Annotated in this window: 52 protein-coding genes (1 of these 52 only partly in view); 22 read left to right on the top strand and 30 right to left on the bottom strand. The window is 40.6% G+C overall.

Annotated features, from left to right (window positions below; all coding sequences use genetic code 11):
• Positions 1–194: 194 nt before the first annotated feature.
• Genes ABJK37_RS16040 through ABJK37_RS16025 form a run of 4 tightly spaced genes read right to left on the bottom strand, consistent with a single transcriptional unit; the run spans position 195 to position 3037 of the window.
• Complete coding sequence (locus ABJK37_RS16040; protein ID WP_348356081.1) at positions 195–764, bottom strand: hypothetical protein; 570 nt, start codon at positions 762–764, stop codon at positions 195–197.
• A gap of 11 nt (positions 765–775) precedes the next feature.
• Complete coding sequence (locus tag ABJK37_RS16035) at positions 776–1903, bottom strand: hypothetical protein (protein ID WP_348356079.1); 1128 nt, start codon at positions 1901–1903, stop codon at positions 776–778.
• Positions 1896–2501: a prepilin peptidase dependent protein B gene (locus ABJK37_RS16030; protein ID WP_348356077.1), complete on the bottom strand. Its 606-nt coding sequence runs from the start codon at positions 2499–2501 to the stop codon at positions 1896–1898. Before ABJK37_RS16030 ends, ABJK37_RS16035 begins: the two co-directional genes overlap by 8 nt.
• A 17-nt stretch (positions 2502–2518) precedes the next feature.
• A complete protein-coding gene (locus ABJK37_RS16025) occupies positions 2519–3037 on the bottom strand; it encodes a GspH/FimT family pseudopilin (RefSeq protein WP_348356075.1) in 519 nt (172 codons plus the stop codon).
• A 102-nt stretch (positions 3038–3139) separates the two neighbouring features.
• Here ABJK37_RS16025 and ABJK37_RS16020 point away from each other — a divergent pair, with 102 nt between their 5' ends.
• Positions 3140–3556: a type IV pilin protein gene (locus tag ABJK37_RS16020; protein ID WP_348356073.1), complete on the top strand. Its 417-nt coding sequence runs from the start codon at positions 3140–3142 to the stop codon at positions 3554–3556.
• Positions 3557–3601: 45 nt separating this feature from the next.
• On the opposite strand, the gene ispH is transcribed toward ABJK37_RS16020, so the two are convergent.
• The 6 genes from ispH to murJ form a co-directional block, all read right to left on the bottom strand.
• Complete coding sequence (ispH, locus tag ABJK37_RS16015; RefSeq protein ID WP_348356071.1) at positions 3602–4546, bottom strand: 4-hydroxy-3-methylbut-2-enyl diphosphate reductase; 945 nt, start codon at positions 4544–4546, stop codon at positions 3602–3604.
• Positions 4547–4567: 21 nt separating this feature from the next.
• Complete coding sequence (gene fkpB, locus ABJK37_RS16010) at positions 4568–5014, bottom strand: FKBP-type peptidyl-prolyl cis-trans isomerase (protein WP_215929459.1); 447 nt, start codon at positions 5012–5014, stop codon at positions 4568–4570.
• Positions 5007–5501: a signal peptidase II gene (lspA, locus tag ABJK37_RS16005; protein ID WP_348356068.1), complete on the bottom strand. Its 495-nt coding sequence runs from the start codon at positions 5499–5501 to the stop codon at positions 5007–5009. Before lspA ends, fkpB begins: the two co-directional genes overlap by 8 nt.
• Positions 5494–8310 carry an isoleucine--tRNA ligase gene (gene ileS, locus ABJK37_RS16000; protein ID WP_348356066.1) on the bottom strand — a complete coding sequence of 939 codons (2817 nt, stop codon included), beginning with the start codon at positions 8308–8310 and terminating at the stop codon, positions 5494–5496. Before ileS ends, lspA begins: the two co-directional genes overlap by 8 nt.
• Before the next feature lie 40 nt (positions 8311–8350).
• Positions 8351–9277 carry a bifunctional riboflavin kinase/FAD synthetase gene (ribF, locus tag ABJK37_RS15995; protein ID WP_348356065.1) on the bottom strand — a complete coding sequence of 309 codons (927 nt, stop codon included), beginning with the start codon at positions 9275–9277 and terminating at the stop codon, positions 8351–8353.
• 130 nt (positions 9278–9407) lie between these two features.
• Positions 9408–10979 (bottom strand): murein biosynthesis integral membrane protein MurJ, encoded by a 1572-nt coding sequence (gene murJ / locus ABJK37_RS15990; protein WP_348356063.1) that lies wholly within the window; start codon positions 10977–10979, stop codon positions 9408–9410.
• A gap of 252 nt (positions 10980–11231) precedes the next feature.
• Here murJ and rpsT point away from each other — a divergent pair, with 252 nt between their 5' ends.
• Positions 11232–11495, top strand: coding sequence for a 30S ribosomal protein S20 (gene rpsT / locus ABJK37_RS15985; RefSeq protein ID WP_215929454.1), 264 nt, complete (start codon positions 11232–11234; stop codon positions 11493–11495).
• Positions 11496–11555: 60 nt separating this feature from the next.
• Here the strand turns inward: rpsT and ABJK37_RS15980 are convergent, their stop codons facing one another.
• The 3 genes from ABJK37_RS15980 to ABJK37_RS15970 are packed head-to-tail and all read right to left on the bottom strand — an operon-like array spanning position 11556 to position 13113.
• Positions 11556–12002 carry a flavodoxin domain-containing protein gene (locus tag ABJK37_RS15980; RefSeq protein ID WP_348356061.1) on the bottom strand — a complete coding sequence of 149 codons (447 nt, stop codon included), beginning with the start codon at positions 12000–12002 and terminating at the stop codon, positions 11556–11558.
• 39 nt (positions 12003–12041) lie between these two features.
• A complete protein-coding gene (truC, locus tag ABJK37_RS15975; RefSeq protein ID WP_348356059.1) occupies positions 12042–12788 on the bottom strand; it encodes a tRNA pseudouridine(65) synthase TruC in 747 nt (248 codons plus the stop codon).
• A gap of 1 nt (position 12789) precedes the next feature.
• Positions 12790–13113 carry a YqcC family protein gene (locus ABJK37_RS15970; protein ID WP_348356056.1) on the bottom strand — a complete coding sequence of 108 codons (324 nt, stop codon included), beginning with the start codon at positions 13111–13113 and terminating at the stop codon, positions 12790–12792.
• A 79-nt stretch (positions 13114–13192) separates the two neighbouring features.
• On the opposite strand from ABJK37_RS15970, the gene ABJK37_RS15965 reads away from it, so the two are divergent.
• Both ABJK37_RS15965 and ABJK37_RS15960 read left to right on the top strand, forming a co-directional pair.
• Entirely contained in the window at positions 13193–14218 is a 1026-nt protein-coding gene (locus ABJK37_RS15965; protein ID WP_348356053.1) for a DUF3549 family protein, read from the top strand.
• On the top strand, positions 14215–14520 hold the full coding sequence (locus tag ABJK37_RS15960) for a DUF3301 domain-containing protein (RefSeq protein ID WP_215929449.1): 306 nt from the start codon (positions 14215–14217) through the stop codon (positions 14518–14520). Before ABJK37_RS15965 ends, ABJK37_RS15960 begins: the two co-directional genes overlap by 4 nt.
• Before the next feature lie 757 nt (positions 14521–15277).
• Here the strand turns inward: ABJK37_RS15960 and ABJK37_RS15955 are convergent.
• Both ABJK37_RS15955 and ABJK37_RS15950 read right to left on the bottom strand, forming a co-directional pair.
• Positions 15278–15925, bottom strand: coding sequence for a GNAT family N-acetyltransferase (locus tag ABJK37_RS15955; RefSeq protein WP_348356111.1), 648 nt, complete (start codon positions 15923–15925; stop codon positions 15278–15280).
• A gap of 165 nt (positions 15926–16090) precedes the next feature.
• A complete protein-coding gene (locus ABJK37_RS15950; protein WP_348356049.1) occupies positions 16091–16459 on the bottom strand; it encodes a DUF3192 domain-containing protein in 369 nt (122 codons plus the stop codon).
• A 182-nt stretch (positions 16460–16641) separates the two neighbouring features.
• Between ABJK37_RS15950 and ABJK37_RS15945 the strand changes: the two genes are divergently transcribed.
• On the top strand, positions 16642–16932 hold the full coding sequence (locus tag ABJK37_RS15945) for a hypothetical protein (RefSeq protein ID WP_348356047.1): 291 nt from the start codon (positions 16642–16644) through the stop codon (positions 16930–16932).
• On the opposite strand, the gene syd is transcribed toward ABJK37_RS15945, so the two are convergent.
• A complete protein-coding gene (syd, locus tag ABJK37_RS15940; RefSeq protein WP_348356044.1) occupies positions 16929–17486 on the bottom strand; it encodes a SecY-interacting protein in 558 nt (185 codons plus the stop codon). The two genes, ABJK37_RS15945 and syd, sit on opposite strands and share 4 nt — an antisense overlap.
• Before the next feature lie 149 nt (positions 17487–17635).
• Here syd and queF point away from each other — a divergent pair, with 149 nt between their 5' ends.
• From queF to ABJK37_RS15915, 5 genes are all read left to right on the top strand, one after another.
• Positions 17636–18475, top strand: a complete 840-nt coding sequence (gene queF, locus ABJK37_RS15935) for an NADPH-dependent 7-cyano-7-deazaguanine reductase QueF (protein ID WP_348356041.1) — start codon at positions 17636–17638, stop codon at positions 18473–18475.
• Positions 18476–18517: 42 nt separating this feature from the next.
• The gene (gene ppnN, locus ABJK37_RS15930) at positions 18518–19876 is read left to right on the top strand and encodes a nucleotide 5'-monophosphate nucleosidase PpnN (RefSeq protein WP_348356038.1); all 1359 of its coding nucleotides are present in this window, start codon (positions 18518–18520) and stop codon (positions 19874–19876) included.
• Between the two features lie 109 nt (positions 19877–19985).
• The gene (locus ABJK37_RS15925) at positions 19986–20360 is read left to right on the top strand and encodes a DUF3192 domain-containing protein (RefSeq protein ID WP_348356035.1); all 375 of its coding nucleotides are present in this window, start codon (positions 19986–19988) and stop codon (positions 20358–20360) included.
• 11 nt (positions 20361–20371) lie between these two features.
• The gene (locus tag ABJK37_RS15920; RefSeq protein WP_348356032.1) at positions 20372–22123 is read left to right on the top strand and encodes an HDOD domain-containing protein; all 1752 of its coding nucleotides are present in this window, start codon (positions 20372–20374) and stop codon (positions 22121–22123) included.
• Positions 22124–22241: 118 nt separating this feature from the next.
• A complete protein-coding gene (locus ABJK37_RS15915; protein ID WP_348356029.1) occupies positions 22242–22544 on the top strand; it encodes a helix-hairpin-helix domain-containing protein in 303 nt (100 codons plus the stop codon).
• Positions 22545–22596: 52 nt separating this feature from the next.
• Here the strand turns inward: ABJK37_RS15915 and galU are convergent, their stop codons facing one another.
• Both galU and ABJK37_RS15905 read right to left on the bottom strand, forming a co-directional pair.
• Positions 22597–23490 carry a UTP--glucose-1-phosphate uridylyltransferase GalU gene (gene galU / locus ABJK37_RS15910; protein ID WP_348356026.1) on the bottom strand — a complete coding sequence of 298 codons (894 nt, stop codon included), beginning with the start codon at positions 23488–23490 and terminating at the stop codon, positions 22597–22599.
• Position 23491: 1 nt separating this feature from the next.
• Positions 23492–24832: a UDP-glucose/GDP-mannose dehydrogenase family protein gene (locus ABJK37_RS15905; RefSeq protein ID WP_348356023.1), complete on the bottom strand. Its 1341-nt coding sequence runs from the start codon at positions 24830–24832 to the stop codon at positions 23492–23494.
• Positions 24833–25333: 501 nt separating this feature from the next.
• On the opposite strand from ABJK37_RS15905, the gene ABJK37_RS15900 reads away from it, so the two are divergent.
• From ABJK37_RS15900 to galE, 3 genes are all read left to right on the top strand, one after another.
• The gene (locus ABJK37_RS15900; RefSeq protein WP_348356020.1) at positions 25334–26836 is read left to right on the top strand and encodes a peptide MFS transporter; all 1503 of its coding nucleotides are present in this window, start codon (positions 25334–25336) and stop codon (positions 26834–26836) included.
• Between the two features lie 86 nt (positions 26837–26922).
• Positions 26923–27222, top strand: a complete 300-nt coding sequence (locus ABJK37_RS15895; RefSeq protein WP_348356018.1) for a DUF6170 family protein — start codon at positions 26923–26925, stop codon at positions 27220–27222.
• A gap of 2 nt (positions 27223–27224) precedes the next feature.
• The gene (gene galE, locus ABJK37_RS15890) at positions 27225–28241 is read left to right on the top strand and encodes a UDP-glucose 4-epimerase GalE (RefSeq protein WP_348356015.1); all 1017 of its coding nucleotides are present in this window, start codon (positions 27225–27227) and stop codon (positions 28239–28241) included.
• A gap of 79 nt (positions 28242–28320) precedes the next feature.
• Here galE and ABJK37_RS15885 read toward each other — a convergent pair whose 3' ends face one another.
• From ABJK37_RS15885 to ccmA, 10 genes are read right to left on the bottom strand one after another with little or no spacing between them, the layout of a single operon-like run.
• On the bottom strand, positions 28321–29082 hold the full coding sequence (locus tag ABJK37_RS15885; protein WP_348356109.1) for a VacJ family lipoprotein: 762 nt from the start codon (positions 29080–29082) through the stop codon (positions 28321–28323).
• Positions 29082–30341, bottom strand: coding sequence for a c-type cytochrome biogenesis protein CcmI (gene ccmI, locus ABJK37_RS15880; RefSeq protein WP_348356012.1), 1260 nt, complete (start codon positions 30339–30341; stop codon positions 29082–29084). The genes ABJK37_RS15885 and ccmI overlap by 1 nt, the downstream gene beginning before the upstream one ends.
• Positions 30338–30790, bottom strand: a complete 453-nt coding sequence (locus ABJK37_RS15875) for a cytochrome c-type biogenesis protein (RefSeq protein ID WP_348356009.1) — start codon at positions 30788–30790, stop codon at positions 30338–30340. The genes ccmI and ABJK37_RS15875 overlap by 4 nt, the downstream gene beginning before the upstream one ends.
• A complete protein-coding gene (locus ABJK37_RS15870; protein ID WP_348356007.1) occupies positions 30787–31359 on the bottom strand; it encodes a redoxin family protein in 573 nt (190 codons plus the stop codon). The genes ABJK37_RS15875 and ABJK37_RS15870 overlap by 4 nt, the downstream gene beginning before the upstream one ends.
• Complete coding sequence (locus tag ABJK37_RS15865; protein WP_348356004.1) at positions 31356–33362, bottom strand: heme lyase CcmF/NrfE family subunit; 2007 nt, start codon at positions 33360–33362, stop codon at positions 31356–31358. Before ABJK37_RS15865 ends, ABJK37_RS15870 begins: the two co-directional genes overlap by 4 nt.
• Positions 33363–33364: 2 nt before the next feature.
• A complete protein-coding gene (gene ccmE / locus ABJK37_RS15860) occupies positions 33365–33850 on the bottom strand; it encodes a cytochrome c maturation protein CcmE (protein ID WP_348356001.1) in 486 nt (161 codons plus the stop codon).
• Positions 33847–34062: a heme exporter protein CcmD gene (gene ccmD, locus ABJK37_RS15855; protein WP_348355998.1), complete on the bottom strand. Its 216-nt coding sequence runs from the start codon at positions 34060–34062 to the stop codon at positions 33847–33849. The genes ccmE and ccmD overlap by 4 nt, the downstream gene beginning before the upstream one ends.
• Positions 34062–34820: a heme ABC transporter permease gene (locus tag ABJK37_RS15850; RefSeq protein ID WP_348355995.1), complete on the bottom strand. Its 759-nt coding sequence runs from the start codon at positions 34818–34820 to the stop codon at positions 34062–34064. Before ABJK37_RS15850 ends, ccmD begins: the two co-directional genes overlap by 1 nt.
• Positions 34820–35473 carry a heme exporter protein CcmB gene (ccmB, locus tag ABJK37_RS15845; protein ID WP_348355992.1) on the bottom strand — a complete coding sequence of 218 codons (654 nt, stop codon included), beginning with the start codon at positions 35471–35473 and terminating at the stop codon, positions 34820–34822. The genes ABJK37_RS15850 and ccmB overlap by 1 nt, the downstream gene beginning before the upstream one ends.
• A gap of 11 nt (positions 35474–35484) precedes the next feature.
• Entirely contained in the window at positions 35485–36114 is a 630-nt protein-coding gene (ccmA, locus tag ABJK37_RS15840; RefSeq protein ID WP_348355989.1) for a cytochrome c biogenesis heme-transporting ATPase CcmA, read from the bottom strand.
• A 302-nt stretch (positions 36115–36416) separates the two neighbouring features.
• Here ccmA and ABJK37_RS15835 point away from each other — a divergent pair, with 302 nt between their 5' ends.
• The 3 genes from ABJK37_RS15835 to ABJK37_RS15825 all read left to right on the top strand — a co-directional run bounded on the left by ABJK37_RS15835 (position 36417) and on the right by ABJK37_RS15825 (position 40541).
• Positions 36417–38837 carry a flagellar hook-length control protein FliK gene (locus tag ABJK37_RS15835; RefSeq protein WP_348355987.1) on the top strand — a complete coding sequence of 807 codons (2421 nt, stop codon included), beginning with the start codon at positions 36417–36419 and terminating at the stop codon, positions 38835–38837.
• A 15-nt stretch (positions 38838–38852) separates the two neighbouring features.
• On the top strand, positions 38853–39206 hold the full coding sequence (locus ABJK37_RS15830) for an EscU/YscU/HrcU family type III secretion system export apparatus switch protein (RefSeq protein ID WP_348355984.1): 354 nt from the start codon (positions 38853–38855) through the stop codon (positions 39204–39206).
• A 255-nt stretch (positions 39207–39461) separates the two neighbouring features.
• Complete coding sequence (locus tag ABJK37_RS15825) at positions 39462–40541, top strand: methyl-accepting chemotaxis protein (protein WP_348355982.1); 1080 nt, start codon at positions 39462–39464, stop codon at positions 40539–40541.
• Between the two features lie 102 nt (positions 40542–40643).
• On the opposite strand, the gene recA is transcribed toward ABJK37_RS15825, so the two are convergent.
• Positions 40644–41675, bottom strand: coding sequence for a recombinase RecA (gene recA, locus ABJK37_RS15820; RefSeq protein WP_348355979.1), 1032 nt, complete (start codon positions 41673–41675; stop codon positions 40644–40646).
• 141 nt (positions 41676–41816) lie between these two features.
• Positions 41817–42302: a nicotinamide-nucleotide amidohydrolase family protein gene (locus tag ABJK37_RS15815; RefSeq protein WP_348355976.1), complete on the bottom strand. Its 486-nt coding sequence runs from the start codon at positions 42300–42302 to the stop codon at positions 41817–41819.
• An 80-nt stretch (positions 42303–42382) separates the two neighbouring features.
• On the opposite strand from ABJK37_RS15815, the gene mutS reads away from it, so the two are divergent.
• From mutS to ABJK37_RS15785, 6 genes are all read left to right on the top strand, one after another.
• Positions 42383–45004: a DNA mismatch repair protein MutS gene (gene mutS, locus ABJK37_RS15810; RefSeq protein WP_348356107.1), complete on the top strand. Its 2622-nt coding sequence runs from the start codon at positions 42383–42385 to the stop codon at positions 45002–45004.
• Positions 45005–45048: 44 nt separating this feature from the next.
• The gene (locus ABJK37_RS15805; protein WP_348355973.1) at positions 45049–45435 is read left to right on the top strand and encodes an MAPEG family protein; all 387 of its coding nucleotides are present in this window, start codon (positions 45049–45051) and stop codon (positions 45433–45435) included.
• A 252-nt stretch (positions 45436–45687) separates the two neighbouring features.
• Positions 45688–47319 (top strand): CTP synthase, encoded by a 1632-nt coding sequence (locus ABJK37_RS15800; protein WP_348355971.1) that lies wholly within the window; start codon positions 45688–45690, stop codon positions 47317–47319.
• A gap of 15 nt (positions 47320–47334) precedes the next feature.
• Positions 47335–48633: a phosphopyruvate hydratase gene (gene eno / locus ABJK37_RS15795; protein WP_348355968.1), complete on the top strand. Its 1299-nt coding sequence runs from the start codon at positions 47335–47337 to the stop codon at positions 48631–48633.
• A gap of 119 nt (positions 48634–48752) precedes the next feature.
• Entirely contained in the window at positions 48753–49397 is a 645-nt protein-coding gene (locus tag ABJK37_RS15790) for a hypothetical protein (protein ID WP_348355966.1), read from the top strand.
• Positions 49398–50093: 696 nt separating this feature from the next.
• Positions 50094–51801, top strand: the 5' portion of a protein-coding gene (locus tag ABJK37_RS15785; protein ID WP_348355964.1) for a carboxypeptidase-like regulatory domain-containing protein. The gene runs 1823 nt beyond the window's last position; only the first 1708 of its 3531 coding nucleotides appear in the window; it begins with the start codon at positions 50094–50096; the stop codon falls past the right edge of the window.

Raw genomic sequence — 51801 nt, 5'->3', positions numbered from 1 at the left:
TCTCCCTTTGGGCGAGGTTTAAAAGCACCTACTCTGCGTTGCTCGAACTTACAATAGAATAACTATTGCTTCATTCGAGCGCCTTGATTAGGTGATTTTAAATCTCGCTGAGCGATCAATTGTTAGGATGGATTGGTATTAGTTCAATTGCTAACAGCGCAGTTTATCTATTGTAAATATTTGATTTCAGATATCTATGGAACGGCAAGAGCACTTGTTAAACGGTACTTGGCTTGAAAGCTTTGGGCCAGACTAATTGGTGCAATACTGCCAAATATATTGATTGTTTTGGGATCGCCATTAGTATCAAACCAAGAAACCGTAACCTGAACATTCTTAAGATCAGCATTTCGAGGTAAGTTTACTGGAAAAAATGGGGAGCCTAGTTTCACCCAACTATCAGCAACATCATCAAAATTGGTGTCGACGTAATACAAATCATCGACTTCCCATTGTGTAGTATATGTTTGCTGGTTCTCTTCGCTAGTCATCGCAAAACTTCTCTCTCCAGAGGGGATACTCCCTCCCATGTTATCGGCAATATTCTGGAACGATGAGGCACCTTCGACATGACTTAGATGCTGAAAATAACCTAGATCTGCTAGTTTTTGTTGAGCAAGATTTAACGCCACAGCGCGCAAATTAAGTTTGTTATTTGTCACTACATATTCACTTTGTAACGTGACATAACCGGTCACGCCTAACATAATAATCAGGGATGCGACTGTTACTTCAACTAAAGAAAATCCTTTTTCACTAAACATAATATTCTCGTTTAAAAATCGCGCCAACTGCCAGGCACTCGAGCCACTCGTTGTAGTTTTTGGTTATGCTGCAAGTGGTGCATGACATCTGCATTAAACACCACCCGAGTTAAGTCACTTTTAGTACCTAACTCATAATTTGCGACAATTGCCCCCAATACCGCACTGCCGCTTTGCATATTTATATCAAGATTTTTCACTGAGCCTAAAGGTCTGTAAGCAATTAAAAGTCCGTACATAAGCACATCAGAATGAAATTCAATGTCACCGTCAAACACAACTAATATAATGGGCTGCGAATCACTTCCTACTTGAGTACTGCCGCTCACTTCGCAATCGCCGTCAATCCATACAAAGCCCCAACTTCCTATATCTAAACTGTCGCAGTCATTGAAGACAAAGTCAGCTTGTTGTTGTAGCAACATCCACTCTACGGATGAAATATTAAACAAATAGCTTAAAACATCTACCGGAAATGAAGTAGACGCATCTTGTATATCTGCCAGCTTATTACTGGGATTTGAGTAACTGTTGGTTTCACAATTTCCTTCATTAAAAGCACTCAACATACAGCTATGATGGTTAGTACCTGAGAATACAATTGCGGAATCAGACCATATTGAAAATGGAGCAGAAACACCTAAACCATCTGGATTTAAGACGATTTCAAACTCACTATCATGACTAAAGCCATGTTGCACCATAAGTGGCGCTGGGGGTGGATTAAATAGTATCGGGTAAACCAGAGATTGTTCTATGATTTTAGCCTTAGCTAAACCGTCAGCTGACTCGCCATTCGCGGTCAAAGTAACAAGTTTGCGATTACCAGGTAAGTCTTCACTAATGGCTGAAACGGTAAAAGAACTGTTATCATCTAAACTTCCTGAAAGTTGCGCACCCAACCAAGCTTTGTCTACATTAAGTTTTGCCATCCCTTGATTCAGAGCGGCTTTAGCAGTTGCCTGAGCCCTTACTTGATTTTGTGTATTGAGCAATATTTGATGTTCGAATGATTGAATTTTACCGGTGTATAGCGTGACCAGCGTCACCATAATTAACAATAAAACCACTGTCAGTAATATTGCAGCTCCCTCTTGGTTAAGAAGATTTTCGGAATATTTACCTCGCCAATTATTCATAATTTTCAATTAAAATGTGAGTTGTGATTCGACGCAATATTTCAGGATGTTTTTTCAAACGCGCTTGCAAATCAATTTGGACCCGAGTTTGAATAATTTGTTGCACAGTGATTTTTTCGATTGATAGCGCAAACATCATTACCTGAACAACCTTTGGATCAGTTAAGTCATGCCAACCAGACTCGTCACATGCGGCGCCATCCAGACGAATTTCTATCGCTTTATCTTTTAGACGATAACCATAATTTTCATTTGATGAAGAAGTATCTAAGACTCCATTTTGATTGCGGTCGTAGGCGAAGTTAATACAGCTATTGGCAGCCTCAGATGGATAGGCTGCAACCTTTACACTTTTATCAAAAGGGTTTGAAACTGTTGTAGGATGTTTAACGAACTGATCGGTGTGAGCATAGTAGCCTGCTCGTTTAAGATCATGACTTAACACGGCAACAACGGCACTAACCTCCTCGTCTAATCTTGATTTTGCGAGTAGACTCGAGTTTAGCCCAATACCATGGCCAACTAAGGATGCCATTGCTGTAATGGACGCTAGTCCTAAAGTCATCGCAATCATTAATTCGACTAAACTATTACCCACTTGCTTTAACCTTAGAACTAACACGCCTCATACCCTCCAAGCCTGCTTGCTACCGCACAAATTCTAACTCGCCCCATATTGCTTAAAATCAGTTTAAGTTGTTTATCACCATCGCCAAATACTACAGATCCTGCATGTCCAATTGCCATGCCCCTATTGGAATCAAATACCGCTATGTTGTCATCGCCAAATGTAACCTTGTCGATACTGACAAATGGATAATCTGAATAATCTACTTTTTGTTCTACACCATTTAGGGTGCAGTCGTTAGAAACAGAACAGTCACATAGTCCGCTATCGCTCAATGCCGCACACCACTTAGCATTGGCACGAATTGCAACTGTCACATCAATACTTTGAGTAATCGCTGCGACTCTGGCCTGTTGAAAGGCGAAATAACTGGTTTCAGCTGCTGCTTTTAACTGCATATTTTTTTGTATTGAGTTAATTGCTGGGGCACCGAGTGACACCACAAGCACTAAAATAGAGATGGTAATGAGTAATTCTAAGAGTGTAAGACCAGAAAGGTTGTGCATTTTAGCCTCCTTACTTAGCGCCAAATTAAATTTGGCCTATAATCAAATCCTTTAAAGTAAATATAGTTCAGATTATTAAAAACGCATAAAAAGGGAATGATTATGCTTTCGTACAAACAGAATATTGCCTCACATATTCACTTAGATTTTCGAACACAATTCGGTGTTACGTTGATTGAACTGATGGTGGTAGTGATAATTATAGGGGTGTTGGCGTCTGTTATTTTTCCTTCTTTTCAACAGCAAATATTGGCGTCTAGGAGAGGCGATGGTATTACGCAATTACTGCGACTTAAAATACAACAAGAGTCTTTTCGACTAGAAAATATTAGTTATGCAAAAACAGGGCAGCTTAGCCTTCCAGAAAGTGAATATTATACTTTTGTGGTAAGTGGTGTTTCAGCGACAACTTATAGAATTAGCGCCAATGCCAAAGGTAGTCAGCTAGCGGATGAAAAATGCTTATCAATGCAAATCGATCAGTCTTTAAACAAAACACCGGCCGATTGTTTTTTATGAATAATCTAGTTTGCAGTTCCAAATAAACGGTTATCTAACAAAACGTTAAGAAAGGTTCTTAACCCTTAATTCCTTAGGTACTGCAAATTCAATATTTTCTTCACGCCCCACTCTTTCTATTGCGGCACTGGCACCCCACTCTCTTAATCGATTAACCACCCCTTGCACTAATATCTCAGGTGCAGATGCTCCAGCGGTCACACCAATATTTTTTACATTATCGAGCCAAGACTGTTGTATACAATTCGCATCAGCAATTAGATAAGCCGTTGCTCCAATTTTTTCAGCTAATTCTCTAAGCCGATTAGAGTTTGAACTATTCTGTGCGCCTACCACTAACAATAAGTCACAATCGGCAGATAATTCCCTCACAGAATCTTGGCGATTTTGAGTGGCATAACAAATATCATCTTTGCGCGGACCTTCGATGGCGGGAAACTGCAACCTCAAAGCATCAATCACTTCGGCCGTATCATCTACTGACAAAGTAGTTTGACTACAATAGTAAAGTTGAGACGGATCTTTAACCGATAGTTTGGCGACATCTTCAACCGACTCCACCAAGTAAATTCCGCCCTTAGCGTTATCATATTGCCCCATTGTACCCTCGACTTCAGGGTGCCCATGGTGGCCAATCAAAATACACTCTGTACCTTTCTTGCTGGCACGCATCACTTCCATATGTACTTTGGTCACTAATGGACAAGTGGCGTCGAACACCTTTAAACCTCGAGAGTCTGCTTCAGTGCGTACTGCTTGTGATACACCATGAGCAGAAAAAATAACAATACTGTCATCAGGTACTTCTGACAATTCATCGACAAAAACCGCACCACGCTCTTTGAGACCGTCGACCACAAATTTATTATGAACCACTTCATGGCGCACAAAAATAGGTGCAGGAAACATTTCCAAAGCACGCTCAACAATAATGATCGCTCGGTCAACACCGGCGCAAAAACCTCGTGGATTAGCAAGATGAATCTGCATAGTTATTCCTTCCTACCTTCTCTAGTTAACTGACAGTATTTCTACGTCAAAGGTAATCACCTGACCAGCTAAAGGATGATTAAAATCTACAGTAACTGAATCCCCTGTAACCTCTCGCACTATGCCTGGCAATTCGGTGCCGTCCGGTTGAGTAAACGCGATAATCATGCCTTCTTCGGCTGGTGTATCTTTACTAAATTTACTGCGCTCTAGATGGTGTAGGTTATCTGGATTAGGCATGCCAAAAGCATCATTAGCCTCTAAGGTAAATGACTTCTTATCACCGGCTTGTAGACCTAATAAACAATCTTCAAAATTAAGCGTTAGGCTACCGTCACCTATCACTAACTTAGCGGGTTTATCATTGACTCTGGTACTATCAGCGGCAGACCCATCGGCCAATTTAAGGTCGAAGTGCAATACCACTTCACTACCTTGTTTTATCAAGTTTTGCTGCAACTCAGGCATGCTTTTCCTCTTTATTTTTAAACATATCCACTATCAACAAAACGGCACCTATACAAATAGCACTGTCAGCCACGTTAAATGCGGGCCAATACCAATCTTGATAATACAACACTAAAAAATCTATTACGTAACCATACATTAATCGATCAATAGCATTGCCAATTGCGCCACCTATGATAAGACTAAAAGCCACGGGTAAAATTATTTGCTGTTTGGTGGTTTGTTTTAACCACCACAACACTAACGCACTAACCGCGAAGGCTATAATCGTAAAAAACCAACGTTGCCAACCACCAGCATCATGTAAAAAACTGAAGGCGGCACCGTAGTTATACACATGGGTCAAATTAAAAAACGGTAACACTTGAATCGCCTGATACAACTCAATGTTTTCTAAAACCAAGTTTTTAGTGTATTGATCAAGTATCAAAACCAATACCGACAACCATAAAAAACGCCAACCAGTTTGCGTAAAAACATTACGCATAAGCGCGCTTCTCACCTTCACCTTCGACATTTTCTACACATCGATCACATAGTTCTGGGTGATCTGCATGATTACCTACATCTTTTCTATGATGCCAACAACGGCTGCACTTTTGTGCGCTAGATACATTCACGGTTACTGCCAAACCGTCAACGTCAGTCCCCATTGCCTCTTCTGGAGCCGCAGCAGTTTCAACGACTTTCGCTGCCGAGGTTATCAATACAAATCGCAGTTCGTCTTCTAGTTTACTTAACTGGTTTTGCAATTCACTGTTGACGTATAGGGTTACTTCAGCTTGCAGTGAACCTTTGATCTTGCCTTCTTTACGGGTTACTTCGATACAACGGTTGACTTCATTCTTAACTGTTAGGACCTGCAGCCAAAACGCGTTGTCAAAATCGCCTGACAAACTGACTTCTTGCAATCCAGAATACCATTTGCCAGTGAAAACAAACTCATCTTGCTGCCATGGCATTTCTTGCCATAATTCCTGAGCCGTAAAGCTGGTAATTGGCGCCATCCAACGCACTAACGCTTCAATGATATGGTACAAAGCACTTTGACAAGAGCGGCGTGCATGGCTATCGCCTTTTGCTGTGTATTGTCTGTCTTTTATGATATCTAAATAAAAACTACCTAGTTCAATTGAGCAAAACTGCATAAGCTTTTGACTAACAACTAACATGTCGTAATTTTCGTAAGCTTGAATGATCTCTTGCTGAATACTATAAGCGCGGCCAACAGCCCATTTGTCTAACTCAACCATATCGTCAATGGCAACGAGATCTCTACTTGGGTCAAAGCCATTTAAATTAGCTAACAAGAATCGCGCAGTATTGCGAATACGGCGATAGGCGTCGGCTGAACGATTTAAAATTTCATCAGATACCGCAATTTCACTTCGATAGTCAGTAGAAGCAACCCATAACCTTAAAATATCGGCCCCTAACTTACCGGTCACTTGCTGCGGTGCAATTGTATTGCCCAAAGACTTAGACATCTTTTTGCCTTCACCATCAACGGTAAAACCATGGGTCAAAACTTGTTTGTAAGGTGCATGTCCTTTGGTGGCCACTGACGTCATTAACGACGACATAAACCAGCCTCGGTGTTGATCTGAGCCTTCTAAATATAAATCAGCGCTTGCAGGGATATCGTCACGTTTATCCACTACAAAATAATGAGTCACACCAGAGTCGAACCATACATCTAAGGTATCTGGAACTTTTACAAAGGTTTCTGCATCTGCACCTAACAGTGATTCTGGGTCGAGATCCCACCAGGCTTGTATGCCTTTTTGCTCTACTAATTGCGCTACTTGCTCAATTAATTGGTCGGTACGCGGGTGTAAATCACCCGTATCTTTATGCACAAACAAAGCAATAGGTACGCCCCATGTACGCTGCCTTGAAATACACCAGTCTGGTCGACCCTCGACCATTGTCTCAATACGACTTTCACCCCATTCTGGGATCCACTGTGTTTTGTGAATTTCCTCTATCGATTGCTTACGCAGGCCATTTTTATCCATGCTTACGAACCACTGAGGCGTGGCACGGAAGATAATAGGCGTTTTATGACGCCAGCAATGGGGATAACTATGGTTATAAACATGATGATGTAACAATGCACCATGCTCTTTTAGTACTTCTATAACATGATCGTTTGCTTTAAATACATGCTCACCAGCAAAAAGCTCAGTCCCTTCTAAGTAGACACCATTGGCTCCAACAGGGTTGGCCACTTCTAAGCCGTAATTTTTACCTACATTAAAATCGTCGACACCGTGACCAGGAGCGGTATGCACGCAACCAGTACCCGATTCAGTAGTAACATGGTCACCTAAAATTAAAGGTACACTAAAGTCATAAAAGGCGTGTTGTAATTTTATATTTTCTAAATCTTGGCCCTTACATACCCCAATGGTTTTGAAGTTTTCAAAACCAAAGCGTTGCATACAATCGTCGACCAAATCTGTTGCCAATACTAAGTATTCTTGAGCAGATTCGGAGCTGACTTGTACCAAACTATATTCAAGCTTTGGGTGTACACATACCGCACGGTTTGCAGGCAATGTCCAAGGAGTGGTAGTCCAAATAGCAACAGACACCTCACCTTCTACCTCAGTTGAAAAGGCTTTTGCCAAAGTTGCGGCATCATCCGCTTTAAAACGCACATCGATTGAAGGAGAATTTTTATCTTGGTATTCGACTTCTGCTTCAGCTAGCGCAGAGCCACAATCGGTACACCAATGCACTGGTTTAAAGCCTTTTTCAAGGTGCCCAGAACCCACAATAAGGCCAAGTTCGCGAATAATATTAGCTTCAGAGCTAAAGTCCATGGTCTTGTATGGCTTATCCCACTCGCCCAATACGCCTAAGCGAATAAAGTCTGCTTTTTGACCGGCAATTTGTTTCTCGGCATAGTCGCGGCATTTTTGTCTAAATTCAGCAGCAGTGACTTTTTTACCAGGCTTTCCGACCTTTTTTTCTACCATCAATTCAATAGGCAAGCCGTGACAATCCCAGCCAGGTACGTAAGGCGCGTCAAAGTCGGATAAGGTTTTAGCTTTAACAATAATGTCTTTTAAAATTTTGTTTACTGCGTGACCAATATGAATATCACCATTCGCGTAAGGAGGGCCATCATGCAGAATAAAAGGCGTGCGGCCTTTTTTGGCGTCACGAATTTGCTGATAGAGCTTTTTATCGGTCCATTGCTTTAGCATTTTTGGCTCGCGTTGGGCCAAATTACCACGCATTGGGAACTCGGTTTCAGGCAAATTTAAGGTATGTTTATAATCACTCATTGTTGGTTATATCCAAATTGGTCAATGGTTACAGTCAATGTTAAGACACCCCTAATAGTTTTTTAGCTATTAGTGCATCTTGTTGAATTTGTTTATGAAGTAATTCAAAGGAATCAAACTTCATTTCTTCTCTTATTTTGGTTACTAATGCCACACTGATAAATTGGCTGTATAAATCACCGCTAAAATCAAAAAGGTGGACTTCTAATTGCGAACGCTGCCCGTTTACGGTTGGCCTGTGGCCAATATTTGCGACACCAGAATACACCTTATCCGCCACTGTGACTTTTACCGCAAATACGCCATTTACTGGGGCCTTACAGCGTTTTAATAAAACGTTAGCTGTAGGAAAGCCTATGGTTCGTCCTCTTTTGTCACCGTGTAGTACTTTTCCAGCTATGGTAAAAGGCCTTCCTAACATCTGTTCTGCTAGGGTAAAATTATCATCGCTGATAGCCTCTCGAATAGCCGTTGAGCTTATTCTGCATTGAGCCAATCGAAAACTTTGGGTGCTGACCACATCAAAGTGGCATTTTTCCCCTTCGGTCACCAAAGTGGCAAAATCCCCTACTCGGCCTTTGCCAAATCGAAAATCATCACCGACCACTAAATACTTAACACCAAGTTGATTGACGAGTAGCCCCTCAACAAAATCAGTGGCACTGAAGTTGGCAAAGTGTCGGTCGAATTTGACACACAACAGCCGATCCACACCTAAGGTTTGTAATTGTCTATATTTGTCGCGAAGTAGACTCAATCTTGCTGGCGCTAGTTGTGGTGTAAATAGTTCTTCAGGTTGTGGTTCAAACACCATAACCGTCGAGGGCAAGCCCAATTCTTTCGCTTTTTCGACAACCTGAGTTAAGACGGCTTGGTGACCTAAATGCACCCCATCAAATTTACCAATAGTTAGTACACAGCCACTGTGTTTATCACGAATATTATGTAGGCCACGTATTAGTTCCACTTTACTCTCTTTACAAACCTTAAATGGCCCGCTAAAAATCAATCAAAGGCGCGGATTATAACTGACTCTAGAATGATTAAAAGCAGTAACCTAGTGAAAAGTCAATTTAAATAGTTTTGTCCCATCGATATTAATTGTTGGTGACTTTAGTAGACAAAAATGAACGAGTTCTGACTCCCATCGCAAGTAGGCTAACAGCTAGCACTGCGGCCCCTGATAAAATAATTTTCGCGAGATGATAAATTTTATCTAATAACGTAAAGTCAACCCAACTAACGATCGTAGGACTCATTGCGTGAATGGCTATCCCCATTAACACACTGGCAAGGATTATCTTAACGAGTAACAACATTGTTTGCCTTGATACTTGGTATACACCCCGCTTATGTAACGCGACGTATAATAAAGTTGCATTCATTAATGCCGAAAGCGAAGTCGCCATCGCCAAACCAACATAATCGAAAGGCCAAACTAGGATCAGATTAAACACCATATTGGCAATCATGCACCAGATGCCAAATTTTACAGGTGTTTTTGTATCTTGTTTTGAGTAAAAACCTGGCGCTAACACTTTGACTAACATAAAACTTAATAAACCAAAGGAGTATGCCATTAAACTATATGAAGCAAATCTCGCTGTCTGAGGCGTAAATTCTCCACGGCCAAAAATGGTCAGTAACATGGGTTCGGCCAACATAAATAAACCTGTTGCCGCAGGGATCCCTAATACACACACCATTTTTACTGCCCAATCAATGTTGTCACTAAACGCTTGGTCATCTTTAGAAACATGATTTCTAGACAGTGTAGGTAAAATAACAGTCGCAATAGCAATACCAAACAACCCCAATGGAAACTCTAATAGCCGGTCAGAATAGTACAGCCAAGAAATCGCACCCGTTCCCAAGAAACTGGCGATGACGGTATCAAACAACAGATTAAGTTGACCTACAGACACACCAAAAAGAGCGGGAATAATAAGGGTGCGGACTTTAACAATATCAGGATCGGACCAGCCCCATTTGGGTTTCACTAACAACCCAGCTCGATGTAAAAAAGGTAACAAAAACAATAATTGCAACAATCCCCCTAAAAACACGCCCCATGCTAATGCAAAAGCAGGCTCTTCAAATTGCGGTGCTAAATAAATGGCACAACTTATAATTGCGACATTTAACAGCACAGGAGTAAAGGCAGCGACAGCAAATTTATTTAGGGTATTGAGAATGGCTCCCGCCAAACCGGTTAAAGACACAAATAACAAATATGGAAACGTAATTTTTAACATCACCGAGGCAAGCTCAAATTTCGCCCCCTCTGATTGATCATTTAAATACTCAACAAACCATCCCATCCCAAACAGCGCAGCCAAAATTGGTGAACCTATGACCCCAACGATAGTCACCAAAGTAACGATTACTCCTAAGGTACCGCTGACTTTTGCAATAAATTGTTTAAGGTGTTGTTCATTATTCTCATGGTGTACGTCAGCTAAAACCGGAATGAACGCTTGTGCAAACGCCCCCTCAGCAAATAACCGTCTTAGAAAGTTAGGAATTTTGTTGGCAAAGAAAAACACATCAGCGTTTGCGCCAGCTCCCATTAAATTGGCAATCACTGCATCTCTGACTAGACCCAAGATACGTGAAATAAAGGTCATAGCACTGACTATCATACCTGATTTAAATAACTTTCCTGACACCCAGTTCTTCCTAACTAACAAAAAGTGTATTATGCGCGAAGAGCAGACTAAGAGTCTATTGATTCAAGTGGACGAAGCAATATTAGAAGTGTTTTAAACTTTTAAGGAAGACTACGGAGCGAATCAAGTAAATAAATGCCAAAAGAATCAGCTTTTTGACTATAAATTCCTCAAAACCGATTGACATAGTGCGACTTGATCCGCATAATCCGCACCCTTGAATTTTGACTAGAATTTTTTGGGAGTTCCAACTTGGCTAACATCAAGTCTGCTAAGAAACGTGCTATACAAGCGGAAAAGCGTCGCCAACATAACGCTAGCCGTCGCTCTATGACACGTACATCTTTGAAAAAAGTACTTTCTGCTATCGCCTCTGGTGATAAAGAAGCTGCTCAAGCTGCATTCTCTGCGGCAACACCTATACTTGACCGTATGGCAACTAAAGGTTTGATACATAAAAATAAGGCTGCTCGTCATAAGAGCCGTCTTGCAGCGCAAATTAAAGCTTTAGCTTAATTTTGTTCTGATTAAAAAAAAGCGCCGATGGCGCTTTTTTTATATCTGAAATAGCAACATTTACTTCAGTTCAGACAACAACTTCTCTATCCAACCAACAACTTCCACTTCTGGCTCAAGGGTTTCACAGGCATCCACTTCAAGAAGATCAGTAATTGGCTTACCTTGCAACTCACTCAACAGTTCGAAGATTTGACGCCCTGCTCCGCAATAGGTTTCTCCATAACTACTATCCCCCAATCCTGCAACCGCAAAAGGTTTCTGTTCCAACAATGGAAATTGATCACGCAAATCTTGTATAAAAAATTCTAAATTGGGCGGTATATCACCTTGACCAGTCGTAGAACTAATAAATAACAAGGACGAAGCGTTTTTGAAATCATCTAAGGTTGGATCAATAAACACGTCTGAAAACAACCCGTGTTTATTCAATAATGTATGAACTTCCTCTGCCACATGTTGTGCATTTCCATATACCGATCCTACAAAAATCCCAATTTTGCTCATTCTATAAATCCTAATCAAGTGAAGTCATGATTTACATAACTACAAGTTATTTAAAGTGTCTAATTGTGGATGACTAATTTGCCATTTTTCTAATAAATCGAAAATATTTCGATCTAATTCGCAGTTTAAAACAAGACTCTGTTGTGTAACTGGATGGGTTAAACGCATAGATTTGCAGGTCAAAGCCAGCTGCCTAAAATTAAATTGTTGACGCATAAACGAATTATGTTTGCCGTCACCGTGAGCGGTATCACCTACAATAGGATGATTGATATGGGCTAAATGCCTTCTAAGTTGATGTTTACGCCCAGTTGTAGGAGTAAGCTGCACCAACGAATATCTTGCCGTAGCATACCTACTTACGGCAAAGGGTAACTCAAACTTGTGGAGTCGATTAAAAAGCGTAACAGCATCTTTAGCTGGCTTATCTTGTTTAGCCATTTTATCTGCTATTTTATCGAGCTTTTCTTTGAGCCCGTAATCAATTATCCCTTGCTCGATAATATGCCCGCGAACAACAGCTAAGTAGACTTTGTGGATTAATTGCGAAGCAAACTGCTCACTTAGTTTTCTAGCAATATCGGCAGACAATGCGAAAACCAATACACCAGAAGTTGGCCTGTCTAACCTATGCACCGGAAATACGTGCTGGCCAATTTGATCTCGCAATAACTGCACTGCAAACTGAGTTTCATGTTTATCAAGCATACTGCGATGTACCAACAACCCAGCCGGTTTATTAATAGCAACTATATATTCGTCTTGATAAATAATTGAAAGCAACATGTTATTGGTCCGAAAAAACTAGATCAATTTGTTTAATGACTTCAATCACTCCAGAACGATTCTTCGAAGTACTAAGCCCTTGTTCCGCCATAGGAAGAAGGTTTACATTCTCAGGCAAAATACTTTTTGAGTTAAGTAATTCGGACATTTTTGGTATAAAAATAAACTGTAACCATTGTTCAAATGACAACATATCTACAGAAAAAGGTAACTTACTTTCTAAGTCTTCGTCTGGGGGGGTAGAATATGACCACATCTTTGCGTCACGCAAACTTTGCTCTAATTTACGTAGCAGAATTTCGACTTCTATATGACTTCGTGGCATGATCAACAGTCTATACCTTTGGAAATAACCAACAAATTTATTTTCTAACCGATTAATCTTTAATAAGTTTTATAATAACATGAGTCATATCAATACTATCAGCGAATTTTTGCTACAAGCTGGTACAGACTATCGCGTTTTCGACATGGCCCGAGGGATCAGGTCGCTAGCTTCCCAAACCTTCTTAGAAATAGAAAATGCCAGCGTACCAGCCCCCTACCCTAGACAACAACACACGTGGTTTGGCATTTTGTTTTTTAATAAACATGTGAGCGAAGAGCGCTATATTTGGTTTGTCAAATTACCACTAGATGAACAAGGCCTGGTCATTACAGCTGCCAGAAAACAATTTCTACAGATTGTAGTCGAAGCTCTGGGGCAAACATTAGATAAACAAAAAAATTCCAATAACCAATTACCTGACAACCCCTTTACATTTATTCCTAACCAGCAACAGCTAGCAGACTTTAATAGTATTGCTAAAGTAGAACTGGATATTCCGTTATCACAGCACCTGCATTTAGTTGAACAATATATATCACATCCAAATGAAAACGACTGGCGTACAGTTTCTATGCAGGGAATTGCCGACTTTACTGCCTCATTACCGCACGGTGGATATCAAAATTTACTAATAAGTCAATTTTTGAAGCTAGCACCAGAAATGCAATATGCGTTGTGTACATCATTAGAAAACCATGCCACCCCAAATAATATCACTCGATTGTTGATCGATTGGTATCAACAAAACCCGCAAGATGAGAAAAGGTTACACAGTGTTCTTCGAGGGTTAGCTCAAAGCCAAGCTAACACAGACATTGTTTCGATGCTTGCCTTGATACTAAATTCTGAAAACAGACAATCTAGTGCAACCCTTATGTTGATTGCAGCTAGACACTGGCAATATATAACTGAGCCGTCAATCCTCAGTCCTTATATTCAGCAATTAGCTGATTGCCAAGATGATATATTTGTAGGATTATTTTCGGATCTAGTACAAATACCCAAAATAAGGGACGCTATGTTAGGCATTTTACGCTGGCCAGACAAGAGTCCACAACTCACTCGGGCCGTGGGCCAACTATTTGGTCAAAATACACCATGAATTTATATGATTTAATTTTGCTTATTGGGATACTTTTATTGGTCGCCATGTTTTGGCGTTTTAGAGCGATATCAGAAGCACTCAAAGAACAATTGGATGCTTACTGTGAAAGACAACAATTACAGCTCATTAGTGTAGCAAGAGTAAAAACGCGGATTGGAAGTTATAGAGGCAAACTTGATTTTCTAAGCGATTATGCCTTTGAGTTTTCTGGAAATGGAGAGGACAGTTATCAAGGTCATGTAAAAATGGTTGGTCTTAAAGTACTAAACATCGACACACCTGCATATCGAGTTGAATAAGACCAATATGGGGACCACATGATATAAATAACAATGCGGTACAAATGAAAAAGGCGTGACCTGAGAAATTTTCAAGCCACGCCCTTAAAGAATTTTGAGGGTCCCTCTCTGCTGTCCGTTGCAAAATCTATCCTGAAAATATCCTTATTACGCCTTTTCCCTCTAATCTCAATCATCCCGATGAGCCACTCTCCCTGAGTGTGTCCTTTATCCCTTTCAACCCATTAATCCAAATGGGGCACCATCCCGGTGTGTCCTAGTTCCCTAAACTTGCAGTTCCTTTAAAAGTCTCACTTCAATGTGAATCCGATTCCCTTTCTTTGTCATCCAAACAAAGTCTCGTCCTGAGCTCCCATCCATAATCTCGTATCCGTTACGAGAAGCGATCCATTGCTTTCCATTCCTTAAGCTTTACTTTCCTTGTAAAGCACTCTTCCTGAGTTCCCATCCTTCTAATACAACAGCCTTGTGCTATTTCTTCAACCTTGAAGATGTCCAAGCTCTTCCTTGATGTCATCCTGACTCGTCGTGTTTCCTTGTGACGGGTATAAAGATAGAGTAATTGAGAAAGTTTGCGAGGTAGTAAAAAAAGAAAATAAAACAAATTTAAAAGAATACTTCTACTGTAAGAATTTTATTCCTATAAAACAAAGACTTAAAAAACATGTAGGTATAAGATAAGAATGAATTGGCGTTTTCACCTACGTCTTTGTACGAAATCTCTTACAACAAGAAAGGGAAAAGCTTACAGGTCAGTTTATTGGGCGGTTCGAGGCCTGAACATTAAATGTCCTTTAATGCTACCTATCTCTAATTCTTCGACCAAACTGTATTGACCGTCTTCGAAAAAAGATAAACATTTAGGTAAAGTCACATACATACCAATCCCCTGACTATTAGGATCTTCAAGCATTAACCCTTCTATCGCACTCATTAAAACATGGCCTAAACCGTGATGTTGCAAATCAGGGTGTACACCTATTAGTGATAACATATGAAAGTAATCAGCTGGCACCCTTTCACGTACTTTGGTTTCTTTATCAACCATTTGTTTGGTACCTAAATATCCTGCGGTCAAAAGCATTTTTAAGCGCCAATGCCAAAACCTATTAGGTCCTAAATCTGCATCAGGGCTAACTAAACAAGCTACGGCAACCAGTCTATCATCATCAAATAAACCGATCATTGGTTGCTTTGCTTGCCAAAACGCGTTCAGTTCCTCACGAATAGCAGAACGGAGGCGCGACTCATACCCTTCTTTTTCATATTGAAATATATCGACAAATAACGGGTCATCATGATACGCAAGGTACAATATTGAAGCGGCAATTTTTAGGTCTTCAGCTGCTAAGTAAACAGCCTTTACCTTGTCTAGGTCTGTAATTTGTTCTTCTTGCAATTCCATCATGATCCGCACCTATTGTTTTTAAGAATACTCTACCCTATGGATGCAAACTTGTTAATACTTTGTTGCAAATCAACTAATTAATTTTTAGCAACACGCTTCTCGACGGATTCAAGATCTATATTTTGGAGGTTGCCCGCCGGACTGACCAGCGAGCCGCAATGACTAATGACTGACTTCATTGAAGGCAGTTTCCCCCCAGCCGACTAACTCGCCATTTTTGAACACTAGCGGAGTGCATTCATCTTTTGTAGTGACTCCGTCACCGCTTATACGTTGAGTGCGGTAATATAAAACCTGGTAAGTTTGCTTATCTTTTGTATAAAACTCATTAAAGTCTGCGATCCCCATTCTATTGAGAACGTCATCATAACTTTCATCTAGCTGTAGTCTTGAAATGTACTTACGGTTTTTCTGTTCGGTATCTTGCCAATCAGAATGATGGCCATATTTTCCATCACCATCTACAGAAATAACGCAGCCACTTAATCCTAGTGATAATCCAAACACTGCAAGCATTGCAAACTTGTTCATTGAGAACTCCTTAATGTTTTTGTTTTAGAGGCGACTAAAATAGTCAATTTGGCAAGAAGTATTCAAATTTAAGGCCAATACGCTAACCATATGTTTTATATAAACATATGGTGATAAAATAAATAAGCAGCTAAAATAGCGTTAGCGTTTTAGGCATAATATTAGGGGTTTTGACCAAGTAAATGAGTAATATAGAATATATCGTCAACCTATGTTTCGACATATCAGAGCAAGGAAAAACGCCTTCCGTAGCCTTAATAAAAAATATGTCTCAGCGCACTCTGGCGATCCCAGAAGTCATTAAAGGTTTACAAAATTGGAAATCTAGCGCAAGCAACCGCCCTATTACCAAAAATAAGCAAGTACTTACCGAAACTAAAACCGAGCAAACATTGCAGCAACGTGTCACAAAACTAGAAGCTCAAATAGCGATAATAATGCAACAACTAGCCAATATGTCAGATAAAAATTAATCTTGGGAAAATGACGGTTGTAAGGATTGGATAAAAACCGCCAAACTAGGCGCAACCACCTCTTTAGGCTCCAGTCCTACTTGTTCAAGCATGACTTCACCACTACTATTATTTACAGTAAGAATAAAATCATCTTCGTCTGTTAATGCAACAAAGAGAGTTTCTGGTTGCTTCAACCTTCTTTTCATTAAAATATGACCAATCAAATTTTGCTGTAATCGTTCAAAATCATCTGGATTCCAAGGTTGTAATAGTTGCAGGTATCCCTTGTCTGTTTTGGCGTTTAAATTATCACTCCAGTATGCCGAATAGTAACTGATAACATCTTGGTGAATCTTCATCTCTAATGCAGTTTCTAAGTCACTAAAGTTACTGTCCCCTGAGCGTTTTATCGGCTGCCAGTTAACTTTATCCCCTGTATTGCCTGATTGGTTATAACACTCCGAGGGCCAATCGCTGTCATATTCAACGCGCAACATCTCTGGGTTTTGTTTAGCTACGTCCTTATACTTTTGCACAAACTCATCCAATGCCACTATTATTTTTTTACTCATTAACATTCTCTATCTATCACACTATTTATTGACCTAATTTAACATCATTTATCAACATCAATTGTAAAAAATGATATCTCAAGGTTTTGAGCGACCGAGTCATAGGGTAGACTGGCTGAAATAGCCTGTTCCAATAATTAAGAGTTGACGTGAGTAACAAAATTGATAAACACACTGCGCTTGCCGGACTAAGTTTAGGAAAAGCGACAGAATACCGAGAAATATACGCCCCAGATTTACTGCAAGCAGTACCAAGAAGTATCAACAGGGATGAGCTAAATTTAGGCGCAAGTTTGCCATTTTCGGGGGCCGACAGATGGAATGGTTACGAGTTATCTTGGTTAAATGCTAAAGGCAAACCAGAAGTCGCCATCTTGCGCTGTGAAGTACCAGCTACATCACCAAACTTAATCGAATCGAAATCATTTAAACTCTATTTGAATAGCTTTAATCAAAGTCATTTTGACTCTATTACTTCGGTTCGTGAAACGATATCCAAAGATCTATCGCAATGCGCAGGGGAAAAGGTCAATGTGTTGTTATTCAAAGCAGCTGAATTCTCACAAATGCAAATTGAAAGTTTTGATGCCGTATCAATCGATGATTTAGATATTGAAGTGCACGGTTATCAACTTGATTCATCAAACTTAACTGCAAAAGGTCAACTTGTTTCAGAAACTCTGAGTAGTGATTTACTTAAATCGAATTGCCTAATTACCAATCAACCTGATTGGGGAAGTGTGTGTATTCGTTATCAAGGTCCACAGATAAATCACGAAGGATTATTACGATATCTGATCTCATTCAGACAACACAACGAATTTCATGAACAATGTGTTGAACGTATATTTTGTGACATCATGTCCCATTGTAAGCCCCAAAAACTAAGTGTGTACGCTAGATATACGCGACGTGGAGGTCTTGATATCAATCCGTTTAGAAGTAACTTTGAAAATATTTACCCCGAGGCTAGACTTGCTAGACAGTAGTACTCAACACATTCAAAAACAACATAATAAAATCAGGTGATTATGCAGAAAATTCAACTTAATCCGCTAGGTTCTATGAGTCAATTATCGCAGCTAGAAGTGAATTTGCTTAGTGAATCAAATGACAGCGACTTGTATAGATTATTCCGTAATTGCTGTTTAGCTGTTTTATATAGCGGTGCTGAGATAGACAATAGCGACGACATATTTGCTCCTCATAAAGACTTTGAAGTCAATTTAATTATCCGCGAAAGAGGGGTAAAGGTAGAGTTAGTTAATCCACCTGCACACGCCTTTGTAGATGAGGTATTGATAAAAGGCGTGCATGAGCACATATTTTCTGTATTGCGTGACCTATTACATATGGGAGCAAAATACTCTGCTCAGTCTCTACAGGTAACACCCGACTCCGCTTACATTACCCATAGCGTATTTGATATGTTACGGCATGCTCAAACAATTAAAAACACAGCTGAGTTAAATATGGTTGTATGTTGGGGCGGACACTCGATTGGTACCACCGAATATCAATACACCAAAGAAGTGGGTTACCAACTAGGTTTACGAAACCTTAATATATGCACTGGTTGTGGGCCAGGAGCGATGAAAGGTCCAATGAAAGGGGCGACTATCGGCCACGCAAAACAGCGATATAGACAAGGCCGCTACTTAGGTTTAACAGAGCCTGGGATCATTGCAGCCGAGCCCCCAAATGCTATTGTAAATGAACTTGTGATTATGCCTGATATTGAAAAACGCTTAGAAGCCTTTATTCGCCTATCTCATGGCATAGTGATTTTCCCGGGAGGTGCTGGAACCGCTGAAGAGTTGCTGTATCTAATTGGAATAATGTTAGATGAACAAAACCAACAACAGGTATTGCCTATCGTGCTCACTGGGCCGCAAGAGAGTAAAGCTTATTTTGAATCAATCGATGAATTTATTGGCAAAACACTAGGATCCGAAGCTCAAAATTTATATGAAATAGTAGTCGGTGATGCCGAAAAAGTAGCGCAAATAATAAAGCAGAATCAAAACTCAGTTAGAGACTATCGAAGACAAACTGGCGATTCTTATGACTTTAATTGGTCGCTTAAAATTGCTTCTGAATTTCAAAGACCTTTTATTCCTTCTCACAACAATATGGCTGAACTAAAGTTAAATTTTGATCAGCCTAAAACTGAACTTGCAGCGACATTGCGCCAAGTATTTTCAGGAATAGTAGCCGGCAATGTTAAGTCTGAAGGAGTTGCCTTAATTAAAGAGTGTGGCCCATTTCAACTAAAAGGAGATCCCAAATTAATGGAATTGATGGATAGCTTACTAGAGTCTTTTGTTGAGCAACACAGGATGAAACTGCCCGGAAGTCAATATATTCCTTGTTATCAAATAACTGAGTAATTAAAACTAGCGGCTATTACGCTAGTTTAACTAAAATTTACGTTCAACTCACTGCAATCATGCAAGTAATTTTATATGATAACATTGGACCAATGTTAGAAAGAAACACATGAATAAAAAAGTAGTTAAAAGAATAGTTATTGGTGTTGGTATGTACGCTGTTTTTGCTATTGCTGTTATCACACTGTATCCAGATACTCCGCAAAACATGGATTGGGAAGATCGTCAGGAATACAATAAAATTCAAATTTCTAAACTTGAATTGGGTGTACAGAAAAAACAAATACTTGAATTATTAGGAAGTCCAGACATTACAGAAGCCAAGAGAGACGATAGCAAGGAGCTGCAAGTAATGTTTTATCGTACACACCATAGAAAAGCAGATGGGATCACCACAGAAGACGAATGCACCGCACTGCTTTTTGAAAATAATGTACTCATCGCATGGGGCGACAGTGCCTATCAATCTTTTGTCGATGGGTAAGAGAACCTCAAATGCCAGAAAAATTAGTCAAGCAACACTATATTGCTCTGGTAAAACTTCTTAAAAATTATCGCACTGGTCCATTAGACACAACTTTACTCAACGCTACGCAGCTCTTTTGTAAAAACCTCTATGCTGCAGCAAAAGCACATCCTGACCTCATTTTTGCGCAACCACAATTATACAAACTACAATTGCCTCTTGTCGTTAACCTTTCTTTCAATTCAGCAGTATTAACCTGCTTAATGGCGGTTAGAAACAAGTTTGCGCCGTCAGTTACACTACAATTAATGTGTGGCTCCGTCAGCATCTACGGATTAGAACAATCATCTATCGAAGAACATTATCGAATGGACCACAGTGCCACAAACGCAAGCACACCAAAAATCGGATTACAAAACACAACGTTTATTCAGCTATTAACAACCAATCAGCAGCAGTTATGGTTATCTAGTTATCGACTCTGCCCACATGTCCATTCAAGTCATTACTCTTGGCGCAGCGTGAATAGTCTGTCATTAGCGTTAGTTTATATAGCCAACAAATTAGCGATATTGTGCATGCCTAAACCACATGGAAAATTACTTAGTTTCCCTAAGGCAATCAAACACTTAAGTTTTATTTGTTGTCAAAAATGGTATACTTTAATTGTCCCACTACTAGCATACCCTTGCCTGATACCAGTAGGTAGTTATGTTCGCTTACAAGATGGTTCTTTACATATAGTTTTATCTATATGTATTGACGGGATAGTCACTAAACCTTTAGCAAACAAATCGACTAAGGAATTGGATTCAGCGAAGGCAGGCATTCAATTCACAGCAACACAGCAAATAGCCAAAGTTTATCCATGCCAGCAACTCAAAAGGTTCACTCAACTTAACCTCTGGTGGGGCACTGAGTTGGAGCAGTGGTTATTTCACAATAAAGATAATACTCAAAAAGCAGCGTTTGATTTAATACGACCGTTTCAGCATGCACCTGCATCTTTATTGGTCATTCAAGATCAGCTCAATCACGTAGATTCTGATATTACGCTGATTATAAAAGCCATTGAGAAAGACCCCACTTATGCCCAACAACTGCAAGCTGCTGCTTCTTTGATTAATAGGCAAAAGCAGACTGTGCAGAACACGCAGCATGGGTTAGCAATGCTAGGTTTTGAACGAACCAACAGTTTATTATTAGAGTTTTCGCTATTATCTCGACTGAACCAACAATACTTTCCACTACAACCAGCACTGTTAACCTTTAGTGAGATTTTTATAAATATCGTCTCTAAACTCGCATCAAACACAAAAATAACCACGCCCGAATTAGCTCGCACCACAGCATATTTTTTAATTTCTAGGTTATTCACACTCCCGAATTTTCGTACCTTAAACCACTGGGAGAGATCAGTGGCCCCTAAATTTAGCTTGGCGAGTCTGGTTAACGTAAAAGCAACAGAAGACCTCAAAAATAGCGGTTATTTGTTAGCCAAATCATGGCAGCAAAACGAATCGATGCTGAAGGTTTTAGTGAATTATGATCTAGTATTGAACGGTGGTACCAACAACCCAGTCAACAACCAAGATTGCTACCTGCTTGGGATCGGTTTAATTCTAGCCCAAAACTATTACTTCAATGACGCACGTCAATGTGAAGAGACTAATCGTTACCTTAAAAACGGATTGAGTGAAATAGGTCTAAACCAAGCAAAAGTATCAAACATCATGTCAGAGGTAGCATCTAGTTCGCATGCTTTTTGCCATTTTGACTGAATAGTCTTCATAAATTTCACAACCACTTCAGTTGTTTGCTTTACGAAATAGACAGTTCCTACTATGTTTATTGTGATGTATATGCATCAACATGGAATCAACTATAAGGATTTAATTTATGAAAAAACTCATCTTTGTATTATTACTTTCCAGTGTATTTCTGACTACTTCGACTAATTTGGTATTTGCTGACTCCGCAGACAGTAAAATGAGTCAAAAACAAATGACACAGGTCGATTTGAATACGGCAACGTTAGAGCAACTTGTAACATTGCCAGGTGTGGGTAAGAAAAAGGCCGCAGCCATTATCGAATACCGAACAAAAAAAGGTAAATTTAAATCTGTAGACGAATTGGTAAACGTAAAAGGTGTAGGTAAAAAAATGCTTGAGAAGTTAAAAGGGCAAATAAAAGTAAAATAATTCTAAATCAAAAATTTAGGCCGCTCAATAAGTTATATGAGCGGCCTGTTTATTAAAGTTTCAAGCCTGATAAAAAAGACTTAAATTCCTGCCCCAATTCTGGATGACGCAACGCATATTCTACATTAGCGGTCATATAACCTAATTTACTGCCACAGTCGTGACTTCTACCCTTCATATAGTAAGCATCGACTTGCTCGGTTTTCATCAAGGTGCTAATGGCATCTGTTAACTGAACCTCGTCGCCTGCTCCTGGTGGTGTGTATTCCAGCATGTCCCAAATTTTACCAGACAATACATAACGACCCACAACGGCTAAATCAGACGGTGCATCTTCTAATGCTGGTTTTTCTACCATATCGTGTATTTTCCCCGACTCACCCTGTTTTAATTCCAAGCCTTCCAAGTCGACTATGCCATATTTGCTCACATCTTCTTGTGGAACTTGCTCAACCATTATCTGACTGACTCGGTTAGTATTAAACTTCGCCACCATATCGGCCAAATTATCTTTTTTCAGGTTGCAAGAGTATTCATCGATAATCACGTCAGGAAGCACCACTGCAAATGGGGCATCACCTACCATTGGATGTGCACACAACACTGCGTGTCCAAGACCTTTGGCTACACCTTGTCGAACATGCATGATAGTGACATCTTTAGGGCAAATAGCTTGCACCGCCTCTAGCAATTGACGTTTAACCCTTTTCTCTAATGTTGCTTCAAGCTCAAAACTCGTATCAAAATGGTTCTCAATACTGTTTTTACTGGCATGGGTAACCAAGATTATTTCTTTAATCCCAGCCGCAACACACTCTGCCACCACATATTGGATAAGAGGTTTATCCACCACAGGCAACATTTCCTTAGGAATAGCCTTTGTGGCTGGTAGCATTCTGGTACCTAATCCTGCTACTGGTATAACTGCTTTTTTTACTTGACTCATTTTAGTGTTCCTTTACTGATAAACCACGACCAATGGCGTAGTAATGCAATCCATATTCCATCATGAGAGTAGGCTCAAATAAATTACGCCCGTCAAACAACAATGGCATAGATAACTTTTGTTTAATTAACTGAAAATCTGGTGCTCTAAATGCTTGCCATTCGGTGCATATCACTAAAAAGTCAGCGCCTTCTAACGCCGCTTCTTTGGTGCCCATAAGAGCCAAGTCATCACGACTACCATAGATTCGTTGAGTCTCTTCCATCGCCTCAGGATCAAAAGCTTTCACACTTGCCCCTGCAGCCCATAACTTTTCCATTAACACTCGACTAGACGCCTCGCGCATATCGTCCGTATTAGGCTTAAATGATAGTCCCCAAAGTGCAACAGTTTTGCCTCGCAACTCGCCAGAAAAATGACGGGAAATATACTCAAACAACTTTTCTTTTTGTGCGTAGTTAACTTCTTCTACCGCTTCTAATACCCTAGCAGTATAACCTGCTCCTTTTGCACTACGAGCTAGCGCTTGCACATCTTTGGGGAAACACGAACCACCATACCCACAACCAGGATAAATAAATTGATATCCAATTCGTGGATCTGAGCCTATTCCGCGACGCACATTTTCAATATCAGCTCCAAATACTTCTGCAAGGTTCGACATTTCATTCATAAAACTGATTTTGGTAGCCAACATACAGTTAGCCGCATATTTAGTCAGTTCAGCGCTGCGAATGTCCATCACTATAATTTTATCGTGATTACGATTAAAAGGAGAATATAACTCTCGGAGTTTCTTTTCTGCCGTTTCGCTGTCGGTACCTAAAATGATGCGGTCAGGACGCATGCAGTCGTTTACTGCAGCTCCTTCTTTTAGAAATTCAGGATTAGACACCACATCATAAGTCACAGATTTACCGGAATCAGACAAGGTATTCGCAATTTTTGCCTTAACCTTATCCGCTGTGCCAACTGGTACAGTTGATTTGTTTATGACCACTTTGTGGGACGTCATATGGGTCGCAATGGTTTCAGCCACAGCCAATACGTACTTTAAGTCTGCTGAGCCGTCTTCATCAGGAGGGGTGCCAACTGCAATAAAAATCACTTCTCCGTGTTCTACACCACGCGCCGCATCAGTCGTAAAATCGACTCGACCTGCTGCATAGTTGGACTGAACTAAAGGTGTCAGTCCAGGTTCATAAATAGGAATATGCCCTTCTTTTAAGCGGTCAACTTTATTTTGATCAACATCGATGCACACCACATCATGACCCACTTCAGCCATAACAGCTGCTTGTACTAAGCCTACATAACCAATTCCAAATACTGTTACTTTCATTTAACTTAGATCCCTTATCAAATTTTTGGCATTTCTATTTAGATTTACATATTAAAATATAAACAATGAGACCAAAAACACTATCTAAACGCAAGTGTTGGATTAATAAGATCTGCAGTTAATTGATCTGATGAAACCAGAGCTCTTTACATCGTTTTAGCATTGGGTACTCCAAAACCCTCAGCAATCGACTTTATATGCAAATACCCATGCAATAGAGAATGCGTTACAAAAACTAAATTAAAAAATCGGATTAATTACAAAAATAGTTTAATTATCGCGGGTGAATTCGCAGTTTTCTTGAGTTGTTGTGGCGACTCTAGTATAAACAAGGCGTCCAAAACGACAGGCATAGTTAGGTGTTTTCTCAACACGAATTTTAAAATTGATTACAACTATATTGAGAACGCATCGGCTTCAAATATTTTCGGCCTTCAGGGAGGCTGACGCTTGAAGCTTAACCTAACTTGTCAAACACTATAAAAATAAAAGGCAGATTAAATGACAACTGAATCAGTTCAATCAAAAACAAAAGACTTTTTGGGGCATCCCGGAGGTCTGCTGACACTATTTACCACCGAAATGTGGGAGCGCATGAGTTACTACGGTATGCGTGCCATGTTAGTACTTTTTATGACCGCATCTATGCAAGAAGGTGGGTTAGCTATCACCGTTGCTTCGGCTACCGCTATTTATGGTCTGTACACTGGCTCGGTCTATTTAATGGGCTTGCCTGGCGGTTGGATGGCAGACCGTTTGATAGGTGGACAAAAAGCCGTATGGTATGGCGGTATAATCATAATGTGTGGCCATATAGTGTTAGCCATTCCGGATGACACCACCTTTTTTATCGGTTTAATTTTAGTGGTTTTGGGAACAGGATTACTCAAACCGAATATTGGCGCTATGGTTGGTCAGTTATATTCTAGCGAAGACAAAAGACGAGATAGTGGTTACACGCTTTATTACTTAGGTATCAATTTAGGCTCTTTAATTGGCTACACTGTATGTGGTTATTTACGCCTCAATATGGGCTGGCACTGGGCATTTGGTGCAGCCGCAGTTGGTATGGGGATTGGCTTAATTACCTATAAAATGACCCTTGACAAATTAAACGGTGCCGGCGCAGAGCCCACAGTAAAGTTGTCACCTAAAGCAACAAAAATCAGTTGGTCGGTCATCGGTGCATTTTTACTGACTATTGTCGCTGTTACGTACATGTTAATGAACAATATGATGACTTTTAATGCGGTAGTAGTGGCAGAGAAATTCGCAATTATTGCGACACTGTTATTTTTAGTGTACTTCGCAGCGGTGTTTTTTCTTGGAAACAATACGCCCGATGAAAAGCGTCAATTAGGGGCATTATTTTTAGTCTGTGTGGCCTCTATATTTTTCTGGACAGGCTTTGAACAAGCTGGCTCCTCTTTAAATTTATTCGGACAAAACTATACTGATAGAATTATTGGAACATTTGAAATTCCCCCTGAATGGTTACAATCAGCCAACTCTACTTTTATTATTATTTTGTCACCTTTCTTTGCAGCTATGTGGATTAACATGGCTAAAAAAATGATCACTCCTTCTTATGGTCTTAAATGTGCCATTGGTTTGGTTATTATGGCAACAGGTTTTCTTGTGATGTTTTTTGCCGCACAAGTAGCTGCCACAGGGTTAAAAGTTGCGCCGTATTGGCTCATTGCGACCTACTTTTTACACACTGTAGGTGAGTTATGTCTAAGCCCAGTTGCTTTGTCCGCGGTAAGTAAATTATCACCTAAGCGTTTTGCAGGGCAAATGATGGGCGTGTTTGTACTGACTTACTCCATAGGTAACGTAATTGCAGGCTTATTAGCGGGTAACTTTGATCCAAACAAAGTAGAAGACATGCCTAATTTGTACCTTCAAATCAGTCTATTTACCATCGCAATCGGTATTGTCATTTTCCTATTAACGTTTAAAACTAAGAAATGGGAAAAACTGGCAGATAAAGCAAGCAATTAAGGTAAACTAATCATTAAGATCTAATGCCTAACTCAATCCGTGGACTGAGTTGGGCTAGTTAACCTCAACCGCAGGTCATTCTTAATATGAAGTTGTATTTTTCTACTAAAAACATTCCACAACTACAACATTTACCTCTCACCGAAAGATTGGCAGCAATTCAAATAGCCCAAAGCAAACTAATTGGGCCTGAAAAGTTATTACTCAATATTTTAAAAATGTTGGTCGTGATTCCCATATTTGTATTTATAATTCAAATGGCAACAAACTGGATGGCAATAGTTTGGGCATTGTTAGTAACCTTGCTTTATCCTTTGCTAGTCAAACCAGTACAATATGGTTTGTGTGCTAAATATATTCCAAAACCTCAAACTCAGGGAGATTAATTATGCAGACCATTTTGGTTACGGGCGGAGCAGGTTACATAGGTAGTCACACTGTTTTGCAACTGCTAGAGGCTGGCAACCAGGTTATAGTGTTGGACAATCTATGTAACTCTTCTCAGGAATCGTTAAATCGCGTTGAAAAACTAACCGGAAAAAGTACTATTTTTGTTCAAGGTGACATTCGCGATCACACTATTCTAGAGTTACTTTTTTCTAAACATAAAATTGACGCGGTCGTTCATTTTGCAGGATTAAAAGCTGTTGGTGAATCCGTAGAAAAACCACTCAATTATTATAATAACAATGTCTATGGCACTTTAACGTTATGCGAAGCGATGAAAAAATTCGGGGTTAAAAATCTCGTTTTTAGTTCTTCAGCAACGGTTTATGGCGATCCTGTTGAATTGCCCCTTCGTGAAGATATGCCAACAGGTCAACCGACCAATCCGTATGGCATGTCAAAGTTGATGGTTGAATTGGTATTAGGTGATTTGTATAAATCTGACAACGACTGGAATATTGCGCTATTGCGTTACTTTAATCCTGCTGGCGCTCACCCATCTGGACTTATCGGTGAAGATCCCAATGGTATTCCTAATAATTTAACACCTTATATCACTCAAGTAGCCACAGGAAAACGCCAGCAACTTTCAATTTACGGCAATGATTACGACACCCCAGATGGCACTGGTGTTAGAGACTATATACACGTAGAAGATTTGGCCGCTGGCCATTTAAAAGCGTTAGAGAAGCTTTACACTGCTCCAGGCATAGTGACTTATAACCTAGGGACTGGCCAAGGTTATAGTGTGCTGGATATGGTAAAAGAATTCGAAAAACAAAGTGGCAAAGCGATACCTTACCAATTTGTACCTCGCAGAGAAGGTGACGTAGCCTCTTGTTATGCGGATCCCAAAACAGCTAGCGACGCTTTGGGTTGGACAGCCACCAGAGGACTAGCCGAAATGTGCAGAGACTCTTGGAATTGGCAAGCCAATAACCCAGACGGTTATAAATAACGTGTCCATCTAATAAAAAGCCCTGAAAATATTCAGGGCTTTGTGATTCAAACTTTAATAGGTTTAATGTAACCTTTAATTAAAATTCATCCAAAAACGCATCAATGTCGTCTTCTAAGGCTTCTTCCTCTGCAGATTTTTCTATCTTTCCATCTGTCACTTTAAATTCTAGATTTTGGAAATAAGCACTTTTGACGAAAGCATAAGGGTCAGCTGAAGAATCTAATTGTTGTTCTTGTTGAATGACGGATGCTCGGCTTTCCAATGCTTGAATTCCCACTCGCAGAAAACTTAAGTAAAAGTTAAGACCATCAATAGGCGTATAAGAGGAATCAACCACAACCCCCACTAAACTGCGCGGGTCACTCGGTCCTAGAGCAGGTACCATCAAATATGGTCCGGTATTTATCCCCCATTTTCCTAATACTTCACCAAATTCTTCTTCCTCACGATTCAATCCAATTTCACTAGCAACATCAATCAAGCCTAACAAACCTACCGTGGAGTTCAGTAGAAAGCGCCCCAGACTTATAAACGTACCGTCCAGCTTACCCTGCAACAAATTATTCAGGCCGTTAGAGGGCTCTTCTAGATTGTCAGCCATATTTAATAGGCCAGTGCGCGCGATTTGTGGCATATAGTCCACATAAGCCACAGCTGTAGGTCGCAAGATATATTCATCTAAGACCTCATAGTTAAAATCCCACATCGTGCGATTGAATGACTCTAAAGGATCTTTGGGGTCTTCATATTGTTGCGCTTTTTCAGCCGTCGTTTGTTGCGACGCACACCCTCCTAACAACAATCCCGTTACTAAAACTATCACACCTACTTTATTCATCATAATTCTCTATTTATCGTTATGGTTTCTTGGTTCATCTGCTCTGAACTTAGAATCACCAGACCTTCACCTTGGAATTCTCCCACTGATTGAGCAACATTTTCGTCCATAGAGATCCGCGCCACTAACTTAGCCTGTTGTAATTGCGACAAAGTATAGTTTGGCATCATCGCATTAGCATTTGAAAGCTCCACCACAACGGGAAACTCCCCCAACGGCATTTTGACTACAGCAGCAGGCATTCTTACTTTCCCAGTACTTTCTTGTGCAAATACAAATAGGTAGCCTTCTTTTGGCAACTTTTCTTGTAACCCTTCACTGATATTAACGGTTACTAAAACACGAGTTGAATTTGAGCTTTCAGAGGCTGGCTTGGCGTGGTTTTCAAGCTCCGGACTCAACTGCCCAAGCTCTGCCTGTAGTTCCACAATTCGTTGTTTAACCGCCATAAAATTAGGATCAGACTCTGGTATATACGCCACTAAACGTTGCCAGTTTTCAAGGGCTAATGACTTATCGCCTAACTCGGTGGCTGCAATAGCTAACACTCCCATCGCGTTTGTATTGTCTGGCTCTAAAGTCAAAATGTGCAGCAATACATTTTTGGCCTGCAATACTTGCTGTTGTTGTCCCGTCATCAACAATGCTTGCGCATAGCTCGACAGAGTCCCTACATTACTTGGGTCATACTTCAAAGATTTCTCAAACGCTTGAATAGCACTATCGATTCGGTTAATCGCACCTGATACTCGTCCTAGCAACATCCATCCCGTTGCATCTTCTGGGGTATCTAACAATTTGGTTCTCAGGCCCAAAGCAAAGGTTTGTAAATCTTGCAAATTAAGACTCTCGTCACCCTTAATCATGCGCTGCCCAAGTTCGCTAGTTTGCTGCCGCGCGCTCTGCCACTGCTGAATAGGTTGAATTTGATTAGCATATAGATAGGCACCAATACCTACCGACAAACTCATCAGCGCACCAACTACAATTGCAATACTAGTTTTAGTTTCGCGAGTTTCATTGGTATTTAATTCATCTAACAGAGCCAGTTTTAACTCATTTTCTGATTGTTGTCTGTCGCTATCGTTCAATAACCCAAGTTGTTGCTCTGAGTGCAATTCTGCAAGGCGTTGTTTAATTAAGCTCTTATTGGTTAACGTACTGAGTGAATCATTCCCGTTGTTACGTAACCACGGAAAGGCAATAAACATCAGACCAATTAGGACAGACAATCCTGCACCAAGATAAAAAAGGCTCACTGCTCACGCTCCAAAATTGCTTGTGCTTTATCTAACTGTTCTTGACTAATCTCTGGAGCTTGGCGTTTGCGAGAAATGATTATTCCAACCAAAGCAATAAAAATAAACAACACTGGCAACAGCCATAACCAAATAGTCATTGGGTTTACCGGTGGTTGATAGTAGACAAAATCCCCATACCGTTTTTTCATAAAAGCTATCACTTGTTCTTTGTCATAGTCTTGTTGCAGTAACTCGTATACCTTGCGTTTTAGATCCACCGCTATCATGGCATCAGAATCGGCAATGTTTTGGTTTTGACATTTAGGACATCGTAATTCTTTGGTCAATTCTAAAAATAACGCGTTCTTTTCAGCCGAATCAAAATGAAACTTATCTTCTGTACTTAGAACTTGAATAGACAAAAAACCCAAAACTATCATAATTAAACAGCGTTTAAATAGACTCATTGTGCGGTCAACTCTTGATAAACTGGTGCAAATTTTTTATTCCAAACGCGCGCATTAATATCACCAATATGATGAAGACGTATTTTTCCCTGTTGATCAATTAAATAGGTTTCTGGGGCGCCAGTCACACCAAGGTCTAAAGATAAATCTCGCTTTACATCAAAAATATTGAAAGCATAAGGATTACCTAGCTGGCTGAGCTTATCGGTTACTTCCTGTTGTACTCGCGCCACGGTTTTAATTCCAAAATCAGGATCCATGTCTTGATCAAAGTACAAACCTACAATGTGCTTGCCTTCACCCTGTAGTTGTTTCAAATATGGTAATTCTATAGCACAGGTGATACACCAGACACCCCAGACATTGAGCAACGTGACTTCACCAAGAAATACATCTTGGTTATAGGTCTTTTCGATGTCCATCAAATCAGGCAATACAAACTCAGGCATCGGCTGGTCAAGTAAACTAGATTGATGTTCTCTTGGATTAGAAAATAAACCTTGATACAGGAATATAATTAATCCTAAAAACAACGCCAAAGGTATTAAATAAACGGCTATTTTTTTCACGATATTTGCTCCTTTAAAACCGGAGAGGGTGTCTTGTCCACTTGAGGTTTTTTAGCCATTTTTGTCATACGGTAACGCCTATCACTAATAGACAATACGCCACCAAAGGCCATAATAAAGGCGCCTAGCCATATCCAATTAATAAAAGGTTTCACATAGATTCGTACTGACCAATCACCATTTTTAAGCTGTTCGCCCAATGCCACAAATAAATCTCGCGTTAACCCAGAATCGATACCCGCTTCTGTCATGACGTTACGTTGTACTGGGTAAAAACGTTTTTCTGCAGACAACTGTGCAACCTTTTTAGAATTTTGGTACACATCAACATGACCAACATCTGCGGTATAATTAGGCCCGGTGTAGTTTGATACATCCTTGAACACAAATTCATATCCTTGTAACGACACGCTGTCGCCAATTGTCATTCTAAGATTGCGTTCGACGTTATACGCACTCACTAACGCTATACCAATCAGTGTGACCGCAAAGCCCAAGTGTCCAAATACCATACCCCAATGACTAGGAGTGAGCTTTTGCAGACTTTGCAAAATAGTTAATTTACCTGAGACTAGTTGAGGTTGTATACGTTGCTGAATTTCCATAATTGTGGCGACAATAATCCAGAAACTCATCACTAGCCCAAAGGCAGCCATATAACTGCTTTGTTCAAAACTCGCGTTTACTAATATTCCAGCTGAAATACTTAAGGCAAACGCCAACAACAACTGTTTGTATAATGCCTGCGGTGATTGGCTTTTCCAGCGAGTAAGTGGACCAATTCCCATAAATAACACAAAAGGCATGATCAAATAAGTGAACATTTGATTAAAAAATGGCGCCCCAATTGAAATAGATCCCATTCCTAACTCTTTATGTACTAATGGCAACAAAGTACCAAGCAACACCACTAAAGTTGCGGCAGTTAGAAATACATTGTTACCAATTAACAACACTTCTCTCGAAAACAATTGGTATCGACCTGTTGCTTTGAGTTGCGGCGCTCGGTATGCATACAAACCTAAAGAACCGCCTATAATCACCACCAATAAACCAAGAATGAATAATCCTCGGCTAGGATCACTAGCAAATGAATGCACAGAAACTAGTACCCCAGAGCGTACTAAAAATGTCCCTAGCAAACTTAAAGAGAATGCCGAAATGGCTAATAATACAGTCCAAGACTTAAACACTTTACGTTTTTCGGTCACCGCTAAACTATGAATCAAAGCAGTTCCTATGAGCCATGGCATAAAAGAAGCATTTTCTACTGGATCCCAAAACCACCAGCCCCCCCAACCTAGTTCGTAATACGCCCACCAACTACCTAGGGCAACACCAGCAGTTAAAAAAGACCAAGCCGCAATGGTCCAAGGCCTAGACCAACGAGCCCACGTAGAATCTAATTGGCCTGAGATCAGTGCAGCAAGCGCAAACGCAAATGCAACAGAAAACCCAACATATCCCATATACAACATAGGTGGATGAATAATCATCCCAAAATCTTGTAACAAAGGATTTAAGTCTTTGCCATCAATCGGAAAAAACGGCAGTAGTCGATCAAACGGGTTGGAGGTGAGTAACATAAACAAGTAAAAGCCGATGCCCACCATACCTAAAATAGATAACACTCTAGCGACCATTTTGATAGGTATCGCCTTACTAAAAAGAGCTACCGCCACAGTCCACATGGAAAATATCAGCACCCAAAGTAAGAACGACCCTTCATGGCCGCCCCACACAGCTGTAATTTTGTAGTAAAGAGGTAAAGTACTGTTCGAAGTATTGGCGACATAAGTCAAACTAAAATCGTCGCTTATAAAACCATGGGTCAAACACCCGTAAGCAAAAGCAGTAAACACAAACATTCCAATGGCTAAAGGTTTTGCCATTGCCATCATTTTAGTATGATTTTTATAAGCGCCCCACATAGGATAGATAGACAACAATATCCCCATCATAAGTGCTAGTACCAAAGCAAAATTGCCTAATTCAGCTAACATGATTATTCACCTGCTCCTGGTTTGCCATAGCTTGCTTGGTCAGGTTTAACATGTTTAATACCCTTCATTTTTTCAGCCAATTCTGGTGGCATATATTCTTCATCATGTTTAGCTAACACTTCATGCGCTTTAATATGATTATTCTTGGTCAACACTCCAGTGGCGACTATGCCCTGCCCCTCACGAAACAAATCGGGCAGAATTCCTTGATAACTCACAGTGACTGTAGGGCCCGTATCCACTAAGTCAAAACTCACGGCTAAGGTTTGCTGATCACGTTTGACTGTCCCGGGTACAACCATGCCTCCAATACGTAAACGCTGACCAACTTGGGGAATTTTCCCATCTTTTCCTTGGATAATTTCTGAAGGGGTATAAAACAAGTCGATATTTTGGGTTAATGCATACAACATCAAACCAATAGCGCCGCCTACTATCAATACGATTGCAGACACCGCCATCAAACGTTTTTGACGTCTTGGATTCATGCTGAATCTCCTTTAATAGTTTGTTCAGTTGCGGCTTTAATGCGTGCTTGCCTTGCCTGCTCCCTCAAAACTTGAGTCATTAATGCTCGTTTTGAAAACAGTGAGTTCAGCCACAAAACCAACAAGCTTAGTGCTGTCGCACCAAAAGATAACCATACATATAAACCGTACCCTCCCATATCAAGGAAACTACTAAAGTCTTCAAAATGCATTATTTCCCCTTACTCACCGAAGCGTTCTTAACTGCCAATGCCACCACCCAAGGGCGCTTAATTTCTCTTCTAATTATTTCATTTTGCATACGTAGTAGAAAAATAGCGCCACTGACCAATGCCCAGCCCAATATTGCCAAAAGTAGTGGCCATAACATTTCTGCAGGCATCGAAGGTTTATCAAACTTCATAATGGTGGCGCCTTGATGCAGCGTATTCCACCACTCCACTGAGTAGTGAATAATCGGCAAATTAATCACTCCGACCAATGCCATCACCCCAGCGGCCTTGCCTGCTTGTTGTTTATCTTCAAAGGCTTTGTACAACGAAATCACGCCAAGAAACAAAAAAAGCAAAATCAATTGCGATGTCAATCGTGCATCCCACTCCCACCATGTGCCCCACATAGGTTTCCCCCAAGCCGCACCAGTAATGAGTGACACAAAAGTCACAGTGGCACCTATTGGCGCTAAAGCAATCATCGCCATAAATGACGTTTTAACTTGCCATACCAAACCAATAAAACCAGCAATAGCCATCGCGCTATATAAACTTTTTGAGAGCACCGCACTTGGAACATGGACATAAATAATTCGGTAAGCTTCGCTTTGTTGATAATCCGTAGGGGCAAAAGCCAGTCCCCAAACGGTAGCCACTAGTATCACTAGTAATCCAACTAAACTAAACCAAGGCAATAACCTTTGGCATAAATGATAAGTACGTTCAGTTTTAGCGTAAGGGTGTAACCACTTCCACATCAGGTTTGACTCACTCTAAGTGCATAAGCAATGGCAAAAGGCGCCAAGGCTAGAGAAAAAAGAAACATTGCGCCGATAATCGCTAGTTGAGCTGTATATTGCAATTGCATTGAAGCAGACTCTACTGCCGAGGTAGCAAAGATTAATAACGGAATAAATACCGGCAGTAACAACAAAGCTAACAACACGCCTCCGCGATTTAACCCCACTGTCAAACCTACGGCTATCGCTCCAATAAGGCTCAATATTGGTGTACCTAGAAGCAATGTTTTCAACAATGCCCAATACATAGGCTCACTTAAATGTAAAAACAATGCCAGCAAAGGCGACAATAAGATCAAGGGGAAAATACTCGTTAACCAGTGGGCCAAAACTTTTATCAACGCTGCTGCCGCCAATGGCGTAGTGGACAACATTAGTTGCTCTAGGGAACCATCTTGAAAGTCATCACGGAATAAACGCTCTAAACCTAATAGTGATGACAATATTGCGGCAACCCAAATGACCCCGGGCCCAATAATCTTTAACGTATTTGATTCAGGTCCAACCGCTAAGGGAAATAAACTAATAACCAATGCGAAAAACATCATGGGTTGCAATAACTCTGCCCTTTGACGATAAGCCAAGGCGAGGTCACGCTTTAATATAGCCATCAATGCTGCCACTAAATACGATACTCCAAGGTCAACTCATCAGTCGGGTAATCTAAATTCAACCTTTGATGAGAAGTCATTATCACCGCGCCGCCGCTATTAAGAAACTTAGTGATTTGTTTACTCAATAAATCAATGCCTTGGGTATCAAGAGCAGTAAAAGGTTCGTCCAATATCCACAGTTTTGCATCTTGTTTTAACCAAAACCGCGCCAACGCGACTCTGCGCTGTTGTCCTGCTGATAAATTGGCAACGGGAATATCTTCTAAACCAACCAAATTAAGCTGTAGTAAAGTACTAAAAATTGTCTCAATTGAAATGATTACTTGATGTTGTTTACACCAAAATTGTAAATTTTCCACCGCACTCATGGTCTGGTTAATACCTAATTTGTGACCAAAATACACTAAGTCTTGGTGGTAACTTTCACGACTTGCTTGAATGCTTTGTTCAGAGAAATACACCTCACCAGAATCGGCGGAAACTAATCCTGCTAACACTCGCAGCATACTGGTTTTACCGGCACCATTTTGGCCTTTGACATAAAGTAAACCGCCTGGTTCAACAGCAAAGTTTATGTTTTCAAACAATAACCTATCTCTTTTGACAACCGATAAATTAGTTACAGAAAGTAGCGCCAAACCTATCCTCGTTTATTCAATTTCGATTCTATATAATTTTACAGAGCACTCCGCAAGTTAGCCGTTAATAATATCATAGGGTTGGCCCTTGACCTACTAGCTAAGCCAAATAGTTACCAGCATTTAGTAACAAAATAATCATGAGTCATAAATACGATAAACGTCATCAAAAATAATTCTTTTGCACTACTATCAATTGCACTAAAGCACAGCAAATGAATAAGCAGATTAGCCAATATAGGTTAGTTGCGAGTAAACTGTGATTTAACTCAAGCTTCTTGACATCAGCCGATAACATTTATATGCCTGATATTACTCAATCTTCACAAGCCACTATTTCTCAGGCACTGACCCAGTTGAGTCAATTGGCCCCTACGTCAGAAGCCGCGCGTCAAGGAATTGAGGTGTTAGTAAAACATTTAGCGGGTAACACCCTAAGTTTAAATAAAAGCACTGTGTTGCTGAATAAAACCGTTTTGTTAAATAACCCTGAAATTAAAGGCAAACTCATCGAAGGCCAAAATCATCAGGTAAAAATTTCTTTAGAGCCTATTCCCAACTTAGAGTTTTTTTCACAGGCTAGTAGCAAACAATCCTGTGTCGTAGCCCTCACAGAACAGCAACTTCAGAGTTTACTTAGATTACCTGCAAAACAGCTACTAACAAATAACCCGCAGATAAAGACAAATATTTCCATCAAATTGCCTTTACTAAATGCCACTATTTTATCGGTAATACCCAGCCCAGGTAATTCCCCCGAGCAACTAAAATCACACACGTCTAGTGCAAACTTGGAACCAAACTCTACTGTCACAAGCCAGCAAAACCTTATTAAAGTAACGTTAAATGAACAACGACCCGCGGTTGAATTAAGCTTGCCTGTAAAAAACGCGAATCAGTTCACTATAGGAGAAAAAGTATCTCTTACCATTAGTCCTAGGGGGAACAATTGGCAATTGACTATTGCACAAAACCAAACCGGCCCCGCGAATCAAGCCCAAAATAGCGCTTCCGATAATAGTGCCGCCGATAAAGTGCAGTTAAGAAACCACTCTGTCGCGACACCGTTGCAGATTGCATCGACTAAAATCGCCAACCCGCTTTTACAACAGATAGCGCCAACAAACTTACCTAATACAGACACGCGAACCAGCGTCAGTTTAGAACCAAATTCACAATCAAAAGTCGCGAATAGTCAACAAAGTATACTCGCTCCTTTGCTTGCGACACCTATAATTAAAGCCAGCTTGCAGCAGCTAAGTCAAACTAACGACGTACATTTAGAACTGCCTATCAAACCCGTGCTTCAGCAGCTAACCAAAATTCACGACCCACAAAATCAAATACTACTAAACAAGTTACAATCGCTGCCTTTAGATAAAATCTCACTACAATTAAGGCCAAGAGGTGAAATTGAACTATTGCTGCAAAATATACAACCGGTGGCGAAAATTCCTGTCACTAAAGAAATTGCCCAAGCATTGGCGCCGCTTAAATTGCCCAATCAACAGGCTCTCCTTAAGCAGATTGAATTAATCACTTCAAGCAACAAACAACAATCTTCACAGTCTGAATTGCTCCCAACGACACAGAAATCAAGTACGCCTGTACCAGCCCCCCTTCCAACCATGGCTAAATCGAACGTAGCGGTACCAAGCGTCGATGGTAATCAATATCAAGACATAAAATTAAACCTGAAAGACGCAGCGTCAAATTTGCTGACCGCTGTACAAAACACACCTTTTAAAGAAAGTGTGATCACCCCCAATCTCATGGCTAACAAAACGCAACAACTTAATCTTGTACAAAGCTTATTGCGAATAGTCCAAGCCAAAGCGGAATCACCTGCTATTCCCCTTCAGGCTGTAGAGAAAGCGCTAGGTGATACGGCGTTTTTTAAAGCTGAGACAGAACAACCAAGTAAGCAATTAGTTGAACAAATTCAGCAGCAAATCAAACAAGCGCTACCTCAGGGAAAAGAGCAAGATGTAAGTCAGATACGCCAACTACTGTCCACTCCTGCCCTCAATTTGTCAGCTTTACAAATGGTCAATCCAACAACTGGGCAAGGTTTTATGAGTGGTTTAGTCACGCTCTTACAAATGTCTCTAAGTGCAAGACTGGCGCGAACTCAAACGGCTCGCGCTGGGCATATTACCGAAACCCTAAACAATGTTTTAAGCGGCGCCACTAAAAATCCGTCCACAACTATTACGCCAAAAGCCATGACTGATTTTTCGCAGTTAGAACAAAAACACCAATTAATGAAAGAAATTGGGCGTTTGATGTCTGGACATCAAGCCAACAAATTGAGCAATGCTGAACAAATGATTCAGGGGCAAGACACCTTCTATTACAATTTACCAGCTGCTTTAGGCGGCACAATTAAAGACATAGAATTACTGATTAAACGCGAAGAAAACCATAAAGAAAACGCCTCTGAGAATGGAAGTAGTAATAAAACGTGGCAGCTCACTATGAAACTGGCTGTGGGTGAATTAGGAGAATTACTCACAAAGGCAAAACTGAGAGCCGATACCTTAGAGATTAATTTTTATGCGTCTAACGAAGCGGTGAAAATTCAGGTAATGAACTATTTGCCCTTATTACGCAGAAAATTTGATTCACTTGGAATTGACGTCAGCAAAAGCCATTGCCAGCTGGGAAAAATTCCAGATACTCTGCAACAACGCCCTTATCACATGTTTCAAGCCAAAGCGTAAAAGAGCACGATAATAATGAAAGATCAAAAATCAAATAAGCACAAGCAAAGAAGCGCAGTTGGCCTTAAATATCAACAAAACAACCACAGTGACAACACTGCCCAAGGCCAATCATCCGCTCCCACTATTGTCGTCAAAGGATTTGGTGACTTAGCTGACGACATTATCGCACTCGCCAGACAAAATGGCGTGTTAGTACATGAAGATCCTTACCTGAGTGATTTCCTTGCCACTTTAGACTTAGGTCAAGAAATCCCCGAACAGCTATACCATGTGATTGCAGAACTCATTTCTTTTTCATACGTATTACAAGGTAAGTTTCCTGATAGTTGGGCAAAAATGCATAACAAAGTGTCTAAAAAAGTGTGAATTCAGTGCTCTTAGTCCGAATGACATAGCCTCAATCAAACGTGTCTGGCATGTGATTAAAAGCTAAGAATTAAGATGAAAGCAAAAGTTTGCGAAACAACATAATAATTTTAGTTCTTCGGCAATCAGCCGAAAACTAATCTAATCGCCACAGAATTACGCAGTGCTAAGTGAAAACTTATGCTATAAATTCTCACTAGCTTATAAAAAGGGACATCGGACCTTTACTATTTATTATATATGGAGTCTCAATTCATGTTGGTCAGTAAAAGCAGATATGTTGAATTAGAACAAAAATTAGCTCAAGTAGAAGCAGAGAAAAATCGCTATAAAACTGAGAACGAAGACCTCATAGCAGAAATAAGTGATTTGAAAACGGCTTCAGCCACAGCGGCAGAGGTGAGTTTTGACAACCAAATATGGCCCAATTTACTAGATTGTATTAGCCAAATCACCAGCATTAGAGAATCGGTTTTGTCTTCCTATGAAATGATCGAAGATGAAGCTCAATCCATCAATGAACTCAATCAAGTCTTGGATAGCGGTCAAGAATCCATAACGGGTATCGCTGGCGGCATGGAGCAAATGACAGAAAAAATGCAAAACATGTCGCAAAGTATGGCTAACTTAGAAGCTATCGCCGACAGTATTAATTCTTTTGTAGAAACCATTTCGAAAATATCTGACCAAACCAATTTGTTAGCGCTTAACGCCGCAATTGAAGCGGCAAGGGCCGGTGATGCTGGACGAGGGTTTTCAGTTGTAGCCGATGAAGTAAGAAGCTTGGCAAGCAACACCAGTAAATCTGCTGAAGAAGTAGGCGGTCTTATTGCAAGAATTAAACAAGACACTGAGTCTGGGGTTAAATTTGCGACGGCTCTTGAAGAGTCTAACGTAGAGTTGTCTAACACTATTGCAGGCTTAAATACCAGTTATAGTGGAATTAACTCTACTGTTGGGTCGATGAAAACCTCCATTCTTGGAGCGTCAGAGAGCAGTTTTATTCAGACAGTGAAGCTAGACCATATTGTATGGAAGGGCGAAGTCTACGAAGTCGCCTTAGGACGCTCACAAAAATCTATTGATTCATTTGTAGATCATAAACAATGTAGATTGGGATTGTGGTACAACAGCGATAATTCACGCAAATACCAAGATAGTTCGTCTTATAAATCCATGGAAAGGCATCACAGTGATGTTCACCAAAATGGCATTGCCGCATTAAAAGAACTGCAAAGTGGTAACGTTAAACAAAGTTTGCAATTTTTTGAAAAAATGGAACAAGCCAGCGCTCAGTTAATTAATAACTTAGATAACTTGACCGTCCAAGGTTAGGCTAAGTCAATCAGGCCCTTTGTTTAAAAACTGATATAAAAACTTAAACACATAAAAAAACCGCTACAGCGGTTTTTTTATGTGTTTTTTCAGCACTTTGAGCTATTCAGCACCTTCTTTTTGCGGCGCTTCATCAGCATCTACAGGCTTAGATAATAATAAATCTCTTAAACGTTTATCAATATCCGCTGCCATATCAGGATGTTCTTTTAAATAAACAATTGAATTGGCTTTACCTTGCCCAATACGTTCACCGTTATAGCTGTACCAAGCACCGGCTTTTTCAACCATTTTATGGGTGACCCCTAAATCGATCAGCTCACCATAACTATTAATGCCTTCGCCATACATTATTTGAAATTCAGCTTGTTTAAATGGTGGAGAAATCTTGTTTTTAACCACTTTTACTCGGGTTTCGTTGCCGACTATTTCATCACCCGCTTTAACCGCACCAGTACGGCGAATATCCAAACGCACTGAGGCATAAAACTTCAAGGCATTACCACCTGTTGTGGTTTCTGGACTGCCAAACATCACCCCAATTTTCATACGAATCTGGTTGATAAAAATCAACATAGTATTCGACTGCTTTAAGTTACCCGTTAATTTACGCATGGCTTGGCTCATCATTCTGGCAGCTAACCCCATGTGTGAATCACCAATATCGCCTTCAATTTCAGCCTTAGGAGTAAGCGCTGCAACCGAGTCCACGACAATCACATCAACTGCCCCAGAACGAGTTAACATGTCACAAATTTCTAATGCTTGCTCACCTGTATCGGGTTGCGAGACTAATAGCTCCTTTACATCAACCCCAAGTTTTTTAGCATAAATAGGATCAAGTGCATGTTCTGCATCAATAAAAGCACAAACCTTACCGTTACGTTGTGCTTCTGCAATGACTTCAAGGGTTAAAGTGGTTTTACCACTAGACTCTGGACCGTAAATTTCAATGATTCGTCCTAAAGGTAAACCACCCGCACCAAGCGCTATATCTAAACCCAGTGAGCCCGTTGAAATTGTTTCAACGTCCATGGTTTTATTATCGCCTAATTTCATGATAGAGCCTTTACCGAATTGTTTTTCGATTTGGCCTAAGGCGGCGCTCAACGCTCTAGTTTTATTGTCATCCATCAGAATGTCCTTTGTAATTGTCGGTATTGAAGAGGTTTACTTCAATACTAATTGGTATACAGTAGTTAGTTGCGAAGTATACTGTATGGTTATACAGTTACAAGTAAAAAGTAGAAATTATTTTTAGACTTTAGGATCTATTTATTTAGCCAGCAACTTCAAGGTATGTGACAACACAAATTCAATGGCTTTAATTCGTACATCGTGCCTATCGCCCTCTATCAATAACTTTTCAGTGCTGCTTTGACCGTTAATGAAAAAACCAAACCACACTGTGCCCACAGGTTTTTCGGGTGAGCCTCCGTCTGGGCCGGCTATACCACTAATAGCAACAGCCACTTCTGCTTTTGCCCGTTGCGATGCACCTAACGCCATTTCCTGCACAGTTTGTGCAGACACAGCACCGTATTGCGCTAAGGTATGCTCACTGACATTTAGCATCTCTTGTTTGGCATCATTCGAGTAAGTGATAAAGCCTTTTTTAAACCAAGCTGAGCTTCCAGAAACAGCTGTGATGGCGTATCCTACTCCACCTCCGGTGCATGATTCTGCACAGGAGATATGCCAACCTTTAGCCGCCAGTGTATTTCCTAAAAGTTGAGCTAGTTGGGTAATGTCTGCTGTCATGTAGGCAACCTAAAATGTGATATCTAATGATGAATATGTCACGCCAACCATCAGATAAGAAGAATAAAGTAACCGCTATTATGCCACCGAATAATTTTGCAGAGCAAACCTTAAAAAATAGCCCCGCGCTACAATCACACACACCTATGATGCAACAATATCTAAAGATAAAAGCAGAACATCCAGATATTTTATTGTTTTACCGTATGGGTGATTTTTATGAGCTGTTTTTTGATGACGCCAAAAAAGCTTCAGAATTACTCGATATATCATTAACTGCAAGAGGTAAGTCTGGTGGCAATGCCATTCCCATGGCTGGCGTACCTTATCATGCAGTCGAGAATTATTTAGCTCGTTTGGTCAAAATGGGCCAGTCGGTCGCTATTGTCGAGCAAGTAGGCGATCCCGCGACCAGCAAAGGTCCGGTAGAAAGAAAAGTACAACGTATTGTTACCCCGGGTACGGTATCTGACGAAGCTTTGTTAGAAGACAAACAAGACAACATTTTAGCGGCGGTAACCAGTGTCAAACAACAAAATAATCACTATTTTGGCTACTCCACGCTCGATGTAACCACAGGGCGTTTCACCCTATGTGAACCTAAAGACATTGAAGCCCTTGCTGCCGAAATTCAGCGCACTAATCCGGTAGAGTTACTGTATCCAGAAGACTTTGCTTTTCTACATATTATTGAGCAACGTAAAGGCTTACGACGTCGCCCAATCTGGGAGTTTGATTTTGAAACCGCCACGGCGCAGTTAAACCAACAATTTGGTACCAAAGAACTGACTGGTTTTGGGGTAACAGCCAATAAAACAGGGTTATGCGCCGCCGGGTGTGTGATGCAATATGTAAAAGATACACAAAGAAGTGCCCTACCACATATACGTAGTATTCTACTCGAAACAGAATCTGATACGGTTTTGATGGATGCGGCCACTAGGCGTAATTTAGAACTCACTCAAAATTTAGCGGGCGGCAAAGAACACACCCTTGCAAGTGTGTTAGATAACGCATCCACCCCAATGGGTAGTCGTTTATTACAACGCTGGTTGCATCGCCCGTTAACCAATTTACAAACACTGAAACAACGGCAGTTAAATATAAAATCACTACTCAACAGTGACTATCCTCAGTTGCAAGCTAGCCTCAAACAGGTGGGTGACATGCAAAGAGTGTTAGCGCGTTTAGCGCTGCGTTCTGCCAGACCTCGAGATTTTGCTAGGTTGCGTCAGGCGTTTATGTTGTTGCCAGAAATCCAAGAGTTTGTCACAGACCAATCGGCCGAGACCGCCAACACGGGTTTGATGCAATTGGCAAACGACATCAACCAATTTCCAAGGTTTGCAGACTTACTCAACCATGCCATAGAAGAAGTGCCTCCGGTGTTGATTCGTGACGGAGGCGTCATTAAAGCAGGCTATAACGCTGAATTAGATGAACTGCGCGCCTTATCCAAAGGGGCAACCGATTATTTGGATGAACTAGAACAACGCGAAAAAGACCGCACAGGCATTGCCACCTTAAAAGTCGGATATAACAAAGTACATGGCTATTTTATTGAGGTAAGCCGCAGCTACGCTGACCAAGTGCCCGCTGATTATGTGCGTAGGCAAACTTTAAAAAATAACGAACGTTACATTATTCAGGAATTAAAAGAACACGAAGACAAAGTACTCACTAGTCAAAGTAAATCCTTAGCATTAGAAAAACGTTTGTACGACGAACTATTCGATATTTTATTACCGGAGCTAAGCAGTTTAATGCTCAGTGCCGATTCACTTGCAGAGTTAGATGTGCTCAGCAATCTTGCGGAACGAGCTGAAACCCTAAATTACCATTGCCCTGAACTATGCCAACAAAGTGGCATTCACTTTGGTCAAGGGCGACACCCAGTAGTTGAACATGTAATGAAAGACCCCTTTATTGCTAACCCCATTGCGGTCAATCCTCACAGGCGCATGTTAATAATCACTGGCCCCAATATGGGCGGTAAATCAACTTATATGAGACAAACAGCGTTGATTGTTCTTATGGCCTATATCGGTAGTTTTATTCCTGCAGAAAACGCTCAAATAGGTCCAATCGATCGAATATTTACTCGTATAGGCGCCTCTGACGATCTGGCGTCGGGCCGCTCGACTTTTATGGTAGAAATGACCGAAACCGCCAATATACTCAATAACGCCACCGCCAACAGTTTAGTGTTGATGGACGAAATTGGCCGTGGCACCAGTACCTACGATGGGTTGTCGTTAGCCTGGGCATGCGCTGAATATCTTGCGATTAAATTACAATCTTATACCTTATTTGCCACCCATTATTTTGAACTCACGCAACTGGCCGAAGAATTACCTGAATTAGCCAATGTGCATCTTGATGCAGCAGAACATCAAGAAACCATTCGTTTTATGCATGCAGTACAAGAAGGGGCAGCCAATAAAAGTTATGGTTTACAAGTGGCGCAGTTAGCCGGCGTACCCAAAAGCGTAATCCAGCAAGCCAAACATAAATTAGCAGAGTTAGAAAACCAGCCCGTACCTGAACAACAACCCGTTGCCAGACGTGAGCAACAACTCAACCTACTAAATTCTGCGGATGATTTACGTTTGAGTTTAAAACAAATTAACCCTGACGATCTCACCCCTAAACAGGCCCTTGAATATTTATATCAACTCAAAACCTTGGCGGCTGAAGATTAAACCTATTACTGTCAAAATGACTTAACCTAAATGAGGAACACCCTGTGGAATTACCTGCAATTGTTACGCTTATCGCTTTAATTGAATATTTATTTTTTGGCTTCAAAGTTGGAATGAATCGAGAAAAATATCAGGTGATTGCCCCTGCTGTAACGGGTAATCCAACTTGGGAACGATACTACCGCGTGCAACAAAACACCTTAGAGCAGTTAATTGTTTTTATACCGGCTTTGTGGATATTCTCTTTGTTTATCAGCCCGGTAATAGCCGCGGCAATTGGTGTGGTATTTTTAGTAGGTAGACCCATTTATTATATGGCCTATGTGAAAAACCCTCGCAGTAGGGCACTTGGTTTTGTGTTGGGCTTTTTGGCCAACGTCACGTTAATACTCGGTGGTTTGGGCGGAGCTTTATACAATTTACTGAGCTAGTACTTGCCACATTTAATACCCTTCCCTTACATCGTTACTCAACTAATGAGTTTGGGATGGGTATTTCATCAAATTGACATACCTTATTGTCTTTTATTTCAGATTAGTCTTTGTCTGAGATGCCTTTTGTTAGTATAATGTCTTCCCGTCTAGTAGTGGTTTATTTCTTGGACCGTATCGATAAGATCAACAAGAGAGTTCAAACCAAACTGTACAAACCTATTCAATTCAAACGCCTTTATTAGGGTTCACATGACAAATTATATTTTCGTCACAGGTGGTGTAGTTTCATCACTTGGAAAAGGTATTGCTGCAGCCTCACTTGCGGCAATTCTAGAAGCAAGGGGCTTAAGCGTTACCATGCTCAAGCTTGACCCTTATATCAACGTTGACCCTGGCACTATGAGCCCCATTCAACATGGTGAAGTGTTTGTCACCGACGATGGTGCCGAAACAGATTTAGACTTAGGTCATTACGAACGTTTTATTCGTACCCGCATGACCACACGTAATAATTTCACTACTGGCCGTGTCTACGAAGAAGTACTTAAAAGAGAGCGCCGTGGTGATTATTTAGGTGCCACCATTCAGGTTATTCCACATATCACTAACGAAATTAAGCGTCGCGTGATTGCGGGTGCTGAAGGAGTGGATGTTGCCATAGTAGAAGTAGGCGGCACAGTAGGTGATATTGAATCGCAACCTTTTATTGAGGCAATACGCCAACTAGGTGTTGAAGTAGGTCGCAATCGCGCTATGTTTATGCACCTTACTTTAGTGCCCTATCTTGCCGCATCTGGCGAAGTGAAAACCAAACCCACGCAACATTCTGTCAAAGAGTTACGCTCGGTTGGTGTGCAGCCGGATATTTTAGTGTGTCGTTCTGAAGTGCCGTTACCTTCTAACGAACGCCAAAAAATTGCGTTGTTTACAAATGTAATAGACAAGGCAGTAATATCATTACGAGACGCCGACAGTATCTATAAAATCCCCGCCATGCTTAAAGCCCAAGGTTTGGATGAGTTAGTCGTTGAACGATTTGGTTTAGAATGCCCAGAGGCAGACCTAACCGAATGGGAACAAGTACTCTACGCTGAGTCTAATCCGATAGGTGAAGTCACTATAGGTATGGTAGGTAAGTACGTTGAATTACCCGATGCATACAAATCAGTTAACGAAGCCCTTAAACATGCAGGTTTAAAAAACCGTTTAGCGGTAAACATAAAATATGTCGACTCCCAAGATATCGAGAGTAAAGGTGAACATATTCTTCAAGGCCTTGATGCCATATTAGTACCAGGTGGTTTTGGTGAACGTGGTATTGAAGGTAAAATCACCGCCGCCAAATACGCCCGTGAAAATCAGGTTCCTTATTTAGGGATTTGTTTAGGCATGCAAGTGGCGCTTATTGAATATGCACGTAACGTAGCGGGCATGGAAAATGCGAACAGTACTGAGTTCGATGCTAACTCACCTTTCCCAGTTGTTGGACTGATCACAGAATGGCTAGATGCAGCAGGCACCACTGAGTCTCGAGATGAGTCCTCCGACTTAGGCGGCACTATGCGTTTAGGCAGTCAGCTGTGTCACTTACTTCCAGGTAGTAAAGTACAAGATATGTATGGCGCCACCGAAATTTACGAACGCCATAGACACAGATACGAAGTCAACAATAATCTGCGCGGAAAAATCGAAGCGGCAGGATTAAAAGTTACAGGATTATCAGCAGACAAGCGATTGGTAGAAGTGATCGAAATTGCTGAACACCCTTGGTTTGTTGCAGGACAGTTTCACCCAGAATTTAACTCCACGCCTCGCGACGGTCACCCGCTCTTTTCAGGTTTTGTAAAAGCCGCAGGCGAATATTTTAAGAATCACAATTAATAGAAGGCAACAAGAATGTCAAATATCAGTAAAATTATTGCTCGCGAAATCATGGATTCTCGTGGTAACCCAACAGTAGAAGCCGACGTATATTTAGAGTCAGGCGCATGGGGCCGTGCTGCTGCTCCTTCTGGTGCATCAACAGGTTCACGTGAAGCCTTAGAATTACGCGACGGCGACAAATCACGTTATTTAGGTAAAGGTGTATTAAAAGCCGTTGCTGCAATCAATGACAACATTGCACCAGCATTAATTGGCAAAGATTCGCTAGCTCAAGCTGAAATCGATCAAATCATGATCGACTTAGATGGCACAGAAAACAAAGAAAAATTTGGTGCCAATGCTATTTTAGCAGTGTCGTTAGCCGTAGCTAAAGCTGCAGCAAACGCCAAAGGTGTACAGTTGTTTGAACACATTGCTGACTTAAACGGCACCCCAGGTGTTTATTCTTTACCATTACCAATGATGAACATCATCAACGGTGGTGAGCATGCAGACAACAACGTTGATATCCAAGAATTCATGGTTCAACCTGTTGGCGCTGACAGCTTCAAAGAAGCGTTACGTATGGGCGCAGAAATTTTCCACGCACTTAAAAAAGTATTGTCTGCCAAAGGCTTAAATACTGCTGTTGGTGATGAAGGTGGTTTCGCACCAGATTTAGCATCAAACGCTGATGCACTAGCTGTAATCAAAGAAGCTGTTGCAGCGGCAGGTTACGAGTTAGGCAAAGATGTGACATTAGCCATGGATTGTGCGGCATCTGAGTTCTACAATAAAGAATCGGCTATATACGACCTTAAAGGCGAAGGCAAACAATTCACAGCTAACGAATTCTCAGATTTCTTAGCCACATTATGTGAAGAATATCCAATCGTTTCTATCGAAGATGGCTTAGACGAGTCAGATTGGGACGGTTTTGCTTACCAAACTAAATTGCTAGGCGACAAAGTTCAAATCGTGGGTGATGACTTGTTTGTTACCAACACTAAGATCTTAGCCCGCGGTATCGAAAACGGTATTGGTAACTCTATCTTAATCAAGTTTAACCAAATCGGTTCTTTGACTGAAACATTAGCTGCTATCAAAATGGCTAAAGATGCAGGCTTTACTGCTGTTATCTCTCATCGCTCAGGCGAAACTGAAGATGCCACTATCGCTGATTTAGCGGTAGGTACAGCTGCAGGTCAAATCAAGACAGGTTCTTTATGTCGTTCTGATCGTGTATCTAAGTACAACCAATTATTACGTATTGAAGAGTTCTTAGGCGACAAAGCTATCTTTAACGGTTTATCTGAAGTGAAAGGTCAGTAAGCCTGACTGTTAGAAATACCAGATAATGTTCTTTATGTAATATTAACTGCAACTTCAAACTTTTGAGTATAAAATGGTCGGCTAACGCTGACCATTTTAGTTTCTAACAATACAAAAGCATGCATACTTCCCAGTCTCAACAGGTAGATATTTTTTCTGACGACCAACGTCAGCTGCACTATGCAGAATTATGTAATGCCCTGTACGAGCGAGAGCTTGCCAGTTTGTCGCAGCAAAAAATAACCAACGTAAGTTTGTTACAACGCAAAATCGCCGGCTTAAGACACCATGTTAAGCGCGCCGCTTATAGCCTGTTGCTAAAACAAGCCCCTCTAAAAGTTGATATTCACAATGCCAGCTGGCAAGCCAAACAAGCTGCCAAGTGTATGGCCACCAATTATGATCCACAAAAAACGCAACAGTGGTTTTCAAAAGATATTCAAATCGGTTGTTGTGTTGCTGTCTATATTAAACAGCTTGGTTGTGAATATATCGAACTTGACTCGATTGACAGGCTCGACATAAGCAATCACAAACTGCACACCAACAAGTTTGGCTGGTTTATTATTGACGGTGAATATGCAGAACAAAATTACAGGCAAGAGGATATTCTTAATTTAAGACTGCTCAAACCCAGTAAAGCCATTTTGACCGCAGCCTGTTGTGGCCATAAATGGGATCATAAAGGCAAAGGACAACAACGCGCGCTGTCATTAAGGGAGTTACTTTTATCCCTAAGTATTAATTGGAAGACCTTTCGATAAGTCGTTATGTTGAGTGTATGTTGGGACCGGGATACCAGACTTAAACTATTGATGAAAAAAGTGAATTACTCTCACCATAAAACGTAATTTTCTTTACCTTTATATACAAAGACTACCTAAAATCACCCAATTCAACGTTAAAAATAAATTATTTATTGAATTTTAGTTCACCGTAAAATTTATATTCTTTCGGCATTTAACCAGAATCAGAACAGTAAACAATCAAAAAGTTCCACTTACCCCCTAAAAAACCGCTAAATAATTACATTTTGTGCAAACTGATTACAAATTGATGAGAAAATTGGGTACTTACGCTAGCCCTTCACTATATACTTTCTAATTCGTGGGATACGTCATGGAATATGTGTTAAACGAATTTGATTTAGGTGCTTGACGGGTATGCTTCTATCATTATACAATTTTGTTTGACGTCATATAGTTATCCAGTTTAATAGTTATATGTTACGTAAAATTTTGTTTTGAAACAGAACTACTACGAAGGATTGTTATAGGTTTTAACTATGAATAAGTGTTTCTACGCGTAAATGTTATTTGTCAATAACAAATATATGATGATATATTGCTTGCTCGTAAAACATGATAATGTTGCAAACCGAAAAACAGGATTGAAATGTACTCAATATGTTCACATAGAAAGTACTTAATAATATTTAAATAAATAGGAACACTATAATAATGGTTAATACAACTCAATTTTATAAAACTAAAGTAGCACTAGCAGTAGTCCTAAGTTTAGGTTTAGCTGCTTGTGGAGACTCAGAGGGCGATGCAGGTAGCACGTCAACTTCTCAGACTGATGCACCGAGTGCAGGTTCTGAAACAGTTAATAAAGCTACTGGCTCAATTCAAGGTGTGGTTTTAGACACTAACGGTGTAGCAGTTGTTGGTGCGACAGTTACAACTGCTGGCCAAACTGCAGTGACAGATGCTTCTGGTTCATACGTGTTTGACGATGTTCAAGTGACAAATGTTGCTGGTGCTGACGCTAGTACAGGGCATGCTCCTTTTGTTATTGTTATTCAAGCGCCGGAAGGTTATGCGTCAACAGCTACTGTGAATGTTACACCTAATGCGCAAATAGATGCTGCAAACGCTCAGACTACAGCAATTCCATTAACTACATTCGTAGACGGTTTCTTAGCGCAAGCTGGTACAGCTATTTTGCCTAAGAAAGATTCCGTAATCGAAGGTTGGATCCGTAACATAGATACTGGTGAAGCCATTGAAGGTGCAGTACTTAGTTTAGACTTTACTGGTTTATCTTCTACTGTAGTGCCTGGCGGCGCAAATGTTGCTCTTTCTGGTGATTTGCAAACAACAACAACGGGTGCTGACGGTTCATATCGTTTTGAAGGGACCTATAACGACTCTGTTTATAACTTGTCTATTCAAGATTATAATTTTATTACATCAGGTTCATCTAGTAGCAGTGATAACGTCGCTGATGTAAGCACTGTTGAAGCATATTCTCAAGCTGCAGCAACAACATCACAAACGATTACTACGACTCAGAAAGTTAAAGCTGGATCTAATCCAGTTATACAGATAGACGGTACCACTTTCAGTGATTTTGTAATTATCGATGGTGTTATAACTACTGATGACGGTTCTGATATTTTAACTGGTGGTGAGTATGTAACTGTAAGTTATGACTACGTTGTAACAACTACAACTACTACCACTACAAATGGAACATCAAGCCAGACGTCTGGTTCTACCCCTGCAACAACTGCAGAAGGCGTGGAAATCAACATGGGAACTCAATCAGTACGCATGATTACGTCGTCTGATACTATAAAGCCTTATGTTTCAGGTTTAGTTGGTTGGATTGAAACTTATGTAGGTAATTTCGCAGTAATGAATGAAGGTGTAAACCAGGAGTTTACTCTTCAATTCAGCGAGCCAGTTGATGCGACTAAATTTGATGCTGACGAAGTGTTAATTACAGATTCAACTTCAACTATATTGCCTGGTACAGCCGTACTTGCTGCAGATGGTCGTAGTGTAACTGTTACGTTGGATACAGCTCTAGAAGCTGGTGATAAGGTTGAAATCTTCTTACCATGGGAAGACTTAACTGATGCTGGAGGCAACTACTTCTCTGTAAGTGCTAATGACACTATGGATCCTGCAATTACTTTTGACTCACAAATTACTGCGTCATCTGGTAAAGCATCTTTCCTACGTGCACAATTATGCATCTTCTCTCCAGCAGTAATTAACCCAACTGGTTTTGCAGCTGAACAAGCATTCAATCAAAGTACTACTTTAGATGCAGGTCTTGCATCTCTTAACGATTACTCGAATGCATTCTGGGATGACCAAGCAACTACTGTTGATTCTGATATTCGCCAATTAAATGGTCAGGCAAATACTGCCCTTG

This window comes from Paraglaciecola sp. (assembly GCF_039964565.1).
Lineage (GTDB): Bacteria > Pseudomonadota > Gammaproteobacteria > Enterobacterales > Alteromonadaceae > Paraglaciecola.
This window is presented reverse-complemented; position numbering and strand designations above follow the sequence as displayed.

Excerpts from the sequence above, each read along its gene's own strand:
- ABJK37_RS16040 (WP_348356081.1), bottom strand. The coding sequence starts at position 764 with ATGTTTAGTGAAAAAGGATTTTCTTTAGTTGAAGTAACAGTCGCATCC.
- ABJK37_RS16035 (WP_348356079.1), bottom strand. The coding sequence starts at position 1,903 with ATGAATAATTGGCGAGGTAAATATTCCGAAAATCTTCTTAACCAAGAG.
- ABJK37_RS16025 (WP_348356075.1), bottom strand. The coding sequence starts at position 3,037 with ATGCACAACCTTTCTGGTCTTACACTCTTAGAATTACTCATTACCATC.
- ABJK37_RS16020 (WP_348356073.1), top strand. The coding sequence starts at position 3,140 with ATGCTTTCGTACAAACAGAATATTGCCTCACATATTCACTTAGATTTT.
- ispH (WP_348356071.1), bottom strand. The coding sequence starts at position 4,546 with ATGCAGATTCATCTTGCTAATCCACGAGGTTTTTGCGCCGGTGTTGAC.
- fkpB (WP_215929459.1), bottom strand. The coding sequence starts at position 5,014 with ATGCCTGAGTTGCAGCAAAACTTGATAAAACAAGGTAGTGAAGTGGTA.
- lspA (WP_348356068.1), bottom strand. The coding sequence starts at position 5,501 with ATGCGTAATGTTTTTACGCAAACTGGTTGGCGTTTTTTATGGTTGTCG.
- ileS (WP_348356066.1), bottom strand. The coding sequence starts at position 8,310 with ATGAGTGATTATAAACATACCTTAAATTTGCCTGAAACCGAGTTCCCA.
- ABJK37_RS15980 (WP_348356061.1), bottom strand. The coding sequence starts at position 12,002 with ATGAGCAAAATTGGGATTTTTGTAGGATCGGTATATGGAAATGCACAA.
- truC (WP_348356059.1), bottom strand. The coding sequence starts at position 12,788 with ATGTTGCTTTCAATTATTTATCAAGACGAATATATAGTTGCTATTAAT.
- ABJK37_RS15970 (WP_348356056.1), bottom strand. The coding sequence starts at position 13,113 with ATGCCACGAAGTCATATAGAAGTCGAAATTCTGCTACGTAAATTAGAG.
- ABJK37_RS15965 (WP_348356053.1), top strand. The coding sequence starts at position 13,193 with ATGAGTCATATCAATACTATCAGCGAATTTTTGCTACAAGCTGGTACA.
- ABJK37_RS15960 (WP_215929449.1), top strand. The coding sequence starts at position 14,215 with ATGAATTTATATGATTTAATTTTGCTTATTGGGATACTTTTATTGGTC.
- ABJK37_RS15955 (WP_348356111.1), bottom strand. The coding sequence starts at position 15,925 with ATGGAATTGCAAGAAGAACAAATTACAGACCTAGACAAGGTAAAGGCT.
- ABJK37_RS15950 (WP_348356049.1), bottom strand. The coding sequence starts at position 16,459 with ATGAACAAGTTTGCAATGCTTGCAGTGTTTGGATTATCACTAGGATTA.
- ABJK37_RS15945 (WP_348356047.1), top strand. The coding sequence starts at position 16,642 with ATGAGTAATATAGAATATATCGTCAACCTATGTTTCGACATATCAGAG.
- syd (WP_348356044.1), bottom strand. The coding sequence starts at position 17,486 with ATGAGTAAAAAAATAATAGTGGCATTGGATGAGTTTGTGCAAAAGTAT.
- ppnN (WP_348356038.1), top strand. The coding sequence starts at position 18,518 with ATGCAGAAAATTCAACTTAATCCGCTAGGTTCTATGAGTCAATTATCG.
- ABJK37_RS15925 (WP_348356035.1), top strand. The coding sequence starts at position 19,986 with ATGAATAAAAAAGTAGTTAAAAGAATAGTTATTGGTGTTGGTATGTAC.
- ABJK37_RS15920 (WP_348356032.1), top strand. The coding sequence starts at position 20,372 with ATGCCAGAAAAATTAGTCAAGCAACACTATATTGCTCTGGTAAAACTT.
- ABJK37_RS15915 (WP_348356029.1), top strand. The coding sequence starts at position 22,242 with ATGAAAAAACTCATCTTTGTATTATTACTTTCCAGTGTATTTCTGACT.
- galU (WP_348356026.1), bottom strand. The coding sequence starts at position 23,490 with ATGAGTCAAGTAAAAAAAGCAGTTATACCAGTAGCAGGATTAGGTACC.
- ABJK37_RS15905 (WP_348356023.1), bottom strand. The coding sequence starts at position 24,832 with ATGAAAGTAACAGTATTTGGAATTGGTTATGTAGGCTTAGTACAAGCA.
- ABJK37_RS15900 (WP_348356020.1), top strand. The coding sequence starts at position 25,334 with ATGACAACTGAATCAGTTCAATCAAAAACAAAAGACTTTTTGGGGCAT.
- ABJK37_RS15895 (WP_348356018.1), top strand. The coding sequence starts at position 26,923 with ATGAAGTTGTATTTTTCTACTAAAAACATTCCACAACTACAACATTTA.
- galE (WP_348356015.1), top strand. The coding sequence starts at position 27,225 with ATGCAGACCATTTTGGTTACGGGCGGAGCAGGTTACATAGGTAGTCAC.
- ABJK37_RS15885 (WP_348356109.1), bottom strand. The coding sequence starts at position 29,082 with ATGAATAAAGTAGGTGTGATAGTTTTAGTAACGGGATTGTTGTTAGGA.
- ABJK37_RS15875 (WP_348356009.1), bottom strand. The coding sequence starts at position 30,790 with ATGAGTCTATTTAAACGCTGTTTAATTATGATAGTTTTGGGTTTTTTG.
- ABJK37_RS15865 (WP_348356004.1), bottom strand. The coding sequence starts at position 33,362 with ATGTTAGCTGAATTAGGCAATTTTGCTTTGGTACTAGCACTTATGATG.
- ccmE (WP_348356001.1), bottom strand. The coding sequence starts at position 33,850 with ATGAATCCAAGACGTCAAAAACGTTTGATGGCGGTGTCTGCAATCGTA.
- ccmD (WP_348355998.1), bottom strand. The coding sequence starts at position 34,062 with ATGCATTTTGAAGACTTTAGTAGTTTCCTTGATATGGGAGGGTACGGT.
- ABJK37_RS15850 (WP_348355995.1), bottom strand. The coding sequence starts at position 34,820 with ATGTGGAAGTGGTTACACCCTTACGCTAAAACTGAACGTACTTATCAT.
- ccmB (WP_348355992.1), bottom strand. The coding sequence starts at position 35,473 with ATGGCTATATTAAAGCGTGACCTCGCCTTGGCTTATCGTCAAAGGGCA.
- ABJK37_RS15835 (WP_348355987.1), top strand. The coding sequence starts at position 36,417 with ATGCCTGATATTACTCAATCTTCACAAGCCACTATTTCTCAGGCACTG.
- ABJK37_RS15830 (WP_348355984.1), top strand. The coding sequence starts at position 38,853 with ATGAAAGATCAAAAATCAAATAAGCACAAGCAAAGAAGCGCAGTTGGC.
- ABJK37_RS15825 (WP_348355982.1), top strand. The coding sequence starts at position 39,462 with ATGTTGGTCAGTAAAAGCAGATATGTTGAATTAGAACAAAAATTAGCT.
- recA (WP_348355979.1), bottom strand. The coding sequence starts at position 41,675 with ATGGATGACAATAAAACTAGAGCGTTGAGCGCCGCCTTAGGCCAAATC.
- ABJK37_RS15815 (WP_348355976.1), bottom strand. The coding sequence starts at position 42,302 with ATGACAGCAGACATTACCCAACTAGCTCAACTTTTAGGAAATACACTG.
- mutS (WP_348356107.1), top strand. The coding sequence starts at position 42,383 with ATGCCACCGAATAATTTTGCAGAGCAAACCTTAAAAAATAGCCCCGCG.
- ABJK37_RS15800 (WP_348355971.1), top strand. The coding sequence starts at position 45,688 with ATGACAAATTATATTTTCGTCACAGGTGGTGTAGTTTCATCACTTGGA.
- eno (WP_348355968.1), top strand. The coding sequence starts at position 47,335 with ATGTCAAATATCAGTAAAATTATTGCTCGCGAAATCATGGATTCTCGT.
- ABJK37_RS15790 (WP_348355966.1), top strand. The coding sequence starts at position 48,753 with ATGCATACTTCCCAGTCTCAACAGGTAGATATTTTTTCTGACGACCAA.